A 54,304-nucleotide genomic window follows, 5' to 3' on the forward strand; every position below is an offset into this window, starting at 1 on the left:
CCGCGGCCATCGTGGTGCTGGCAACGTGCGCCGTCATCGGTGCGGCCCGCCGCGCCGAGGTGGCTCGCCCGGCCGCCGGGTACGACTCGGGGCGGGTGGCCCCGGCCGCCCCGGCCGCGCGGGGAGTCAGCCGGGCCCTGAGCTGGGCCATACCGCTGGCGCCATGGGTGTACGCCTCGGCGACACTGGGATTCGTCACCATCCCCACCCGGCTGCACACCGCGCTCGCGGCTCCCCTGGCGGCCGGCACGGCCACCCTGATCGTCAACGGTGTCAGCGGCGTCGTACAGGTTCTGGCCCGCGCGCTTCGGTGGGGTCCGCAGTCTGGCACCGTCGGTGCGGTGCTGGCGGCGCTCGGCTACGCGGTAGCCGCACTGGCGCCCCCGGCGCTGACCCCGGCGTTGGGTCTCCCGCTGTTTGTGGTTCTCGGCTGCGCCTCGGGCCTGTGCCTGCGTGAAGGCCTGATCGACCTCGAGGCCGCCGCGCCGCCACGCCTGCGCGGGGCTCTGACCGGAGTGTTCTACGTCGTCACGTACGTCGGCTTTGCCCTGCCGCTGATCCTGGCCACCGTCGGCTCGGCGGTTTCGGTGGTGATCCTGTCCGTGATGGCCGTGCTGGCCACCGTAACGGCGGTCGCCCGGGCGGTGCGGTTACGCCGAGACAGCCACCGCCAGGACTGATTCCTCGCGGCCCGCGCCGGCGATCAAACCAGTTGGCGCAGCGTCTCGATCAGCTTGATCCGCTCCGCCGTGGTCGACGCGATGGGCGCCACGTTGAGGGTGGTGACCCCCGCCTCACGGAACGCCGCCAGCCGCTCCTTGACGAATTCGCGGGTGCCGATCAGGTTGACGTCGCGCACCAGATCGTCGGGCACCACCTTGGCGGCGCCGTCCTTGTCGCCGGCCAGGTAAAGCTCCTGGATCCGGTCGGCCTGCGCGCCGTAGCCGTATTTGGTGGCCAGGGCGTGATAGAAGTTCTTGCCCTTGGCTCCCATCCCGCCGATGTAGAGGGCCAGGTGCGGTTTGACGAATTCCCTTAGCGGCTCGACGTTTTCGCCGATGGCCAGGACGGGACCGGCGTAGATGTCGAGGTCACCAAGCTCGGGGTCGCGCTTGGCCCGGCCGGCGGCCAGGGAGTCCCCCCACACGTCCTGCGCCTTTTCGGGCAGATAGAAGATCGGTTGCCAGCCCTCGGCGATCTCGGCGGCCAGTTCGACGTTCTTGGGTCCCAGCGCGGCCACCAGTATCGGAATACGCTCCCGGACAGGGGAATTGATCAGCTTGAGCGGTTTGCCGAGGCCGGTGCCCTGGTCGGCGGGCAGCGGGATCGTGTAGTGCTTGCCCTGGTGTTGCACAGTCTCGCGTCGCCACACCTGCCGGCAGATCTCGATGACTTCGCGAGTCCGGCCGATCGGGGCGTCGTAGGGAACACCGTGAAATCCCTCGATGACCTGCGGACCGGAAGCGCCCAGGCCCAGGGTGAAACGCCCGTCGGAGACGTAGTCCAGGCCGGCGGCGGTCATCGCGGTGAGGGTCGGGGTTCGGGTGTAGAGCTGCAGGATGCCCGAGGCCAGCCCGACCCGTTCGGTGCTGGCGGCCAGGTAACCCAGCGCGCTCACCGCATCGAACGAATATGCCTCGGGCACAAAGACAATGTCCAGCCCGGCGCGTTCCAGGTCGGCCACCTCGGCGGCGACGTCCTTGAATCCGCCCGCATAGTTGATGCTCAGTCCAATCCGCATGGTCATACTTCTACGCGGTGCCGGATTGATTGGCCAATTCCAGCGCCTCCTGCTGGATGCGACCGAATTGGGCGCCCATCGCCTCGGACAAGGCCGTCGCGCCCGACAGCGGGCGCACCATCACCATGAAGTCGTCGATGCGTCCGTCGTCGTCGAAGTGCAGGAAGTCGCATCCGGTGATCTTCACCCCGGGAGCCCCGGCTATGCCGGTCTCGAACACGAAAGCGTGGTCGCGCCCGCCGGGGTCGTGAATCTCGCGGACGTAGCGGAAGTCCTCGAAGATCCGCAACACCCCGCGCAGGATCGCGGCGGTGATCGGCTTGCCGACGTAGGGCTTGAACGCCACCGGGCTGGTGAAGACCACGGTGTCGGCGAGCATCGCCCGGATGGCCTCCTCGTCGCGCTCTTCGACGGCTTTGCGGAACGGGTGCATGAGCGACCTCGCATAGTCAACTAGTTGAGTACGTGCGGGATCGACGCTAGGGCGCCCGCCGCGCGATGTCCAGAGTGCGATTAGTCACTTTGTTGAGTAATCGTGTCGTTGTAGCATCGACCGATGTCGCTGCGTGACGCGGTGTTGGCCGCCCTTCTCGAGGGCGAATCGTCCGGATACGACCTGGCCAAAGACTTCGATGCTTCCGTCGCAAACTTCTGGCCGGCGACCCCGCAGCAGCTGTATCGCGAACTCGACCGGCTCGCTGAGCAAGGGCTCATCCAGGCCCGGCTCGTGCAGCAAGAACGCCGGCCCAACAAGCACATGTTCTCCCTGACCGAAGCCGGCCGGGACGCGATCCGGCAGTTCACGACCAAGGCGCCGAAACCTTCGGTGATCCGTGACGAACTACTGGTCAAGGTTCAAGCCGCCGACGCCGGCGACATCGAGGCCGTCCGCGAGTTCATCCGCGACCGGCTGCACTGGGCGAGCGCCAAAGTGCAACGTTACGAACGTTTGCGGGCGCGCATGCTGGACGGCCACAGCGAAGAGGAATACCTGGCCCGAACCGAACGAATTGGCCCCTATTTGACGCTGAGCCGGGGAATCTCGTTCGAACAGGAGAACATTCGGTGGGCCGAACGCGCGCTGAGCATTCTCGACCGCCGCGTGCCGGCCACTCGCCGGTGATGCGGCTCAGCGTTCGCGGACCGCGGTGAAGAACTTGGTGCGCAGCAACCGATCGAACACTACCGGCAGATCCTGGAAGGGCCGTCCGTATTCGGTGGCGGCCTTGTCGACCAGGTCCACGCCGGTGACCCGCCAATGATGTTGGGCAAGAAACGCTTTGGTGTCGGTGCGCGGATCGTCGTACCACAGCTCGGCGACCGGCGGGTGGTCGGTGTCCTGGCTGATGGTGGGTACGTTGTCGGCGAATTCCTGCACTTCGCCGGGGGCCGGCCCGAGCTCGGCGGCTAGGTGGCTACCGGCGGCCGACAACTCGTGCAGCTTGTCGAAGAGCGCGTCCTGCGCGGCCCCGGGCAGATAGGGCAGCAACCCCTCGAGCGCCCACGCCGTCGGTTGGCCGGGGTCGAAGCCGGCCGCAATCAGCTCACCCGCCCAATCGTCACGCAGATCGGTGGCGACGGTGACGCGCCGCGTCGACGGGACGGCCCCCCGCTGGTCGAGGACCCGCTGTTTGAATTCGAGCACCCGCGGCTGATCGACTTCGTACACCGTATGGCCGGCGGGCCACTGCAGCCGGTAGGCGCGAGAATCCAACCCGGCGGCCAGTATGACGGCCTGGCGGGTGCCGGACCGACTGGCCTCGGCGACAAACTCGTCGAAGAATCGCGTGCGCACCCCCACCCACTGTGCATTGAAGGCCGCCGCGCTGGTCATGTCCGTCTTGTCCACTGCCGCAATAAGGTTCGGCTCACCGGCGGCGGCCACGAAGCCGGCGGCGAAGTCGTCGTTCGCCAACGGCGGCCGCAGCCCGGCGTCGAGGGCACGCGCCGCGCACACGGCCAACGCGGTGAAGCCGACACTCGTCACGATGTCCCAGGTATCGCCGGCACTTCGGGCCACAACAGCCTCCCATCAACTCATCAACCAGGCGCGGCACGATTCGTTCGCACAACTAACGATATCGTACGCCGACCGGTTGAGTGCCCCGATCGGTCCTACGACGAGGCGCCCGCCGCTGCCCCGAGCAGTTCGCTCAACTGCGAGACGCAGTAGCACCCCGGACCCGCGCCATCGCGCACCGCCATGCGCACCGCGCGGGCTACGGCGGCATTCAGCGGGGCCCTGGTGCCGTGCCGGTGCGCGATCCGGGCGATCTCGCCGTTGAAGAAATCCGTCTCGACGTTGCCGGTGTTACGGCTGAACGACTGCCAGGTCGAGTTGCTCGGCCCACCGTCCCATCCGGGGACGGGGCGGATGACCGGACCGTCCGTTCGTACCGCCCGCGACGTTTCGAACCGCACGAATTCGATTCCCGCAGAGCGCAAGACATTTTCACCCTCGGCCCGCAGCGCGTCGAGTATCTCGCCGGCGTCGGTCGCGCCGGCGGTCAGCGCCCCCACCCCGTTTCCGAGGTTGCTCAGCAACTTGTTGTACTTCCACGGGGCGACGTCGGGTGTGATTCGGGTGCGGATGCCCGCCTCGCTCCAGGCCTCGGCGAGGCTCGTCAGCAGGTCGGCATCGGCCGCCTCGCCCGCTCCCGCGGGCCACCGTGCGATGTGAAACTGGCCGGCCACCGGCCACGACCGCACGATCACCTCCCCGGGTTCGACGTGCACGGCAGGCAACCACACGCAGACGCCGAACACGCGAGCAAAGTAGCGCAGCGCCTTCTCCTCGGCGGCAACACCGTTGAGCGCGGTCATCGCCGGCAGCAATTCGCCTGCGGTGCCCCGCGTTCCGCGCACCGGGCGGTCGACCCACTCCTGCAAGGCCGCGTCGAGTTGCTGGGTTTTCGTCGTGAAGACCAGCACGTCGCGCTCGGTCAGTTGCACCTGGTCGGGCCGCGACGCGACGGTGACCGGTGTGCGCCACGCGCCGTCCGGCGTCCGCAGCGTCAAGCCATCGGCCGCCAGCACCTCGGCATGCCGGCCGCGGGCAACCAAGACGGTGGAAGTTTCTGCCCTCGCCAGCAATCCGCCCAGCGTGCCGCCGATGGCTCCGGCACCGATGATCACGTATCGGCGATCGTCCCGCTCCGCCATCGCCCCGCCCCCTCCTGAAGTCGCCATCCTCCACGGCGAGATTACGTGCCGGTGCCCGGCTGCGCCGCCGGCCGCGGCGCTAGCCTGAGGAATGACCGAATACCGCTCGCCCTCGACCGGCCGGGCCGTACGCGCCGTTTTCTTCGATACCTTCGGAACAGTCGTCGATTGGCGATCCGGAATCGCCGCCACGGTACGACAATTCGCCCGACGCCACGACGTCAGCCTCGACCCGGACGCGTTCGCAATCGACTGGCGGAGCCGATACCTACCCTCGATGGCCGAAATCCGTTCGGGCCGCCGGGAATTCGTGTCACTGGATATCCTGCATCGAGAGAACCTCCTCGCATCACTCGAGCAGTTCGGCGTCGCTGTCGGCGCGCTGCCCGGCGACGAGGTCGACGCACTCGCCCGCTCGTGGCGCTGGCTGCCGCCGTGGCCGGACAGCGTCGACGGCATCGCGGCCATGAAGCGACACGTGATCGTCGGGCCGCTGTCCAACGGCAACACCGGGCTGCTGGTCGAGATGGCCAAGTTCGCCGGCCTGCCGTGGGACGTGGTGCTCGGTTCCGATGTCGAAAAGGCTTACAAGCCCGACCCGCGCGCCTACCACACTCCCGCACGTTTCCTTGGCCTGGAACCGGGTGAGGTGATGCTCATCGCGGCGCACCCCTCCGACTTAGACGCCGCCCAAAACGCCGGCCTGGCGACCGGTTACGTCGCGCGGCCCGACGAATACGGCCCGGGGCGGGAATCACCGGTCGAGTCCACCGGCGCGTGGGACGTCTCGGGCACGTCGCTGGGCGAATTGGCCGGCTCGCTGTTCGGTGCGCCGGATCCACGATAATGCGGCGCCGCCGCATGGTTTCGATCCGACTGCGCCGATGCGGCCGCTACCGCATCACACCCGAGGCCGTAGCGGACGCAGGCGCGGGGCGGCGTAGCGGGCCGCCGCTGCGATAGGGAATGGGAGGCTCGGCGACGGCGTTTACGTCGGGGTGGCGACGCCCACGCGCCGGTGCGGCCGGTCGTCGGCCGAGTCGATCGCGGTTGGGCGCCGAGGATGCCGAGAGGGTTGGACGTGAGATTTCTGCTGATCACACTCATCACCCATGTGCCGGACCTGGTCTCCGGGTCGAAGTCGAGCCCGGCCGATCGGCTGCGTGATGTCCTCGACAAAGCCGTGCTCGCCGAGGAACTCGGGTTCGACGGCTTCGCTGTCGGTGAGCGTCACGAAGACCCGTTCATCTCGTCCTCCCCACCGGTGGTGCTCAGCAACATCGCGGCGCGCACCTCGAAGATCGCCTTGTTCACCGGGGTTACCACGCTGAGCCTGCTTGATCCGGTGCGCGCCTTCGAGGATTACTCGACGCTGGACAATCTGTCCGGTGGGCGGCTCGAACTGATCATCGGAAAGGGCAACGGAGCGGCGCAGGCCGAACTGTTCCACGTGACCCCCGAGGATCAGTGGGACCGCAATCGCGAAGGCTACGAGCTGTTTCGCCTGCTGTGGGACAGTGAGAACGTGACGTGGTCAGGGCGGTTCCGTCCGCCACTCGTCAACGCCAAGGCACTTCCCCGCCCGTTGCAGCGCCGCATCCGGATCTGGCACGGCAGCGCGACGAGCAAGGATTCCGTCGATCTCGCGGCGCGCCACGGCGATCCGATCTTCTCCGCCAATGTCAGCAATCCCATCGAGCCGTACGCCGAGCTGGTTCGTCACTACCGGCAGCGGTGGGAGTTCTACGGCCACCGGCCCGAGGACGCCCTCGTCGGCGCGGGAACCGCCGGGTTCTACATCACCCGGAACTCACAGGACGCCGTGGCGACCTACCGGCCGATGTTCGAGGCGCGTCTGGCGTTCGCGCGCCGCACCGGCCTTCCCGTGGTGTTCGAGTCGATCGAAGACTTCGTCGAGCGAAGCTCGGCGTTGGTGGGCAGTCCCGCGCAGGTGATCGACAAGGTCGGGCGCTACCACCGGGAACTCGGGCACGAGGTGATGCATCTGTCCGCCGATGCCGACGGGGTGACGCGCGACCAACAGCGCCGCAGCCTCGAGCTGTTCCAGTCCGAAGTGGCCCCCGTTCTCCGCGAGAGCATCCCGAGCCGGCCGCTCATCGCCCAGGCGCCTCTCGAAGAGGTTGCGCTGTAACTACTTCCACGCAAACACCGGTTGTTCCAACCCGTCGACCGGATCACCCCGCCCCTCCAGGCCCAGCCACCGCAGCTGCAGCAGCACGGCGCCCGTCGGTGCGTGGATGAGGTCGTTGCCCAGCGGGATCTGCACGACCGGCCGTGGGCTCTCCGGGATGGTGATGAACCGCGGCGAGTCGTCGCGCTGCAGTTGGTGCAACCCCACCCGGTAGACCGCCACCACCTCGTCGGGTGCGGGATGTAGCTCGAGCCGCCCGCCTCCCCAGAGCACCACCGGCGTGATCACGTATCCGGATCGGGTGGGGTAGTCGTCGAGCAGGCCCAGGACCGTCGAATCGGACAGCTCGACGCCGACCTCCTCGCGCAGTTCGCGCAGCGCCGCGTCGACCACGGTCTCGCCAGGGTCGAGGCGGCCGCCGGGCAGAGCCCACTGTGCCGCGTGCGTGCTGAGACGAGAGGCCCTGCGGCACAGCAGAAAAGCGGCGCCGCCGGAGACATCGACCATGCGGCCGTCCAGGTGGGCCGCGGGCAACGGGCGACCGGCATTCCAATCGTCCACCGCCACCGGGTCCACCCGGTCCTCCCCCACCTCGGAGTCGACGAGCACCACCGCGACGGCCGCGTGCCGCTTCGTCGGGTCGGTCACCGCGCGGCGGCTATGGCCGGCCAGATTGTTCCGGATCCGCTCGCGCAGGGGCCGGTCGTAGGGGATGGTCACGCCTCGAGCCTAGGCTGAGGCGTTTTCACGCCGCGCAGATCCGTGCTTGGTCGGGGCCGGCGCCAGTGGTTAACTGCGAGCATGCGGAGACAACCGGTGCTGGCCCGACGCTTCTTCGATCGCTACGAACCGGTGCACGCGGTGACGTATTTCGCGCCCGAAGCGCGGGCGGCGTTGGACGCGCTCGGTTATCGGGGTTTTTGGATGGGCTATTTCGCGGCCCGCTCGGCGCCGCTGGGCGCCGCGACCCGGGAGTTGGTCACGGCGATCTTCTACAATTTCGCCCCCGAACGGGTCGCCAAGGCACTGCCCGCGGCGTGGGAGATCGCGGGCCCGCAGGCCGCGTTGCAGGCCAGGCACGAATCCGCGGTGGCGGCGTTACGCCGCTACGGACTCGGCGCCGACGAAAAGGTCCGCGTCGCAGCCGAACTGGCGGGCAAGGCGGCCCGCCACGCGCCCCTGGATGGGCGTCCCCTGTTCGCGGCGAATCTGGCATTGCCCTGGCCGGACGATCCATTGTCGGCGCTGTGGCACGCCACCACGCTGTTGCGCGAGCACCGCGGCGACGCCCACGTGGCCGTGCTCGCCGCGGCCGGCATCTCCGGGCGCGAATCGAACGTCCTACATGCCGCGGCCGGCAACGTGTCTCGCGACTACCTCGCCCGCACCCGTGACTACGACGAGGCATCCTGGCGTCACCACGAGCAACGACTCGCCGAGCGGGGGCTGCTCGACGACGGCGGAGCGCTGACCCCGGCCGGGCGTCAACTGAAGGACCACATCGAATTGATGACCGACACGCTGGCCCTGTCCGCGCTCGACCCGCTCAGCGACGACGAGGTGGAGACGCTGTTCTCAGCGCTCACCCCGATCACCCGCGCCGTGGTCGCGGGCGGCGACGTTCCCGCCATCACCCCGATGACGTTGCGCCGCGACGAATTAAACGATGACAGCGCGCATTTGGCGGATCGATGAGCGGCCAGCGGGTGCCCGGCGGGGTGGTGCACAAATTGCCCGCGGATCTGCGCGACGCGTTGATCGGCAACGCCACCGCGCTTGGCGCCTGGCGCGACATCACGCCGTTGGCCCGAAACGAGTTCATCTGTTGGGTCGAGGATGCCAAGCAGCAGGCAACTCGGGAGCGCCGCATCCGCCGGACCCAGGAGGAGCTGGAGGAGGGCAAGCGCCGGCCGTGCTGCTGGCCGGGCTGCAAGCACCGCGAACGCACCGGAAAGTAGTGCCGCAGAGGCACTCTCGGCAAAAGCGCGGCTACTTGGTCAGTGGTTTGTAGAAGACCAGGCCGTTGCCCTTGTTGTCATAGACCACGGCCCGTCGTTCGTGGGCGTCGTCGTAGGGGCCGTACACGATGCCGCCACCGCTGGCCTCGACGGCCTTGGCCGCGGCGTCGACGTCCGCGGTCTTGATGCCGACCACGACCTGCCCGGGGATGGGATGGTCCACCGCGGTCGCCAGCGCCAGCGTGACCGGGCCCGCGTCGAGGGCCGCGAAGTGCGCGCCGTCGCGAAACTTCAGCGGCATGCCAAGGGTTTCGCTGTAGAACCGAATCGACGCGTCGAGGTCGTCAGTCGACAAGATGATCATCTTCGCTTCGTGCCCGCTCACGGCGCCTCCTATGTCCGGGTCGCCACCAGACTAGCGCCGCGGTGTGATCAGGCGGCGCCGGACGGAAGCGCTTGGCCGTCACCGTAATCCATCGGCGGGGCCTCGCCATGCCCTGCACCGCGGTAGGCCACGGCGGTGGCCAGGGCCTTGCCTCCCTCGATTGTCCCGACCACAACGACTTTGTCGTTGACCGTGAAACGCGGTGCGGCCGTGATGGGTTGGCGGTTACCGTGATTGACGACGGTGGTGTTCGGGGTGAAGCCATACGTCTGCACGTGCCCGTCGGCGCCGCGCATGGTCACCGAGTCCGCCGACACGGCCACCACGGTTCCTTCCTGGCTCACCGGCTGCGAGACGGCCGGCGGCTCGAGATTGGCGGCAACGGCGCGCTTCTCGGGGTGGCCTGCGTTGAGCACCAGCGCCATCAGGCACGCGGCGCCCAACAGCGAAGTGGAGACGATTTCGCACATCGTCGCGGCGCCGGAAAGCCCGCGTCGCCGACCACGGTCGGTCGGCGTCGGCTTTTGCTCCGGTGGCTCCGGCATGCGGTGTTTGGCGCTCACGGTCAGTCCTTCCAGCGGCGCTGCACCAAAGGACATCGGCGCCCACCGAATCAGGTTGTTGCCGGGGAAATTACCCGCGGCTGTGGTGCGGTAAACCCGGCTGTGCTGCCACCGGCGGTGTTACGGGGCTATCGCATACCGCGGCACAGGTCCCGCGGGTGCGGTCAGCAACGCGCCGACCTCGGCAAGAGACCCCGGGCCGGCGACCAATTCGGGCCACGGGAAACGCTCGCGCGTGCGCCGCAAGAAGCTCAGCGCCGCGGTCAGGTGCCGCGGTTCGTAGTTGTGCACGCCCAGGATGGACAGTTGGCGGCGCACCACCGATTCGGCGTCCACCGCCACGGCCGCGTTCGGCGCGACCGAACCCGCCAGCACGGCTATTCCTTGGACGTCGAGGGCGGCCAACCCGCCTTCCAGCGCTGGCGGCACGCCGGCCAAGTCCAGCAACACGTCGCACGTGCCGGCTCCGGATGCCGAACCTCGCGCATCGCCGGCGCCGAATCTGCGCGCCAGTTGCCTTCTGACCACGTCCGGATCGACGGCGGTCACCGCCGCGGCGCCACCGATTCCGGCCGCGGCGACCGCGGTCAGACCGAGCATGCCGGCGCCAAGCACGAGCACCCGTCGCCCGTTCAGGTCTCCCGCGCGTTCGATCACGGACATGACCGTGGCCGTCGCGCAGGCCGCCGGTGCGGCGACCGCGTCGATGAGGTCGTCGTCGACCACCGCGATGGGCAAACCGCGGGGAAGGAAAACGTGCTGGGCGTAGCCGCCGGACAGTCCCCATTCGGAGTCCAGTGCCTCATGGCCGGCCTTGCGCACGACGCGGCACTTCGCCGTGACGCCCGCGCGACACCGGTCGCAGGTGCCGCACGGCAGCGTCACGCACCAGATGACGCGTTGACCAACGCGCAAAGCCCGGCCGTCTACGGCCGCGGGCCGGCCGCCGCCCAGCGCCACGATCTCACCGACGGCCTCGTGGCCCAGGATCGACGGACACGGCTGGCGGCGCCGCCCACACACCGTGTGCCTGTCGCTGCCGCACACCGTGGCGAGCCGGACTCGCACCAACACATCCCCCGGCCGTAACGGCGGAACGGGCACCGATTCCACCGAGACGTCGGGGCCGCCACGCCACACGGCCGCCAGCGTGTGCGCGACCGGCATCGGCTGCGTCACGAGGGGCCGGCCGCCAGGTTGCGCACCTCGAGGAGCGCGGGCAGGTCGGCCACGGACGCGAGCAGATGGGTGTGTCGATACCTGCCGAGCTCGACGGCGTCGTCGGCCCCCGACAGGACGCCGACGACAAGCGCCGCACCCGAGTTGGTTCCGGCTTGTAGGTCGCGCGGGGTGTCGCCGGCGACGAGTACCCGGGACACGTCGGTGACACCGAGCTTCTCCATGGCCCGAAAGATCATGAAGGGCGCTGGGCGTCCGGCCGCGACGTCACTGCCACACACGACCGCGTCCACGGTCGACTCGCCTTCCCAGCCCAGAGCGGCTAACAACGAATCGACGATGTCACGGTCGAACCCGGTGGTGAGGGCGATCCGGATACCTGCGGATCGCAGCGCGGCCATCGCGTCGGTGATGCCGGACAGCGGGCGCGGCGGAGAGGCCGCGTAGGCGGACGTCAGCCGGGCACGGAAGTCAGCGACGACGGCGTCCAGCAGTTCCGCGTTCGGCGGGGCGCCACCTGATGGGGTGAGCAGCGCCCGCAGCGCCTCGTGCTTTGCCGCCCCGTGCCAGCGTGCGATGTCAGCCTCGGACGGCGACGCTCCGTAGGCGTTCGCCGTTTCGGCGAGGACCCGGTAGACCTGCTGGCCCTCGTCGATGGTGGTGCCGGCCATGTCCAACACGGCCAGTTCGACCCGGGTGGTCATCGGGCGTCGACCTCCGTTCCCGGCCTGGCGTTTCGGCTCAGGGCGCAGCGCGCGTCCAAGGTGTTCTCCAGCGTGAAGCTGACCATGCCCGGCAGATAGCGGTCGTCGTGGTACTCGATGACCTCACCATCGGCGCCCCGGGTACTCCGTTGCTGCCGCAGTAACGGATCACCCTGCGCCACAGCGAGATACGCCGCATCGATCCGGTCGGCCGCGACCGCGTCGATGACGTGCGAGGCGGTCGAGAACCGCACTCCCTGCGACAGCAGGTAGGCCCACAGCGACCCCGAGTCGCAATCGAAGTCGAACAACCGGCGCCCGACGTGCTCGACGAAGGTCGCTCGTTCCAGCATCGCGGGCTCGCCGTCGAGGTAGCGCAACCGCAACATCTGCACGACCGGGGCTCCCTCGTCGAGATGCAGTACCGAGGCCGCGTGTTCGTCGGCTCGGCGCCAAGCCAATTCGAGCGTGCGCTGTCCGGGCGTGCGCCCAATCGAATGGGCCCACGCGGAATAGGACAGCAGCGTGTCGAACGGTTGGCCCACCGACGCCGTACAGACGACGGGCCGTTTCCCGCGGCCGCCGGCGATGACGCCCTCGGCACGCAAGGCGGCCAGCGCCTGGCGGACAGGTCCGCGTGACGCTTTCCAGCGGTCACAGAGTTGGGATTCCGACGGAAGCTCGGAACCCACGGGCAGGTCTCCGACCCGGATCTGCTCCCGCAGGCTGTCGGCGATCATCTCGTGCAGCGCCATTGCCATGCACTTGACTATACATGTCGTCGGAACGGTCATCGACCCGCTGGCCACTGAATATCCTTGAGGTTACCGAATATTGAACATCGACATAAATGGCGGTACGTCGTTGACTTGCGTCTAGCGTGTGGTGGACGGTACTTATCATGACAAGTCCCGGACCGCGGCGCGACGCCATGCCCTCCGCATCGGCCCATGCCGGCGTCGCCAAGTCGATCGACGACGCGAAGCTCGACATATTCCACTTCAAGGCCGCGGCGACCGCGGGAGCCGGATTCTTCACGGACTCATACGATCTCAACGTGATCGGCACCGTCACCCTGCTGGCCACCCCGCAGTTCCACCTCACCGGCGCGCAGATTTCGATGCTGACGAGTTCGACACTGCTCGCAGTCGCGTTGGGCGCCATAGCCTTCGGTCGCCTCGGCGACATGCTCGGCCGCCGCCGCGTCTACGGCTTGGAAGCGGTCCTGATGATCATCGGGGCGCTGCTGTCCGCGTTCGCTCCCAACTTCACCATCCTGCTCGTCGCGCGGCTGATACTCGGAATCGGCATCGGGGGCGACTATCCCGCCAGCGGCGTCATCATGGCCGAATACGCCAATCGGCGAAACCGCGGTCAGCTGGTCGGCCTGACCTTCATCTTCTACGTGTTCGGCCAAGTCGCGGCATATCTGGTCAGCCTGCTCGTGCTGGCCATCGGCGTGCCCGACCACATCGCCTGGCGACTGATACTGGGGATCGGCGTCATCCCGTCCCTGCTGGTGCTATATCAGCGTCGCCACATGCCCGAGTCACCGCGCTGGACGGCCGAGCGTGGCGACGAGCAGCAGGCGCTGAAAGACTTTGCGGCATTTGCTCAATCGCGCGCGACATTCACCTCACCTGCCGTCGGCGCGACGCCCGCCGCCAAGATCGGACTGTCCAACCGCAAGCTCCTCACGGTCCTGTTGGGCACCGCGGGTAGCTGGTTCTTCTTCAACGTCGCCGTCTATGGCAGCTACGTCAGCCAACCACTGCTGATCAAGCACATCACGCCCCACGGCAGTGTGCTGTCCAACATCGCCCTGAACGCGGTGCTCGTCATCTGTTTCGGCCTCGGCGGCGCGATCGCGGGCCTGCTGGTGCTCGACCGGGTGCCACGACGCACGTTGCAAGGGCTCGGGTTTGGCATCTGCGCGTTGGCAATGCTGCTGATAACGGCCTTCCCGATCATCAGCGCCTCGGTAGTGCCGTTCGCGATCGTGTTCGGCATGTCGTTGTTCGGGGTCGCCTTCGGACCCAACTACACCACCATGCTTCTCGCCGCGGAGTCCTATCCCACCGCGGTGCGCAGCACGTTCCACGGCCTTTCCTCCGCCATCGCGAAGGTCGGGGCGTTCCTGGGTGCGCTGTTCGTGCCGCTCCTGCTCAGCGGAGCCGGGTTACGAGCGGTGACCCTGTTGGGGTTTTGCTGCTACGCGGCGGGTATCGCCACTACCGTCTTGGTACGCGAACCCGCGGGACTGGCGCTCGACGACGTCAGCGATGGCCTTCGCCGCCGCGGCGCACGAACCGGCGTGACGACCGAAACCCCTGCGTCGGAACGGCTTTCGGCCTGATGGTCAGGTGCGAAGTCAGCTCTTGGTGAGGGTGAACTGCGCTACGTCGGTGTACCCCTCGCGGAACAGGTCCGCGCATCCGGTCAGGTACTTCATGTACCGGTCGTAGACCTCTTCGGACTGGATCGCGATGGCCTCGTCCCTGCGCGCCTCCAGGGCGGCCGACCAGGTGTCGAGCGTGCGGGCGTAGTGCAGGCGCAGCGGCTGGTAACGGTCGAGGCTGAAGCCGGCGCGCTCGGCGTGCTCGACGATGCCCTTGGCCTGGGGCAGGTCACCGCCCGGGAAGATCTCGTCCATGATGAATTTCATGAACCGGATCTTGGTCATGGTGATGGGCAACCCGCGCTCGGCGAATTCCTCGTCGCTGGGCTTGATGATGGTGTGCAGCATCATCACCCCATCGGCCGGCAGCGCCTCATAGGCCATCTTGAAGAAGTCGGGGTACCGGTCCCGGCCGAAGTGTTCGAATGCGCCGATCGACACGATGCGGTCGACCTTCTCGTCGAACTGCTCCCAGCCCTGCAGCAGCACCCGCTTGGACCGCGTCGAGGGGTGGCTGTCTAGACGGCGCTGCACGTGCGCCTGCTGGTTGCGGCTCAGCGTCAGGCCGACCACGTTGACGTCGTAACGCTCGAGCGCCCGGACGATCGTGGTGCCCCACCCGCACCCGATGTCGAGCAGCGTCATGCCGGGCTGCAGGCCGAGCTTGCCGAGCGAAAGGTCGACCTTGGCGTACTGCGCCTCTTCCAGCGACATGTCCTCGCGCTCGAAATAGGCGCAGCTATAGGTCCGCGTCGGGTCCAGGAAGAGCGCGAAGAATTCGTCGGACAGGTCGTAGTGCGCTTGTACGTCCTCGAAGTGCGGTTCCAAGCTGACGGCATCGCCGGGTTTTTCGGACAAGGCACAACCTCTGACTGGTTCTTATTGTTTTACCGGGTGCGATCGAAGCAGATCGCCTGACTGACGCCCCAGTGTATCCGCCCGGATGTCCGCGCCTGCCCGGCGAGTTGCTGTTCAGGGCGCCGAGCCTGCGGACGGGGGCCGACGCTGTTGCCCGCACCGCGACGTCACCGGATGACTGACGCGGGCGTCAAATTGGTATCGAGCTGCGGGGCAGGTGAACTCGACGAAGGCGTACGATCCGGCTGGCTGGACGCGGTTGACGGATCCCGCGCCGGGTTGTTATCTCAGCTGATGAACCGGGTAAGCCCCGGGCTGACCGGTGTTCAGAGAGGCGGAACTCTCCGATGGCTGACATCACCATGTTGATCCTTGCCGACCATGAGTGGTTCCGCGAGCAGTTCGCGCTGCTGGACGACCTGCAGGCGCACAGTCCCGACGACCGGGCGGCGCTCAAGCGGGTATGGCGTCCGCTCGCCGACAAGCTGGACGTGCACGCCTACATCGAAGAAAAGATCTTCTACCCGCAGTTGCTCAAACGCGGGGGCGAGGACGCCGAAGGCGAGACCCTCGACGCGATCGGTGATCACAACGACATCCGCGACGGCGTGCGCGAGGCCAACGCCGCCCCGCTCGGCAGTGACCAGTGGTGGGCGGCGGTCGGGCGAACCCGGGTGGCCAACGACGATCACATGGGTGAAGAGGAACGAGAAGGGCTGTCGGATTTTCGCCGCCACGCCCCCATCGGGCTTCGCGACGCGCTCGGGCGCCAGTACAGCGAGTTCATGGCCGAGCACCCCACCACCGAGGGGCTGCCGATCGAGGATCGCGACCCGCGTCGCTACGTCGAGCAGTTCGAGGAGACGTCCCAGACCAAACCCACCGACTTCTCGCTGCGCATCGGAAGCCTCAAAGGCCAGTGAGGCGTCCGCGACCGCCGGGACGTGACGCGAATAACCAATCCGGCGCCGGCGTTGCCGTCGCACCGTCGTCGCCGCCGCTCGCGAGGAGGGTCTAGCTGGCATTTGCCGGACGCGACCGCGCCCGCGCATGCGTTCGCCGGACCGTCGCGCCAGCCCGCCGACACGCGCGATTACCCGACCCCGCTGGTTCGTCCCGGGAATGTTTCGGGTAAGCCATCAGTCGATGGGTACTCGACGCCGCCGGAGGAAATGGGCACGTAAAGACATCAGGGTCGCCGATCCGGCGATGCGGCAGACCATCATGGGCACCGCGATCGGCAACTTCATGGAGTGGTACGACTTCGGCGTCTACGGCTATATCGCGACCACGATCGCGCAGGTGTTCTATCCCGGCAAAAGCGTCAGCGGCGTCCACCTGATCGCCACCTTCGGCACGCTGGCGGCGGCCTTCGTGGTGCGGCCGCTCGGCGGCTTCATCTTCGGTCCGCTGGGCGACCGCATCGGCCGGCACCGGGTCCTGGTGGTGACCATCCTCATGATGACGATCAGCACGACCATGACGGGGCTGCTGCCCACCTACAGCACCATCGGGATCTGGGCGCCGATCCTGCTCGTCATCGCCCGAATATTTCAGGGCCTGTCCACCGGCGGTGAGTACGTCGGCGCGATGACCTACCTGGTCGAACAGGCCCCCGACCACAAACGCGGCATGATGGTCGGGTTCTTGCCGATGGGCAACCTGGTCGGCTTCGTCCTCGCCGGGATGCTGGTGACGGGGCTGCAGACCTGGCTGCCGGACGACGACATGCTGGCGTACGGCTGGCGGATTCCGCTGCTGCTGGGCCTGCCCTTCGGCCTGGTCGCCCTGTTCTTACGGCTCCGGCTCAAGGAGTCCTCCGCCTACCAGAGCGCGCACGACGATGCGCCCTCGGCGGACGACCAAGGCGGGCAGCAGATTCGGCGGACGATCGCGGCCCAGTGGCGTCCGATGCTGATCTGCGCGGCGCTGGTGCTGACCTCCCAGGTCGCCGACTTCATGCTCACCGGGTATCTGCCGACGTATCTGCGGCTGTTCGTGCGCGTCGGACACACCGCCGGGCTGGTGATGATCGTCTCGACGCTGGCGATCTTGATGGTCACCGTGGTGCTCGTCGCCAGCTTGTCTGACCGCATCGGCGTCAAACCCATCATGTGGACCGGCTGCGGGCTGCTGATCGTGGCCTCGATCCCGGCGTTCTGGCTCATCCGCTTCGGCGGCCTGTACCCGGTGATCTTCATCGGCGTCCTGCTGATCGGCCTGATGGAGCTGTGCTTCGACAGCACCGGCCCCGCCATGTTGCCCGCACTGTTTCCCACCAACGTGCGCTACGGGGCACTGGCCATCTCGTACAACATCTCGATTTCACTGGTCGGCGGCGTTACGCCGCTGATCGCCCAAGCGCTGGTCTCCGGCACCGGCAACGTGATGGTGCCGGCTTACATGCTGATCTTCGGCGGCGTGGTGGGCGCCATCACGTTGCTGTTCACCCCGGAAGTCGCCGGCAAGCCGTTGCTCGGCTCCGGGCCTGCCGTCGAAACCGAGCGCGAGGCTCGCGAGCTCGCCGAGGGCGTCAGGTAGCGGACGGCCCGCGCAGTTTCTTCTGTTTTTGCTCGTGGGCGTTTATTTGGCCGTGGCGGGCTATCCGGTGAAGATGAGGACCGGTTTCCACCAGCGGCTGCGCACGCTGACCGAACAGCTCGCCCAGATGTGCGCGATGGCCGCTGAGGTGATCCAGCAGGCGAGCGAGGCGCTGCTGGAGGCCGACCTGACGACGGCCGAATCCGTCATCGCGCGCCATCGCAGCATTCTCGCGATGGATGCGCACGTCGAGGAGACCGCATTCGCGCTGTTGGCCTTGCAGGCGCCGGTGGCCACCGACCTGCGCGCGGTGGTCAGCGCCCTGCGGATCGCCGCGGACGCGCGACGGATGGTCGAGCTCGCGGTCCACATCGCCGAGATCGCCCGTCGCCGGCACCCGTATCCGGCCGTCTCGGCCGAGGTGCGGCCATACATCGCCGCCATGGGCGAGGCGGCCGAAGCGCTGGCGCTGGGGGCGCGCGAGGTGCTGGTGTCGCAGGATCCGCGGCGGGCCGCTCAGATTCGCCGCGACGACGACACGATGGACGACCTGCACCGGCGCCTGCTGGCGATGCTGAAGGATCCCGCGTGGACGGAGGGCGTCGCCGCCGCGGTGGACGCCACGCTGTTGGGCCGCTTCTACGAACGCTTCGCCGACCATGCGGTGCAGATCGCGCGGCGCGTCATCTTTCAGGCCACCGGGCGCTAGCCGATGCGCTTCGGCGCGGTGACAACGTGCCGCGAACGAGGCGGCTCAGCGGTCAAGCGTGACGCAGCACCAACAACTCGCCGGTCAAAGTTCCATCCTCGAGCAACCGACCGATCGTCGAACTCTGACGTTCGGCCAACTGCCAGGTCTCCGTGTCCCCATGCCGGTCGGCGAGGACACGCTCCACGGTGTCGACCCGCTCATTCCATGCGTCCTCGATCGGCGGAAGGTCCTGCGTGCCGAGTTGCCGCTCGACGTCGAGCGCGGCCCTGGTCAGCAGCTCTCGCAAGGCATCGGGTGTCGGAAAGTGGTTGCCCTCCAGCGCATTTGGCGGTATGTCGCGATGCGCGACGAAAACGAGCAACCCGACGCGCCCACCCGGCCGTACCACGCGGCGCAGCTCGGTGAGCAACGCGAGTTGATCGGGGGTGGTACACAGCACGCCCAGTGCCCAGGCGGCGGTGAAACTCGCGTCCCTCATCGGTAGGGCCGATCCCATCGCGCACACCACCGGAAAGCCGAAGAGTTTCTGTGCCGCACGGCACGCGCCGGTCTCCGGCTCCACGAGAACGGGCCGAACCGCAGTCGATCGAGCGGCGTATGCCGCGGGGCCCCCGACGCCGGCGCCGGCGTCCAACAGTGTGGCTTCGGGCGCCAGTTTCATGTGTTCGACGAGCCAGTCGAGGGCCGCCGGGCTGCCGCTTCCCCGGCAGCCGGCAGGGAGGTGGTAGTCCGGCCCGAGCTCGGCCGCCACCTGCGCGGTCCATTCGGCGACGGCGTCGAACTCGGCCTCCATGGGGTCCGTCATGGCGCCCCTCCTCCCTGCTCCCGGATGCGCCGGCCCACTTCTGCCTTGATCTCCGCACCGATGCGAGGTCCCGATGCCGAGGCCAGCCCCGAGACGTTCACCCCCTCGACGCCCTCGATCGACAGCAGCGCTCGCGCCTCGTCCACCGCCGCCGCGATCCCGGCCTCCACCGGATCCGACGCGCCCAGAACCCGTTGCGTCACAGTGGGATCGAGCTCGAGTCCCGGCAGCCCTTCCAGTACCGCCGCCGAGACGGTGTCGGTGAATACCGCTACCGCCGCGATCACCGGGATCGCCAACCCGGCCGCCCGTGCCGACTTCATGAAATCGGCGACCATGTCGGGAAAGGGCACGTGGTTGAGGACCGCCAGACTCGCTCCGGCTCGCTGCTTCTCGACCAACCGCGCGGGCCTGCGCTGTACGGGCGGGGCGGTAGGCGTTTCTGGTACCGCGGCGACGATGCCGACCGAAGCGGCCAGCGAAACCAGGCGAGGCCCGTCGAGGTCGAAGGCCTGCGAAACATCCGGGCGCACGTCATATCCGCGCCCATCGCCGGTGACGCACAGCACCGTTTCGACATCGATGCTGCGCAGTCCTCTCAACTCCTGCTCGAGCACCACGCGGTTACGGTCCCGGCAGGACAACGTGATCCACGGCGTCACACCGGCGTCGAGCAACAGCGACGCCATCAACGTGGGCGGGAAGTCGGGTTTGTTCTGGTGTTCGCCCACGAGGACGGCGTCGCATCCGGGCGCCAGGACCGTCGCCGTCGCCGCGATGTCGTCAGGATCGAACGGGGTGGCGCTGAAGTCGGTCAGCACCCGCGGAGTCCGCGCGGGTCGGGGGGCCGGGCTATGACCCGACCACGGCACCACGTCGTCGAAGACGCACGGACCCGGGCGCATCTCGCACTGCCCGTCCGGCCGCACGCCGCCGCACGGCCCGAACTCCATCCGCTTCGGACAACCCGAATCCGCCGGCATCCGCACCCCCTCGATCGTCAATACCCAAACGATCGCGCCCACAAGCGTCCCGGCGACCGCGCGATGTCGGGACGTCATTCGCGATTAGCAATCGTTCGCTGCGGCTAATACGAAAGGGGCATGTGCTGGATGGACGGCACAGCGGACGGAATGGGAACGCCTATGGAACCGATATCACCGATGGACGCGTTGTTCCTCATCGGCGAGTCACGCGAACACCCGATGCACGTGGGCTCACTGCAACTCTTCGAGCCCCCGGAGGATGCCGATCCCCATTTCGTGCGCGAGGCGTATCAGGCGATGCTGCAGTGCACGGACGTGCAGCCGTCGTTCCGTAAGCATCCGGCCTTCTTCGGCGGCATCACCAACGTCGCGTGGTCCTTCGACAAGGACGTCGAACTCGACTACCACCTTCGCCGGTCCGCGTTGCCCGAGCCGGGACGAGTCCGCGACTTGCTCGAGTTGGCTTCCCGGCTGCACGGCAGCCTGCTCGACCGGCATCGCCCGATGTGGGAGGCGCACCTGGTGGAAGGCCTGCAGGACGGGCGGTATGCGGTCTACACGAAGTATCACCACTCCCTCATGGACGGCGTCTCGGCGCTACGCCTGGTGCAGCGCGCCTTCACCCCCGACCCCGACGACGACGAGGTGCGGGTGCCGTGGAGCCTGGGTCCGCGTAAGCGCAGCGGGCGACGCGAACAGTCGTCGCTCTTCGACCGGGTGGGCCGCACCGCGGGGTCGGCGCTCGCCCTGGCGCCCTCCACACTCAAGCTGGCGCGCGCCGCGCTACTCGAACAGCAACTGACCCTGCCGTTCCGGGCGCCTCGCTCGATGTTCAACGTCCGGATCGGCGGCGCCAGACGGGTAGCGGCACAGTCGTACTCGTTCGAGCGCATCAACGCCGTCAAATCCGCCACCGGTACCACCGTCAACGACGTCGTGCTCGCCATGTGCGCCGGGGCCCTGCGCGCCTACCTCCTCGATCAGAACGCCCTGCCGGACGCGCCGCTGACCGCCATGGTCCCGGTGAATCTGCGCAAGGACGACGACGACCGCGGGGGCAACAACGTCGGGACGTTCCTGTGCAATCTCGCAACGGATCTCGACGACCCGGCCAAGCGGCTGGAGATCATCAGCGCCTCCATCCGCGACACCAAGGAGGTGTTCTGGCAGCTGCCGCCGGTTCAGCAATTGGCCCTGTCCGCCTTCAACATCGGCGGCTTGTTCTTCGGGCTGATCCCCGGTTATCTCTCCGCGGGCTCGCCGCCGTTCAACATCGTCATCTCGAACGTGTCGACCGGCAACTCAGACCAATTGTATTGGCGCGGAGCACGATTGGACGGAAACTATCCGCTGTCGATCCCGCTCGACGGGCAGGCGGTCAACATCACCGTGACCAACAACGCGGACAACCTCGACTTCGGTCTGGTCGGATGCCGCCGCAGCGTCCCGCACCTGCAGCGAATGCTCGGTCATCTCGAGGCGTCCCTGAAGGATCTGGAGCTGGTGGCGGGCGTCTGAGACACGTTGCGGCGCTGGCAAATCGCTGCCGCCGCTCACGAGGCAACGGTGTCGGTGGCGTCGGCGCGCTCTTCCTCCAGCCGGTCCTTGCTGCGCAGCAATCGCAGCAGCGTGACGAACAGGAGACCGCCCACCAGGTTGCCGACGACGGTGTAGCCGAACCAGCCCAGCCAATCGAGGTAGCCGAACGGCGCCTTGCCGGTGATGAGCGCGCCGAAGATGAGCAGCGAATCCAGAATCGAATGGAACAACCGCAGCCCGGCGAGGAGGAACGCCGCCGCCACGGCCGCGGCGATCTTGGCGGGCACCGAGTCGGTGCCGTGTTGCATCCGGGTCATCAGCGTGATCACCATGCCGCCGAGCACGGCCAGACAGAAGCTCTGGGCCGACAGCGGCGCGGTGGCGAAGTGGGTCGCGGATTCGACCGTCTGAGAGTGCAACTCGGGAAAGCCGGTCATGATCAGCCACATGATCACCCAACCGCCGACGAGGTTGGCAAACATCGTCCCGGCCCATAGTTTGAGCAGTTGCGTCAGGCCGGCGCGCTTGGCCGCCACGGTGACGACGGGGATGATGAAGCCCTCGGTAAACAGCTCGCTGCGACCGAGCAGCAGCGCCAAAAAGCCGATGGAGAACGCCAATCCGGCCAGCAGCGGGCGGTGGGTGGCGTCCAGGACCGACAGATAGGCGAGCACGCCGAGCGCCACTTCGGTGCCCCCGAAAAACCCGGTGACCAGCACACCGCGCCAGCTCCGGTGCAGTCGCTGGGTACCCTCGCTCAGCATTCTGCTGAAGGCGTCTTCGAGCTCGTCCTCGATTGGACTGTCGGTTTTGCCGAGCTGTCGTCGGATGTTCTGGCCCATAATGAAGTCCTCGCAGTTGAACGGCCGAAGAAACGGTCATATACCCATTTCCCTGGTGGTCCTGCGGCCGTGACGCGTTAGCTATCCCACATGCGCCATGCGCTGTGGCGGGCGCCGATTTGCGCAACCGCGGCCACAATCCTTTGTGGGGAATACCACAGCGCCTACTGTAAGGTCCACGGTAAGTCAGCGCAGGCGGGGAGAAGGGTGAACCATGCCAAGCACCACTGATACGCGCAGCCAGCTGCGGCCCGACGTCGATCTGACCGACGGCGCCTTCTACGCGGGCGACTCGCGACCGGTCTACCGATGGATGCGCGAGAACGAGCCGGTCTTCCGGGACCGCAACGGCCTGGCGGCCGCGGCGACCTACCCGGCGGTGATCGACGCCGAGCGGGCACCGGAGTTGTTCTCCAACGCTGGCGGTATCCGGCCGGACCAGGACGCACCGCCCATGATGATCGCAATGGACGACCCCGCCCACCTGCTGCGGCGCAAGCTGGTCAACGCCGGCTTCACCCGTAAACGCGTCAAGGACAGGGAGTACTCGATCGGCGCGCTGTGCGACGCGCTGATCGACAACGTCTGTGAACGGGGCGAGTGCGACTTCGTCTGGGACCTCGCGGCTCCCCTTCCCATGGCAGTGATCGGCGACATGCTCGGGGTGCTTCCGGAGGAACGCCAGATGTTCCTTCGCTGGTCCGACGACATGGTGACGTTGCTCAGCAGTACGACCGCACAAGAGGATTTTCAGGTCTCGGTGGACGCATTCGCCGCCTACACCGAATACATGACGGGCATGATCGCGGCGCGCAAGGCCGAGCCCACCGATGACTTGGTCAGCGTGCTGGTACATGCGGAGGTGGACGGCCAGAAGCTGGCCGACCATGAGATCGTCACCGAGGTGTTGTTGCTGCTCATCGGCGGCGACGAGACCACCCGGCACACGCTGTCCGGCGGCACCGCGCAGATACTGCGTCACCCGCAACAGCACCGGCGACTGGTCGACGACGTGGCCCTGCTACCCAACGCGATCGAGGAAATGCTGCGCTGGACCGCCCCGGTCAAGAACATGGCCCGCACCATGACCGCGGACGTCGACTTCCACGGCACGCAACTCCATCAGGGCGAGAAGATCATCTTGCTGTTCGAATCGGCGAACTTCGACGAGGCGGTGTTCGGCGACCCGGAGAGCTTCCGGATAGACCGGTACCCCAACAACCATCTGGCATTCGGCTTCGGCACCCACTTCTGCCTGGGCAATCAGCTGGCGCGCCTGGAACTGTCGATGATGCTCGAGCGGCTGCTGAAACGCCTCCCGGACATGCGGCTGGCCTCGGCGGACCCGCTACCGCTGCGGCCGGCCAACTTCGTCAGCGGTCTGGAACGCATGCCGGTCGAATTCACGCCCACGGCAAGGTCGGGCGCCTGATCAGGGACTGGGTCCGAGGCCTCACCGCTGCTGGCCGGCGAGCTCCGCGTCGGTCGCGTAATCCAGGTAAACGCTGGTGCCGTTGGGCCGGGCGTGGATGGTGCAGTGGTCGGACAGGCGGTGCATCAGCATGATGCCGCGCGAGGCGTGCGGATCGTTCGACTGCCTCGATGAGGGCTTGCGCCAGCTTCCTCGATCACTGACACAGACCCGGATCGACTCGGCCTGCGGGTCGTAGCTGGCCTGGAGTTTCATGACGCCAACCTGCTGATGCGAGCGATAAGCGTGCTCAACGCAATTCGCCAGCGCTTCGTTGACTCCGAGGACGACGTCCTCGCGGATCTCCTCCGGCGCGCGCACCTCTTGCGCCAGCCACCGTTGCAGCGCACGGCGCCACGCCGCCACCGTGTCGGGGCGGGCTGTGCCGGCGAGCGTCAGCCGCACCGGCGTGGCTGTCTCCGGCAGTAGTGGACTCATGAAAGCCGCATACCCAGTTGCAGTTGGAGCAATAACCTTCTGCGAGTATCGCTTCGGCCACAGATCGATAGCCGCGCAGAATCACCAGGTCACGGCGTCACGGCGGGTGCTAGCGGTGCGGCGACAGGACGGGTGTGACCAGTTCGCCCGTGCTGAGGTAGCTGTCGAGATTGCGGATCGCCAGCAGGGCCATGGCCCGCCGGGTCCGCGCGGTGGCGCTGCCGATATGGGGCAGCAGCACAACGTTGTCCAGGCCGAACAATTCGGCCGGTACGTGTGGCTCTTCGGCGAAGACGTCCAGGCCCGCTCCCGCCAATTCGCCCGCGGCCAGCAATTCCACCAGCGCGTCCTCGTCGACCACGCTGCCCCTGGCGATGTTGATGAGGTAACCCTCGGGGCCCAGAGCCCGCAGCACCGCGCGGTCGACCAACTTGTGCGCATTGCGGTCACCCGTGGTGGCGATGACCAGGACGTCCACCGACTCGGCCAGCTCCACGGGCGAATCGGCATAGCGGAACGGTGATCCCTCGATGCGGTGGCGGTTGTGATAGGCAATGGCGCAGTCGAATCCGAGCAACCTGGTCGCGATCGCCGAACCGATCCGGCCCAGTCCCAAGATGCCGACCTGCAGGCCGCTGACGTCCCTGGCGTAAGGAAACGCGCCCTCGCGCGCCCATCGGCCGGCGCGCACGTAGCGGTCGGCGGCGCCGAAACGGCGCAGCGTCATCAGGATCAGCCCCACCGCGGTGTCGGCGACTGTGTCCGACAACACATCGGGCGTATTGCTCACGCCGATGCCGCGGCGTTTGGCCGCCTCCAGATCGATGAGATCCACGCCGGCCCCGTTGTTGACGATGACCTCCAGATTGGGCAACGCCGCCATGGTGTCCGCATCGACGCCGGGCGATCCCGACGTCACCAGCACGCGCACACCGGCTCCGTGCTCGGTCAAAAACCGCGTGCGGTCGGGGCCGCCGGGCAGCTGCGGAATCTCATACCGGGCGGACAGCTCCGCTGCGAACGTCGGCTCCATCTCGCCGACCCTGAGCACCCCGCTGACTTTCTTCGCCGTCACGACTTCATCATCCTCGACCGACCGGCGGTGGAATATCCCGACGACGACCGTGGTTGATCAGCGCGGCGGTGTCGGCCATTCCCCCGGGGACCACACCAGAACCGTCGCTGCGAGCGACCACTTGCGCCAGAGGCGAGAAGCCGACACCGCCCCCAAACCCCTGGCCCGCGGGCTCGCGCGGGAGTTTCGTCTGGGAAGCAATCCCGCTATCGCGCGGTTGCACAGCGAATGCGTATCGGAGTCGTCTTTCCGCAAACCGAGCTCGGCTCGGACCCCGCCGTCGTGCGCTTGTACGGTCAGCGCGTCGAGGAACTGGGGTTCACCCACATCCTGGCCTACGACCACGTCGTCGGCGCGGACCCGACGGTGCATCACGGCTTTCAGGGCCCCTACGACATCGACTCGACGTTTCACGAGCCGTTCGTCATGTTCGGCTACCTGGCTGCTGTCACCTCGTTGGAACTCGTCACCGGTGTCATCATCTTGCCGCAACGCCAATCGGTGCTGGTGGCCAAACAGGCCGCCGAGGTGGATGTGCTCAGCGGTGGCCGTTTCCGGCTCGGCATCGGATTGGGTTGGAACGCAGTCGAATTCGAGGCGCTTGGCGAGTCGTTCATCAACCGCGGCAAGCGTTCCGAGGAACAGGTCGAGGTCATGCGCAGGCTGTGGACCGAACGGTCGGTCACGTTCAACGGCCGGTACCACACCGTGACGGGGGCCGGCCTGGCCCCGCTGCCCACCCAGCGGCCGATACCGGTGTGGTTCGGCGCCGCGTCGGATCGTGCATACGAACGTGCCGGTCGGCTCGGCGACGGTTGGTTCCCCATGGTCGAGCCCGGACCCGGGCTCGACCACGCGCTCGAGCAGGTGGGCCGCGCGGCCGAATCCGCGGGCCGCGACCCGAAGAGCCTCGGCATGGAAGGCCGGGTCAGCTGGACCGAAGACCGCGATAAGCTCGCCGCCGCCATCGCCGCCTGGAAGGCCGCCGGGGCCAGCCACCTGTCGGTGAACACCATGAAGGCCGGCTTCGCGAACGTCGACGAACACCTCGCCGCCCTCGAGCAGGTGGCCGACGACCTCAGATAGCGCCGCGGCTTTACCGGCTTCCCGCCGCGGACAACTCCTCGACCAAACTCAGGTGCGCGTTGCGGCGGCCGGCTTTCGATCGCTTTGGCGCGGGCTCAGTCGGCTCGACCGTGTCGCGGACATGGACCTGCCCGCCCGTAGCGCAGTGGCGGCGCTGCCAGTCGCTGATCGCTTGGTGCGCCGCGTGATCGAGATAGCTGGTCAGCAGGTGGATGGTGACCGACGTGCGGTCGGGGACCGACGCCAGGACGCCGGTCAACCGGGGCAGCGCCAGGAAGGTGCAAGCGCCTTCGACGACGACGTGCCATCCGTCACCAACGGGCTTGGCCTCGATCCTGGCGCGCACCACCCGCCATCCGGTGACGGCGACGGCCAGCGCGAGCCCGATCATCACGCCGTGCAGCAGATTGAGGAAGACGACGCTGCCCACGGTCACCAGGTAGACGGCGAGATCGCCGTTGCGCAAGGCGGTTTCGATATGCGCCGGTTTCAGCAGCTCGATGCCGATGACGATGAGCAGGCCGGCAAGTGCCGCCGTGGGAATCTTTTCGACGAGCCCCGCGAACGGCACCGCGAAGAGCAATATCCAAATGCCATGCAGGATGGTCGATGCACGCGTCTTCGCCCCGGCATTCACGTTGGCCGCGCTGCGCACGATGACACCGGCGATGGGAAGCCCGCCGATGGCGCCCGACGCGATGTTGGCCGCGCCCTGCCCGATCAGCTCACGGTTGAAGTCGGTTCGCGCCCCGGTGTGCATCCGGTCGATCGACACCGCGGTCAGCAGACTCTGCACGCTGGTGATCAATGTGACCGTGATGACGGCGATGACGACGGCTGCCCAATTGCCGTGCGGCAGCGACGGCAACCGCAGTGCCTCGAGGACGGAGCCCTCCAAGACGATCCGGGACACGTGGAACGGGAAGATCATCGAGATGGCGGTGACCGTCACGATCGCCACCAGTGGACCCGGAACACGGGCCACCCGGGCCGGAACCCAGCGCCAGGCCACCAGAATGGCGATCACCAGCAATCCCAGCACGACTCCCGGGCGGTGTGCGCTCAGAATCTGGGCGGGCAATCCGGTGACGTTGCTCCACGCCGAGCTTTTCGAAGCGCCGCCCAGTAGCACATGAACTTGCTGCAGGGCGATCGTAATTCCGATGCCGGCCAGCATGGCGTGCACCACGACCGGCGAGATCGCCAGTGCGGCTCGGGCAATCTTGCTGAACCCCAACAGGACCTGCAGAATCCCTGCGATCACGGTGATGAAACATGTGATCGCCCAGCCGAACTGGGCGACCAGATCGGCGACAACCACGGTAAGCCCTGCGGCCGGACCGCTCACCTGCAGTGGGGAGCCGCCGAGCCACCCGGCGACCACTCCTCCGACGATCGCCGCGATCAAGCCCGCGAGAACCGGTGCGTCCGAAGCGATCGCGATACCTAGTGACAGCGGAAGCGCCACCAGAAAAACCACCAATGAGGCCGGCAGATCGTACCGTAGCGTCTCTCGCATCCGATCGAGCCGGGACGGAGCCACCGCCTCCAGGTCATGTCGACCTGGCTGTTCCAGCTTGTGCACCGGCCCTCCCCGAATTGGTCTTTAGCGGTGGGCTTTTAGCTATCCGCCCGGTCACGGCAGGATGATCACTCGTAAAGCCGTGCGGCGCAGGCGGTTACAGATACCACGAACGTCGTTGTTCGGATGGAAATGCCTGGCCTATGCGTTCGAAGGTAAGTGGGCGGAGATAAAGGGGTCAACCGGACGGGCCGGGCGCATATCGAATGCAAATTTTCGGCGGCCATTGCAAGCAGCGCAGCCAGCCGAGGGAAAATGGTTACTCCAGAACGAAAACCGGGATTTGCCGTGCCGTTTTCGTCTTGTAATCCGCGTAGGGCGGAAAGGCCTCAACGGCCCGCTGCCACCACTCCTCGCGCTCGGCGCCGTCGAGCTCGCGCGCTGTCAACCTGAGCACCTTGTCGCCATCCTGCAATGTCACGGCCGGATTCGCCTTCAGGTTGAAGTACCACAGCGGATGCTCGGGGGCGCCGCCGTGCGACGCGACAATGACATAGCGGCCGTCCTTCTCGACCCGCATCAACGGCACGTAGCGCTGCTTGCCGGACTTCGCCCCGGTGACGGTAATCAGCACGATCGGCCGGTCGAAAACCTCGACTCCGTCGGTCGTGCCCTGACTCAGGATCTGTTCGGTCTGGTCGCGCACCCAGCCCCTGGGGCTCAACTCGATTTCGTCAGCCATACCTACACCGAACACCCCGGATCCGCGACTCCATTCCCCGGGTCCAACTAAGGCGTACAGTCGAGTCGTCAACTTATATGAGCTAACTAATCGCGTCGCAGTCGCGGAGAGGAGATGGGTGTGGCCCGCACCGAGAACGACACCTGGGACCTGGCGTCCAGCGTCGGAGCCACGGCAACCGCGGTCGCCGCGCAGCGGGCGATCGCCTCCAGCCCACCGGATGCTTCGTTGAATGACCCGTGGGCCGACCCCCTCGTCCGCGCAGTCGGCATCGACAGCTTCATCAAGCTGCTCGACAATCAGCTCGACCGCAGCGACGATCCGCTGCTGAACCGTCAGGCGGTCAAAGAGCAGATCACGGTGCGGACCCGGTTCTTCGATGACTTCTTCGTTCAAGCGACCGAATCGGGCATCAAGCAAGCGGTGATCTTGGCTTCCGGGCTGGACACCCGGGCGTATCGGCTGCCCTGGCCGGCGGGCACCGTCGTGTACGAGATCGACCAACCTGAGGTGATCGAGTTCAAAACGCGGACGCTGGGTGAACTGGGCGCCACCCCCAGCGCGGAGCGCCGCACGGTGTCGATCGACCTGCGCGAAGACTGGCCGTCCGCCCTCACCGCCGCCGGATTCGATCCTGCACAGCCGACCGCGTGGAGCGCCGAGGGACTGCTGGTCTACCTGCCGCCCGAGGCGCAGGACCGCTTGTTCGACAACATCGCGGCCGTTTCGGCGCCGGGCAGCCGGATCGCCACCGAACACCTGGACCTGCGCAGCATCCCCTCGGACTGGGCGCAGAAACTGACCGAGCGGTCCCGGCGCATCGGCTCCAGCATCAATCTGGCCGAGCTGTTCTACACCGGCGAGCGCAACACCGCCGCCGAATACCTGGGCGCCCGTGGCTGGGACGTCGATATACGGACAACCGAGCAGGCGTTTGCCGCACACGGGTTCGCGGTGCCCGACGACGAATTGGCCTCATTCGGCGACGCTTCCGGCTACCTGACGGCGACGCTCAAGTAGTTGAGCCCCCGACGGCCTCGGTTGCTGCGCAGCTGGGGTCGGTCGGCGCGCCAGTTCCCCAATCAATCCCTCCGTCGCCGTGCCACCGCACGCCCCCTATATCAGCGTCATTGACATATATCAGTGCCGTTGATATAAACTGTGGCATGACCCAACCGACGCAAGAGATGTTCGAATCCGCCTACCGGGGCGAGGCTCCCGAAATGGGCGAGGGCAACCGGCCGCCGTGGAGCATCGGCGAGCCGCAGCCGGAGATCGCGGCCCTCATCAACGATGGCAAATTCCACGGCGACGTGCTCGACGCCGGTTGCGGCGAGGCGGCCGTGTCGCTGTACCTCGCCGAGCGAGGCTTCACCACCGTGGGCCTGGACCAATCCCCCACCGCCATTGCGTTGGCAACCGAGAAGGCCGCCCGCCGGGGCCTCACCAGCGCGACCTTCGAGGTCGCGGACATCAGCGCCTTCACCGGCTACGACGGGCGCTTCGGAACCATCGTCGACAGCACGCTCTTCCACTCGATGCCGGTCGAACTGCGTGAGGGCTATCAGCAGTCGATCGTGCGGGCCGCAGCGCCGGGCGCCTCGTACTTTGTGCTCGTCTTCGACCGCGCCGCGATGCCTGCCAACGGGCCGGTCAATGCGGTGACCGAAGATGAGCTGCGCGAGGTGGTCTCGAAGTACTGGGTGATCGACGAGATCCGGCCGGCCCGCATCCACGCCAACGTGCCCGAAAGCTTCCTGTCCGGCTTCCAGGACTTCGCCGCCGACATTCGCGATGAGGACAACGGTCGCAAGTCCGTGGGCGCCTGGTTACTGTCCGCGCACCTCGGCTGACGCGGACCGGGCCGCGCGGCCTACCGGCCGTCCCACCCCTCCGGCAGCATCGGCGTGCGCGCGCCGTCGCCGGACTCGTTGTCGCCCAACGTGATCAGGCCCGCCGCCCGCAGGTCGGGCCGAGGTAGCGTCCCGGCGAAGCCCCGTGCCGACGCGCCGGAATCCGAGGGCAGGTGCCGAGCGGACGACGCGGGTGCAGCCGCGGCGGCAGTCTCGTCATCGGCCTCGATGAATTCGTAGCGGTATCCGGGGTCGACGACCGAGCGCGGGCGCCGGCGTGAGCGTCCATGGTGCTCCTCCGCCGCGGCCACCCCGGCGGCCGACGCCGCGTTCTGCGTGGCGGGCGCCGCGCTGTTGGCCCGGGTCTGCGCCGACGATTCCATACCGAGCCCAACGTTGCCCACCAGGTAACCGAAGCCCTCGGATCCGGTCACCGGGGCGGGTGGTGTGGGTGGAGCCGCGGGCGGCACAGCCGCCGAAGCCGTGGGCGCCGGGGTCGACGCCATCGACGTCGCCGTCACTACCGGGCCGGCCGGGGCCATGGGCGCCGTCACCGCAGCGGCCGACACCGCCGGCGGTTGCACGCCCACCACCGCGGGCTGCGGCACGGCGGAGGGAGCGGGAGCGCCGGCCGGCGCGGCCAACCCGGCCAGGCCCGCCAAACCCGCCAGGCTTCCCAGGCTGGTGATCGACAGGCTCAAACCGACCTGCAGCAGCAGCGGCAGCTCCTGGAGAATGAAGCGCAGTGTCCGGATCGTCCAGTTGATGATCCGGTAGGTCTGCCACGCGATGAAATAGTTGACCAGAGCCGGGAATTGGGACGGATTGAGCAGGCCGGAAAGGTTCTGCTGTAGCCAGGCCACCGCCTGGGCGTTGCCGTTGAAGAAGTTGCCCAGGTTCTGCAGGTACTCCGATGGACTCCAGTTGGGTTGGCCCTGCCCGGGGATCTGCTCACCGTCGGGCCCGAACAGCATTTCCCAGATCTCTTCGGGCGTGGGCAACTGGAAGGAACCCGTGCCGCCGCCTCCACCGCCGCCGGTCCCAGTGCCGGTGCCGCTTCCCGTTCCGGTTCCGGTGCCCGTGCCGGATCCGGAGCCGCTGCCCGCCTTACCCCCGGTGCCCGCTCCAGCGGCGCTGCTCATCTGCACCGCCGCGGTCGTCGCCTGGTAGGTGGTCATGGTGGTGGCCGCCTGAGTCCACATCCGCGCGTAGTCGGCCTCGTTGAGCGCAATCGGAATGGTGTTGACCCCAAAGAAATTCGTCGCCACCAAGGCCGCGTGCGTCGCATGGTTGGCGGCCAACTCCGGCAGCGTTGGCATCGCGGCCAACGCGGCGGTATATGCGGTGGCCACCCCCTGGTGTTGAGCGGCCGCCTCGGCGCTCAGCGCGCCGGCCAGCTGCAGCCACGCCAAATACGGCATGTGCGCGGCGACATAGCTGTCGGCCGTCGGGCCCTCCCACACCGGAACCGAACCGGTCAATACGGAAGTCAACTCCGTTGCCGCCGAATCATATTGGGCGCTCAACGCCGTCCACGTCGCCGCGGCCGCCAGCAAGGGGCCCGGCCCCGGTCCGCTGCTCAACAGCGCCGAATGCACCTCCGGCGGAAGAGCCATCCACACCGGCGCGGTCACCGTCAGCCTGCGCCCAGATAGGTCGACGCACCCGCCGCGTCGCCGGCGGCGTAACCGACGCCGGCCAGACTCACGCCCAACCCGGCTCGACCCAACACCTCGACGCCCTTGGCCGCCGCGGCCGAATGCTGGCTTCCCCGCTCGCTGAATACCGCGGCGGCCGCCAGCGACACGGGATCGGCCGCCGGCGGGACCACCACCGAGACCACGGGCGCCGCCGCCGCGTGCGCGGCCGCCAGCGCAGCGGTGATCGCATCGACCGCCGCGCTCGTCGCGGCCAAGCCCTCGGGGATAACTCGCAGCGTCATAGCGGCCGCTCCTCGTATCGTCTTGTCGCCGAACCGGCGCCGGCCGCCCTGGCCGCAGGCGGCCAACCCACACCCAGGGCCACCACCCAGGCGAGCACACCGGCTACGAATCCAAAGATCAGGTGCCACCCCGCCCGCTCGAGCATTCCGTTCGATACCCACGCCGACATGGCGTGCCATGAGGAGACCGAACTGGCAAGCGCGACAAGGTGAATGGGCGCGGCGGCCAGCACCAGTAACCACCGATGCGAGCGCACCACCGGAACTGAGCCCACCGTAAACAGCAACGCCGCCGCGGCCCCATAGCGACTGCTCCACAGTGGATCGCTCAACCCATGGATCGGCAGCACCGTAATCGATGACGCCGCGCCGACCGCCAGCACCGTCTCGCGACGCGCCGTCACCAGCGCGACCGCCACCAGCAGGGTCAGCCAGATCAGCCCACGGTGACCGGGCAGCCCCAGGGGCATCCGGATATCGGTCGACGCGACGATGGCGGCGACCGCAACCAGCGGAAACGCCGCCTCGCGGACGGCGGTGAATCCGGCCGTTGAGTGCATCAGCACGGTCATGCGCAGATCATAAGCCGCGAGCCCCTACACTAATCCTCATTTACGGCGAATTCACAGGATAGGACCCGTAAATGCGCAGCAATACGCTACTGACTCGGGCGGTTGCGGTTTTCGCCCTGGCAGCGGGACTCGTCGCGTGCGGCGCGTCGGAGACCGACGTCCAGCTCGTCGTGCAGAACAACCACCGGGTGCTCGACCGATTCACCCTGTCGCGACTCGAGCAGCTGCCCCAGGTTCAGGTCGCGACGCCGCAATCACACCGCGTGCAGCAGGGACCCAGCGTGCGTTCGATCCTCGACGCCGCGGGCGCTACCGGGGTCATCAGCGTGCGGGTGGAAGGGCGCGACCCGGCCCAGACCCTGACGGCCGGCGAGCTCGACGATCGGACCATCCTCGGCTTCACCAAACGCCACACACTCAAGCTCACCGGCGCAAAGCTCAGCCGCGATCAGTGGGTTCGCGACGTCACCGACCTGGTGGTCAACCCGTGATCGCCGGTACCGCGCTGGCCGGTGTCGACCTGCTGATCGGCATCGATGACACCGACAACCCGTACACCCCCGGCACCGGCCGGCGGGCCCGCGCGCTGCTGCGTGAGCTACAGGCGGCCGGACTCGGCTCACCCGCGGGCGCCACGAGACATCAGCTGCTCGTCGATGATCGGATCCCGTACACGTCCCATAACTCGAGCGCGTGTCTGGCCTGGCGCAGCCCCGGCGGTGATCCGCACGCGGTTCGCACCGCAATCATCGAGTTCGCCGGACACTTCCTGGAAACGGTGTGCCCGCCCGATGCGGATCCGGGGCTCGCCGTCGTCGTTCCGGGCGAACTCGCCGGCAGCGCGGCGCGGCTGGTCGACTTCGGTCTCCGCGCCAAACGGGAAGTACTGTGCGCCAACGAGGCTCGCGAACTCGCCAGGACACTCGGCATCCACCTGTCCGGCCACGGCGGCACCCGGGAGGGGACGACCGGCGCGCTCGCGGCGGTCGGTCTGCACCTGTCGGGCAACGACGGACTGTTCATCACGTTGCCCGGAATCCGCAAGCTGCCCGACCGGGCCACCATCGAGACCGTATTCGACCTGACCCCGATCGACCTCGCGCGCGACGACGCTTTCCGCCAGCCGCGGCCGGGCGAGATGATCGACCTGGGCGACTGGGTGCGGCCGGTCTTGCTCGACGGGCTGGCCGTGTTGCTACTCGAACCGCCCCGACCGCAGGGCGACGGAACCAGGTCGTGGCGAACGGCACCGCGCGCGGTGGTCAAACAATACTGATTCCCCGCTCGATCCCGTGCACGTGAGCTGCGCGATCGGCGTCGGCGGCCGCGCGCGGGTTTCAACGGCCGTCATTCGGGCGAACCTGACGAAAGGCATTTCAGACGTTCAGAGGAGATCTCGGTGGATCAGCAAGTCAACTTCGACCCGCCCGCGACGCCCGAGGACGCCCGAAAGGCAACCGAGGAACAGCGCAAGCTGCAAGAGCAGCTCGAGCACCAGGACGAGGATCCGAACGGCCCCGGATTGCACCAATCCCGGCACGACCTACCGGACGAGAGCACCCGCTAGTCGCCTCAACCTTGGCTCGGCGAAAGCCCGTTAGAGGCAAGGTAGTTCAGATTGCCGGACCGCCGGTGTGGACCGCCGGTAGTCGTGGGCAAGCGCCACGCCCGCCTGCCACGTCAACGTCAACCCGCCCAGCGCCGCCGCGGGAATCGCCCATAACCGCCGGATCAGGAGCGCGTGATCGCACTGGTCGACATACTTGCCGCCCACGCCGACCGCGCTGGACGCCTGGGCCAGATCGGTGACAAAGCCGCTGCCGCACTTGACTTGCCAGCCGAACTGATCGTAGGCGTCGATGAAAACCGGCAGGTACAGCGCGAAGAACCCCCCGGCCAGCAACACCACGGCAGCGGAGACGACCAGCGGCCCGCGGTTGGTCATGCGCCCCCCTTAGGTCATGCAGACGTTGGCGAAAAGCAGCACCGGCCAAGAGACGATCGAGCCGAGGAATGAGACCACCAGGTCGACGCCGTGCATGTCGTGCAGATGCTGGGTGTGGGTGCTCGACCAGATCACGCCGACGATCAGGTACGGCGTCCCCAGCAAAATCCCCAGGCCCAGCAGCTCGGCGATGGTCAGTTGGTACTCCAGGACTGAGCGGATCCTGCTGAGCATGGGCATGCCTTTCGCGCGGGTGCTGCCGGGTTCGAAGCCGACCTACACCGAAGTGCTAAGGACCCACCGCGTCCCGGCGTGCGGACTAGACCCATACATGTTAATGCCCATTCGTGCGATTCGGTAGTGCTGCGCTCGATTCGGCGGCGCAGTCACGCAGCAGCCGAACGCTCAGATATGGTGGCGCAAAGGGGCGTTCGGCTCGCGCTCGATGCATCGCAGCGGTTTGTTTCCAAGAAGCAAGTGCGGGAAGATTCTTTGCCGGGGCTTCCGCAACGGCATGTCAGCGGCGCTGCCGGCCACCGCGTGGCGCGCTCCGAGGCGCTGCGACCGGTCGTCCCAGCAGCGTGACCTCCATCAGGCGGCGCACCGTGAGTCCGGCGGCCGCGCTGGCGTCGGGGTAGACGAGTCGGCCGGTGTCCACCGCGAGGGCGAACGCGGCGTGGACGGCGTATCGCGCGCGGCCGAGCGTGAGCTCCGGCCTGGCCGCGACGGCGAGGCTGGCCCAGGATTCGACGGTGGAACGCTGAATGTTGTACAGCAGTACCGCGTCGGTGTCGGGCAGGTTGTGCCGCTCGGTGTAGTAGACGCAGGCTAATTCGGGGTTGGCGAACGAGCGGCTGACGTAGGCCTCGATGAGTTGTGCGAGCGCCTGTTCCGGGTCGGCGCTGGTGGCCAAGATGCTGGACAGGTCGCCGGAGAGTTGGTCGGCAGCACGCCGGTAATAGACGGCCAGAATGTTGGCCTTGCCCGGAAAGTACTGATAGATGCTGGCAACCGGGATGCCCACCGCCGCCGCGATGTCTTCCATCCCGGTCTCGCGATAGCCGCGTTCGTTGAACAGGCGCATCGATTCGTGCAACAGACGTTCATAGGTTCCGGCTGCGCTGGTCAGCGTCGCCGTGCGCGGCTGCTCGGATCCGCGACCGCGCTGGGTTGGCAAGTCGGCCCGCAACACCGCGGCCGAGATGTCCGCCAGCGCCGCGCGGATCTCGGAATTGCCCAGCCGCGACCGATGGTCGGTGATGCTGCCGATCACGCTCAGGGTGGCCGCCGACAGGATCCAGCGTTGCCGCGACGTGAGTTTCGGGCGAAGCCTCATCAGTGGACGCTGCAGGCGCCGGTTGATCAGTTTGATCTGTTCGGCCAGGGCGTGTTGATCGTCACCACGTAAGTAGCGGCCCTCCCAGCGATACAGTCCGCCGGCGGTGCGGTTGACGATCGTGGAGTCGATCAACGCACTGACCAGCGCGCTGAGCTGCTCTTCGGGATCGCCATCGGCGGGCAGGTCATCAGCGAACGCAGTGGCGTCGACCAGTTGCTGTCCCAGCGCCAAGAAGACTTCGCGGAACAGGTCGTACTTGCCCTGCGAGTGGCGGTACAGCGCGGCCGCGGAGATCCCGACCCGCGCCGCGATGTTTTCCATGCTGACCGCGTGATAGCCCAACTCGCTGAATGCATCGGTGGCGGCGCGGGCGATTTGGATCTTGCGGTCCTTCGGGCGCCGCTTTACTTGATCTGCGGAGGAGCGGCTAGCCGATGGCATACAGATCACCGTAGCCGCAGCAGCGGCCGTCGGGGCGATCGGTCGACAAGCGGTATTGCGGAGCCGGCAAGCCTCCCGCGCGCCGCTGGGCGCGGCGTCCTACCCGAGGTCATCAGACGTCTATCCCCGCTACGCCCCGCCGAATTCCGGGCGCAGGACCGAGCTCAGTGCGCTGAGCGGAATGTGTGGCTCGACGGCCCCTCCGTCCATGGACCATTGCTCCGATTGGCCGTACTGGATAGGCGAGTCGTGTCCCACCGGGTAGTCCGGCATGTACAGCACCAGCTCGTCGGGCGTGAGCGCCCAGGCTTTGTAGCCGCCCGAGAAGACCTTGTCCGGTGTCCACCGATCGAGGGTGAACGGATACGTTCCCGGATTGTGTTGCCATGCGGCATGGTCGAGCGCGTCCTGGATGGACGGCTCGGCCAACGGTGGAATTGCGGTCAGCGGGTCGAGGCCCGGCTTGGTGATGTCGGCCAGCTGCAACCGCCTACCGCCGGCCATGTCGAAGGTGAACGTGCGATAGGCGTTGTTGAATGCCGGGCCGTCGGCGTGGTAGTCCTCGTGGAAGGCCACACTGAGCGCGCGCCCATGGGTGAACACCTGATAGTTCTCCTCGCCCCAGCTGTCTTGGACCATTGATGCGCCCTTGGTGCGCCAGTTGTTCATCAAATTCCGCAGGTATTCACGGATGGGTGGACCACTGGTGGGGTTCTCGACCAGGTCGCCGGGCAACGCCATCTTGATGTCGCGGACCGCCTTTCGCTCGGACAACACCGAGGTGTGGCAGTACTGCCCGTCCCAATCGCCGCCGAGCTCGCCGCAAAACGACTGCGCCGAGGCCGATGCCGCCGGTGCGCTCAACACCGCGGCGGCCACCAGCGCCGCACCGGCCGAGACTCGAATCAACCGCATGACCGAAACGCCCTAGGGTAGTTCGACTTTGCTGGCCAGCCAGCGGCCGCCGACGTTTTCCATCGTCATCTTCATCCGACTTCGGTCAACCCGACCGTCGGGCCGCACGGCGTTGCTGACGGTTTGGTCGACCATCAACAACACCACCACCTTGGTTTTGCTCTCCGATTGAATCGCCGAATCCACGACGGTGCCATGGGCTGCGGCCTTGTTGTCGATGAGCAGTTGCCGAAGCTGGGCGCTGGCTTTGGTGTACGTCTCCTTGAAATCGCCTGTGGCCCCGTTGAGTACAGCCGAGAAGTTCTGGTCGACCTGGCCGGAGTCGATACTGGTGAGCACCTGGGCGTAGTCGATCGCGGTCCGCTGGGCCGCCTGCCCGGCCTGGTCCACCGCGTGCTCGTCCCACAGCTTCCAGCCCAACCCACCGGCGAGGACGAACGCCCCGGCGTAGACGGCGGCGACAACCGCGATGCGGCCCCGACGTTTCCATCGCCAGGTGCGGCCTTTCGCGTCCTGCCCGTCGGCGTTCGCGGAGGCTTCCGGCTGGTCGTCAGGCGGGGTCTCGGTGTCTTCGCTCGTACTGCAGTCGTGGTCGGCGGTTAGTGTCACGGCGGTGTCTCCTTGCGGTGGTGAAGGGCTCGTGGGCTTAGTGGGGCGGTTCGATCGGCAGGGTCGGTCCGCCGTAGGGCGTGGGAATGGTGAAGCGTCCCTTGGGTGTTGGATCGGCGGTCTGGCCGAGGTCGGCGCCGGGGGGCGGCCCCGCGGTGTCGTCACCGCCCGGTCGGGGCGCATTCTTGGCGCCCCGGATCAATACCTGGGGGTCGTCGTCTCGGCAGTAGGTGTACAGGAAGGGCTCGGGGTAGTCCGCCGATGACGACGGCCGCCGCGGGGTGCCGTAATCGCAGGTGTAACGCGGGTAGATGTCGGCGGTCGCCCACAGCCCATGCTCGTGCATGGTCGTCATCAGGGCCTCGAGTGTCGAGCCGCGATAATCGGGGAAGACCGCGTTCAGCGCCGGCACGCGGAGATAGACGATCCGCGCGGTGGTGACCAGATTGGCCAGTAACCCGACCATGGTGTCGGAGTTGTCGTCGAACAGGTTGTCCACCGAGGACAGGGCGTGCGGGGTTCGATCGACGAATCTGCGGTAGCCGCCGTCCATCTTGTTCACGCCGGTCATGAGGTCCCCGATATTGCGGGACGTCGCACCCAGCCCGGCGTTCTTGTCCGACAGTGTCGTCAGGACCACCCGGCTGGTCTTGAGCATGGTCACGGTCTGCGGCAGCACCGGGTCCATCGTCGACAGCAGGAAGGTGGCACCGTCGATGATGTCGGTGAGCTTCTGCGGCCCATCCTTGCTCAAACTCAGTTGGCGCTTGACGATTTCGAGCTTCTTCGGGTCGGTTTGGGCCAGCAGGCCGTCGGCGTCGGCGAGCACTTGCGACAGCGGAATCGGCGTGGTCGTGTGCTGTGGGCCGATCACGCTGCCGTTCGACAGGAACGGGCCGGCGTTGGATGCGGGCTCGAAATCGATGTACTGCTCGCCCGCAGGGGACAATCCGGAAACCCGGACCGGGCTGGCGGCGGGGATCCTGGTATTCGCATTGATATTCGCGATCACCTCGACGCCGGTGGGTACGGGCCGCAGCGATTGGATGCGCCCGACCCGGATCCCCCGGACCGCTACGTCTTGATTGGCCAGCAGCCCACCGGATTCGGGCAGCCGGATGGTGACCCGGTAGGTCGACTCGAAGGGGTTGATCCGCAGCGCCCCGATCGCCAGGTACGTCACGCCGACGACGAGGGTCAGAGCCAGGGCAAGGCCGGACAGCCACGCGCGCCGCCGGTGTCCCGCTTTGACCGCGGCGACGATGAACCGGCCGAGGGTGTCGATCACCGCGGTGGTTCCGGAATCATGGGATCCGGCGGCGCTTGACCGGCGGGTGCCGGTGGAAGCGGCGGACCGACCGGCGTCCAAGGGCTTTGGCCCATCGGTGTCTGCGGGCCGCGGCCGACGACCCGTTCCTGTAGGCGCCACAGGACGTATTTGATGGACCCGATCATGTAGTTCCAGTCGCGGCGCATCGGTCCGTGGAACACGGGATCACCCTTGAATCCCCCCGTCTCCGCCCCGGTACCCGGCCGCGAGCCCATCACCAGCCGGTCGAAGCTGCCGCGCACCGAAATCGCGTCGCTGGGCGTGGCTTTCACGAACGGCGGAATCAGCCTGTTGAGGCCGGCGAGGCTGGTATCGGGGCTCAACACGACGTCGTTCCATGCGGCGGCGATCGTGTTGGCGTCCTTTATGACGCTGCGGCCCGTCTTGTCGGTGCCCGCGATCGACGGGAATTTGGACAGCTGATGGGTCGTGGCACCGAGTTCGTCTACCACGTCGGCGATTTCGTCGGCGTTGCTGGACAACACGTTGGTTGCCGGGCCGACGGCTTGCAGGATTTCGGAGAGCGCCTGGTTCTTCTGATCCAGCCGGTCGGCGAGTTCGGCCGTTTCGGTCACCGCCGCATCGATCTGCTCGGAGCGCGAATTGAGCTTGCTCAACAGCAGATTGGTCCGGTTGATCAAGTCGCCGAACGCGCGTCCCTGATCACCGGTCGCCTTGCCCGCGCCGTTGACGATGTTGGTGAAGTTGCGGACCGCGCCGCCGTTGACCAGCAGCGCGGCCGAGCTCAGCACGCTTTCCACGGTGGCGGCGGCACGGGTCGCAGGCAGCCCGATGGTGTCGCCGCTTTTCAGCAGCGGCGCGCGAGGATCCATCGGGGTCGGTGGCTTGATCGCGACGAACACGTCGCCGAGCGGTGTCGCCGATCGCAGTTCTGCGGTGCTGCCGGCCGGCACCCGCACGCCGTCCATGATGCGCAGGGTGGTGACCGCGGTGTAGTTGCGCGCGACCATCGATTCGAGTTGCCCGACGTCGGCGCCGGCGAGTTTGACTTTCGCATGGGCTGGAAGGTTCAGCGCGTTGGAGAAGACCGCGTTGAGCAGGTATCCGCCATTGCCGATCCCCGGCGCGGGCAGCGGCAGGCTGGATAGCCCGTTGGTGGCGCACCCGGAACTGACCATGGCTGCGCTGAGCGCCACTACCAATTTGTGCTTGACGACGTTCATCGCTACTGCCCCATCGCCGAGAGGCCGTCGAGAATGTAGGTCAGGCCGAAATCGGGTCCGTAGTCTTGCAGTGTGCCTGTGCTGCAACCGAGTTGACGCAAGTGCATGAGATTGCAGAGCTCCTTGGCGGACTGGCTGTCGGTGAGGGCTTTGTCCAGCAGCCCGTGCACGCGGATCGCGCCGTTGTTCCGATCGACGGTGTTGTAGAGGTTTTCCAGTGTCATCGGGAGCACGTCGAGCATCTCGGACACTCCGCGCTGGTCCTCGACGATCGTCTTGGCGACGGTGTCGCCGTTGCGGACCGCCTGCTTGAGGTTGTCCCGGTTCTGCTCGATCAGCGTGGTGACTTCCCCGAGGATGCGGTTGATGGTCCGTCCGGTGGCGCCGGTGCCGAACTTCTCGTCGGCGAGCATCTGGCTGAGTTGGCGTGTGGTCGAGCCGAATTGACGCACTTTGGTGTCGTTGCGGGCGGCGGCCTCGGTGATCGAGCTGAGGTCGGTGATAATCGTGGTCAACTGCTCGCGGGTGGTCCCGCCCCGCTCGGAGCTGAGCCGCAGGGCATTGGAGAGTTGGTCGAGAGCGGACAGGATCTTCTTGCCGTTGCCGTCGGTGATGGCGACCGCGGAGTCACTGAGGTCGGCGACGGGGCCCCCACCCCTTCCGTCGCCCTTCAGCGATTTGGACACCTTGTCGAGCATGTCCAGCACGCGGTCGAAAGCCACCGGCGTCTTGGTTCGGGTGAGTCCGATCGTGTCGTGGTTCTTCAGCACCGGGCCGCCTCGGTAGGGCGGAGTGAGTTCCACCTGCCGGTCGGTGAGGATGGAGGTCGTGATGGTGACGGCGCGGGCGGCCGCCGGGATCTTGACCTTCTTGTCCACCGTCAACTCGGCCTCGACGTAGCTGCCCTTGGACGTGACCTTGCTGACTTTACCCACCGGCATGCCCAGCACCGCCACCACGTTCCCCTCGTAAAGCCCAGCGGCGCTGTCGAATTGCGCGATCACCGTCATGGTGTCCAGGCGCGACTTCACGTAATGGCCGACCAGCCCTACGGCGATGGCGGCCAGCGCCGCGACCGCGACACTTACAGCGATGAGTTTGCGCCTGCCGGTGGTCATTTGCAGTCCTTGAAGTACTGGATCATCTTGAACTCTTTGGCGCGACCGCTGATGGCACACATCCATGAATCGATGGCGAGACCATTGGGAAGGTTGAACTCGACGACCGGCCCATAGCCGGTCGCGTTGGTCAGACCGCGCAGGGCCACGGGGGCGACTTGCAACAGGTTTCGCAGCAAGTCGTCGTGCTGGCCGACCATGTTCGTCAGCTGGTGCAGGTTTGCGAACAGCTCGTCGAGCAGCGGCCGGTTGTTGACGACGATCTTGTCGAGCTGGTCGACGAGGTCCGTCAGTCCGGCGAACATGGCGTGAAAGGTGGCCTCCCGGGCCACCAGGTGCCCCAGCAGATCCTGACCCTGATCCATCAGATGGCCGATGTTGGTCTGCTGGCGCCGCAGGGTATTGACCACTCGCTGAGTGCTTTTCAGTAGCGTGCCGAGTTGGCCCCGACGGTCCGCGGTGATGGTCGACAGGGTCTGCAGATTCGCGACGGCCTGCGGTATCAGTGGCGGTACGCCGCCAAGCTGCTTGCCCAGCACCGCGAGCGACTGCGCGAACTGGTCGGAATCGACCTGCTCGAACGTGGTGGTGGCGTCCTCGAGTAGTGACTGCAGGTCGTAGGGCACCTCGGTGTGGCTCAGGCTGATCGTCCTGGCCGGCAGCGAGCCCGGGCCGTCGGGAACCAGCTCGAGGTAGCGCGAACCCAGGATGGTCATCACCTTGATCACCGCGCGGGTGTTCTTGCCGAGGGTGATGTTGTCGCGCACGCTCAGTCCGGCTTCGACGTGATCGCCGTCGAGCTTCATGCTGGTGACGTGTCCGACCTCGATGCCGGCGACGGTGATCGGGTCGCCGGGTCGAAGCGTGGCGGCCTGCAGGAATTCGGCGGTGTAGTGGGTGTAGCCGATGCCGAGCAGCTTGATTCCCAGCGACACCGCGACGAGGACGGCGACCAGCGCCAATCCCGCCAGCCCCAGCCAGGTCCTGTTGTATGACTCGAGCGGACGACGCCGCGACCACCGGGCCCTGAGCGAGTCAGCCATTGGCCATGTTCCTGCATCGCGGGGTATGCCACCCCATGTTCTTTGTGGTGATCGGGTAGGCGTTGCCGGGGGTGGCCGCGTTGACGATGAATGTCGTGATGTCGTTGAGCCCCGGGAAGAAGCCGGTCGCGTTCAGGTCGCACGCGTAGGCGTTGCCGTAGGAGCCCTCGCTGACGGCGCGCGCGAAACCCTTGAGCAGCAGCGGCAGGTTGTCTCCGGTGAAGGCCAGCTGGGGTTCGATGCCGACCATGTGCTTGCTGAACCCGGGCTCTCGGGTGATCAGTTCGTTCAACGACGGGTCAACGTCGTCGGCGATCGCCGAGAGCCGACGGGTCACCCGAGCGATCGAACCCACCGAGTCCTGTAGCCCCGCGCGGCGGTTGTCAAAATTGGCCACCGCATCGCGGGTTTGGTCGAGTGCACGGTCGAGGTCGTCGTTCTCGCGGGCGACGGTGTCGGTGACCTTCGTGAGGTTGCTGATCAGATCGCCCAGGGATTGATCGCGGGCGGACAGCGTTCGGGTGATCGTCGAGGTCTGCTGCACCAGTAGCGGGATCGATGCCTGATCGCCTTGCAGCGACTGCAGGACGCCCTTGGTGAGGTCGTCGGCGTCCTTGGCGTTGAGCAGGGTGAACAGCGGCTCGAAACCGTTGAGCAGCTTGCCGACGTCAAACGAGGGGTCCGTCTGCTGCACCGGTATCACGCTTCCTGCGGAAAGTGTTGCCCTGTTGCCGATCTCGCCCAGCGACAGGCCCAGGTACCGCTGGCCGATGATGTTCTGGTAGGTCACCGATGCCACGGTGTTCCCGTAGAGATGCTGATCGTTTTCGACGATGAACGAGACCTTCGCCAGTTTGCCGGTGAGCTCGATGTTTTCGACGCGCCCGACACGCACGCCGGCCATTCGGACGTCGTCACCGATGCGCAATCCGTAGACGTCGGTGAACATCGCCGCGTACGGCGTGGTCGGACCGGCCACGTCACGCCGGAGGGTGGCGTACACCATCCACGTCACGGCGATGGCGATCGCCATGAAGATCGACAGCCCGATCAACGGCCCCCGTACCTTCACTTCGGCCCGCCTACCGGTTGTGGTTGCGCGGGTTTCAACGAGACGGACGTACCGCGCGCCACCGGGCCGAGCAGCAGTTGGGTCGCCACCGACGCCGAGTGTCCCTGCCCGGTGATCAAGCCCAGCTGGTCGCGTTCGTGTTGGCTGCCAACGGGTCCGACGTTGCCGCCGAATCCCGACGGCGCGACCGCGCCGGGTGGGCCGGGGTTCGGCCCCGGCGGAGGCGGCGGCGCGTCATCGGGATCGGCGGTTCCCGGGACCCGGGGCGCCGGACCGATGGGCCACGGCCACCACGGTAAGGGCGGGTTGGGGTCTTGCAGGCTGGGGTTCGGGTTGTACAGGGGCGGTCCGACCGGAACGAGGTTGCCGTCGGGCCCAACCTGGGTGCCCGGGGGCGGCGCCAGATCCGCTGGCGGGTGATAGTTCTGCGGTAGCAGAACCTCGGGCAGGTCGGGCCGGACCGCGATGGTCGGGGCGGTATAACAGCTGGGCCCCAGCAACTGGCCGTACCGCGGGCAGTCGGCGCGGGTGTAGGTGTAGCTCGGTGTCAGCGCCAGATTGACCCGCATGTTTCCGGTGTCGAGTTCGGGATCCCATACCTCTTCGAAGAACTTGTCGGACAACCGGTTCAATCGAGTGAAGATGGGCACGAACTTGTCGCTGTGCAAGGCGAATACGCCCAGGACCGGTGTGAGGTTCTGTGTCATCTCGATCAGCTGATCGGTGTGGTTGTCGAACGCTTGGCGGTTGACCCCGATGGTGTGATGTGAACCGGTGACCAGCGAGCGAAATTGCTCCCGCTTTTCGGCCAGCGTCTGCATCGGTTTGACCGCATCATGCAGCACATCGACAAGCTCGGGTGCCGTGGACTGCAGACCCCGGGTGGCATCCAACAGCGCGGAGACCGTGGTCGGCCCGGGATCGGTGGCGACGATGGAGTTGAGCTCGTCGAGCACGCGAGTCAATTGCGCGCCGGCGGTGAGTAGCGCACTCCGGCGGTTGTTGGTGGCGGCCGCCACGGCGGCCAGAAGTCCCACGCTGTGGTCCTCGCGGCCCCGGCCGGTTGCGGCGAGGATGTCACGCAGCTTGCTGATCGTCGTCTGGAAGATCACCGTCGAAAGCTGCTGGTCTTCGGGGATTCGCGCCCCGCTGCGGATGCTCGAACCTGGTCCGCCGTCGACGAGTTGCACCGACGACACCGCGAACACATTGCTGGGCACCACGCGCGCGGTCACCGCGCCCGGAATGTCCTTGGCGTATTCGGGTTTGAGGTTGATCTGCACATAGTTGGGTTTGCCGTATGCCGCCGGGACGACGTTGTCGACGGCGCCGACGAGCAGCCCGTGATACTTCACGTCCGAGCGGGCGGGCAGGCCGTCGCCCACGTTCGTCAGCTCGGCGACCACGCGGACGTAGTCATTGAGTTTTCCGGTGGATTTCAACAAGAGGGCGCCCGTGATGAGTCCCGCGATCAGCAGCACCGTGGCGCCCATGGCCAGCAGCTGGTGATCGGAGGGTCCCCGGCCGTCGAAATCTAGCGAATTCGGCATTCAGCCACCGAATCTCGCGCCGGCGTCGATGCTCCACAGCGCCATGGTGAGCAACATGTTGACCATGATCACGACGGTGATGCTGGCCCGCATGGCGTGCCCGGCGGCCACTCCCACGCCCTCGGGCCCGCCCGCGGCATAGAAGCCGTAGTAGCACTGCACGGTGGAGGACAGCCACACGAAGACAACGCATTTGAGCACGGAATAGGCAATGTCCTTGGCATTCAGCATCATCGTGAAGTAGTGCAGGTACGGACCGATGGAGCCACCGCTGATCACCTCGGCGACCACCTGACATGTCAGGTACGTCACCGCCAGGCACGCGATGTAAAGCGGGATGACCGCGATGACAGAGGCCATCAGCCGCGTCGTGACCAGGAACGGGATGGGGCGGATGGCCAACGATTCCAGGGCATCGATCTCTTCGGCGATGCGCATGGCACCCAGCTGCGCGGTGAAGCGGCAGCCAGCCTGCATCGCGAAGGCCAGCGAAGCCATGATCGGCGCCAGCTCGCGGGTGTTGACCAGCGATGAGATGATGCCGGTCGCGGGGCCCAAGCCGAGCAGATTGAGGAAGTTGTATCCCTCCACGGCGACCAGAGCGCCAGCGGTGAAGCCGAGCACCACCGCGACGCCAGCCGTGCCGCCGCCGACCACGATCGAGCCGTTGCCCCAGGCGATGTTGGACAGCAGTTGCAGGAATTCCGTGCGGTACTGCCGCAGCACGGACGGCACGGCGAGCACGGCCCGCACGAAGAACACCAGCATGTGCCCCAGCCGCATTGTCGGGGCGGCCGCGGCCCGATAGGCGCCGACAAAGGGGCGGGCCAAGGTGGGGACATAGGCGGACGCCGTCATGTCACAACCCGGTCCTGGGATACAACGCGTTGTACAGCTCGCTGATCCCGACGTTGACGATCATCAGCACCAGAATCGATTCCACCACGGCGGCGTTGACCGAATTCGCGACGCCCGCCGGACCGCCCTTGGTGAAAAGCCCTTTCTGACAGGCGATTACCGCCACGATGGCGCCGTAGATGACGGCTTTGAGCAACGCTACGACCATGTCCTCGGTGGTGGCGAACGACGAGAAGGTCGCCACGAAGCTCCCGGGCGCGCCGCGCTGGAAGTAGACGTTGAACAGGTAGCTGGCCAAAAACCCGACGAAGCAAGTGATTCCGGTCAGGGCAACGCCGACCATGATGGCCGCGGCGAAGCGCGGCACCACCAGGCGGCGAATAACCGAAACACCCATCACCTCCATGGCGTCGGTCTCCTCGCGCATGGTGCGGGAACCGAGATCGGCGGTGATCGCGGACCCGACGGCGGACGCCATGAGGACCGCGGCCACCAGCGAGGCGGCCTGGCGAATCACCGCGAGCCCACTGGCCGCTCCGGCGAGTGACGTCGCCCCGACCTGGTTGGCCAGCAGGGCGAACTGGATGGAGAGAGTCACCCCGATCGGCAGCGCCACCAGCACCGTCGGCAGCACCGCCGTGGCGGCCATGAACGCGCCCTGGCGGATGAACTCGGCCCATTGGAAGCGCCCGGTGAACAGGTCGACCATGCAGTACTCGATGGTGCGGAGCGCGAGGATGTACTGCTCGCCGAGGGTGTTGAGTGAGGCCAGGGGGTGCCGCACGACGTACCCCGCGGACCACTCCTGGATAGTGGCCACGCCCTCGGACGCTCGGTCATCGGTGAACGGTCGCTGTGCCCCCACGGGCGGCTATGTTAACCGCTGCTCGGCTTCTGCGAAAGATCCGACTCCGTCGACTGCGTCGCCTTCGCCGCCACGTCGGGACGCGTTCTCCCACGGTGACCCGTGGTCATCCCGCTGCTTCGCCTGGTAATGGCCCCTTGACGCATCGCGGGCTTCGCGAGAAGATCCCCTACCATGGCGCTGATGTTAATGATTGTTTGGCAATGAGATAGTGGTTCGGTATTCGGTGACCGCGGGATATCGTATTCCTGGGGAAGAGCGGATGAATCTGACGAGGTTGCGACGAGCAGGTGGCGGCCTATCGTGCGCCGGTCCAGCACTGGCCGTTGCCATCTCGCTGTCCGGATATGCCGCCGCCGATGCCGGCCAGCCCCCGCCGCCATTGCCGGTTTTCACGCCCGCGCCCAGTGAATGGTCGCCGAACTTCGACATCTGGCCGTACAACACGTTCACCGCACGGGTGACACCGGAGATGATCGGCGGAATGTCGGACTCGTGCCAGTGGTTCAAGGCGCAGTTCGAACCGCTGATGGACCAGATCAACGACTTCAACCGCTACCTCGGCGACCGGCATGACGATTACTCGGTCGGCCGCGTGCAGGGATACGCCCGCGCCGTGGTCGCCAACATCGACCAGTCGACGGCGTTCCTGGCGCCTCGAGTCAAGCCACTGATCGTTACCAACCAGCCCGACAACTTCGGACCGTACTCGCCGGTTTACGGCGGTGAATCGATGACGCACTTGGCATTTCAACTGTCGCGCATCAGCGACAGCATCAAGAGAAAGGATCCGTCAGGAGTCACCCACGCGAACATCGTCTCGGCCACCGGCTGGGCGAACGCGCTTCGCGACTCCGGCGCGTGCAACTGATGAATCACCGCCCAGCACTACGACCAGTCGGCAACCCGGGAACGTGGTTGGTAAGCCGCTTTCGCCTCGCCGTGGCGGATATCGGCAATGACGCGACGCATCCACCGGCGCCCACGGGCGCCGATGCCGACGAGTCCGGCGGCGATGTGACGCCGGCCGACGTATCACCCGACACGAGCGACGACGCCGAGGAGACCGCCGAGCCCGACACGGCGGGCGACAACCAGGAGCTCGCGGACGAGGTGCGCCCGGATGCCCGAAAGCCTCGCCGGTTCAACGCCGTTCGCTGGACCGCCGCGGCCGTGCTGGCCGTCTTGATCGCGGGTTCGGGTTATGAAAGCTGGCTGTTGTTTCAGCACCACCAGCGGGAGGTCGCGGCCGCCCAGGCACTGGCTGCGGCCAAGAAGTACGTTCTCACGCTCACCAGTGTGGACACCAATGCAATCGACAAGAACTTCACCGACGTCCTCGACGGGTCGACCGGTGAATTCAAGGACATGTACACCAAATCCAGCGCCCAGCTGCGCCAGACGCTCATCGACAACAAGGCGGCGGCGCATGGGAGTGTGATCGAGGCCGCGGTCCAGTCCGCCACCGAAGACAAGGTGGACGTGGTGCTGTTCGTCGACCAGTCGGTGAGCAATGGGGCCGCCCCGGCCCCTCAGCTGGATCGCAGCCGCGTCAAGGTGACCATGGAGAAGGTGGACGGCCGCTGGCTGGCCAGCAAGGTTGATCTGCCTTGAAGCTGTTGCCCTAGAGTCGACTCGAGGCCGTGGTGGTCGGCGACCGCCTTGAGCGGTGGACACGTGTGCTGGTCCCACAGCAGCGGGGTCATCGAGCGCATCCTCCGGTGAAACCGCTGTCCGTGGGTGCGGCGAGGGCGGTGTCGAGGGCGTGATCGGGCAGTTGGAACCAGGCCATCGGCTCCGGCGGTGCGGGGGGCGGTTCGACCAGCCGGCGATGCCACCAGCCGACGTCCCACCACGTTTCGTGTTTGAAACCGACGCCGCGGAAGGTGCCAACCGGGGTGAAACCCAGCGCTTCGTGCAAGCCGACGCTGGCGGAGTTGGGTAACGCAATGCCCGCATACGCGTTGACATAGCCTTGCGCGACAAGCACATTGAATAGCGCTACGTAAAGCCGGCGGCCGTGGCCTTGGCGGTGAATCGATTCGTCCAGGTACAACGAGACGTCGACCGACCAGCGGTAGGCCTCACGCGCGCGGTGCGGACTCGCGTAGGCGAACCCCTTGACTCGATCACCGTCGGCCACGACCAGCCAGGGCAGCCGCGCGAGCGTCCTCGTCATCCGGGAGCGCATCTCGTCGGCGCCTGGGGGCGTCGCCTCGAAGGAGATCGCCGTGTCGCGCACGTAGGGCAGATAGAAATCCGCGACCGCGTTCGCGTCGGCCGCCGTGGCCATTCGCACCCTCATGACCACACAACGCTAGTCGGGCGGCGATGCTTCAGGAAAAGAATTTAGCCATGAGCTTTTCGGCGATCCACCGGTGTGCGGTGTTCTGCGAGGCGACGAGTTGCCAGCGACCGTCCGCCCGTACGGCCACGCTGGTGTTCACGCGGGCGTTGCGGCGACTGCGCCGTCGTCCCGCTCTGACCACCGACGCGTTCGCGTGGATCAGCGCAACGTCGGGTGTGAGAAATCGGACCCCGACGATGTCTACTCGCAGCTGTGTTCGGTTGAGCAGCTTCCTGAAGAGCGGAACATACGATGCCGCGATGGCATCGCGTCCGACGTGACGGCCGCCCAGAAAGGTGATGTAGTCGGCGTCGGTGGTGAACACGCTCGCGTAGCCCGCGGGATCGCCTGAGGCCCAGGCAATTACCTGTCGATCGATGAGCGCCCGAATGGCTTGCTCGTCGGCCTGCTGGTCGCCGGCTGTCATGACGCCTCCCGCGGGTGGGTTATCCGGCTACGCGATCTCGGGACTGATCATCGACGCGATCGCATTGCGCGGCACCGACACTTGCGTCGCTTCCATCGCCGGCTGCAGCGCGTTCTGATCGAAGAAGAACACGATCGCGTCATTGGTGATCGCGAAACTCTGGTAGTTGGTCGGCTGGAGCCCGGTGGCCGGCGGAATCGACACCTTCGCCCGATACCGGTCGGCCAGGGTCTTCTGCACGATCGGCAAGATTGTTTGCAGCGGTTGACTTCCCGGCCGGAACAACGCATCGAAGGTGATCGGTTGTTGGTTGGCCAGGTTGAAGTTGAAGGATCTGTACCACACCAACGGGTGGGCGGCGCCGAGATTCTGATAGATCTCGGTGACAACCGACTGGGTGCCGGAGGCCGGGGGACCCGAACTGTACCGGGTACCGGTAACCTTCAGCGCTGTCGGCGATTTCAGCGCGTTCACCGGTCCGCGCGCGCTGCCGAAGTCGTCGTTGACCTTGGTCAGATAGCCGATCATCGTCTGCTCGTCGGGATAGTTGGCCGGAAACACCATGCTGATGTCCGACAGTGGAGCCGAGGCGTCGAAGTGGCACATTTGATTGGTGTCGACGCTCGCCGGGTCGCACAGTTGCGCGTCCGCGTGGGCAACGGCAGGGCACGTGAACGCGGCTGCCGATGCAAAGGCTGCCACCACCGCCGCGACCCACCGTGATCCTGGACGACGCCCCCTGCCAAAGTTCACCCATGCCTCCGTTGCATAACCCGCAGGGTGCATTGTCACAGACGGGCAACATCGGATGAACGGACGGTCGACGAGCTATCGGCAATGCCGCTGCGCCCAAGGCGCGCGCTCGCTGCCTCAGCGCGGCGCGTCCTGCAACTCGCCCTGCGGCAGCCTCGCGGTGGGCGCGCCCACCCTCGCTGGTCGGCTCCGGCCGGATGCCCGGGTGTTGATCCAGCACGCGAGCCCTCCCAGCACCAGGCCGACCGCGATGCCCGCATCGGGACGTTGATCCAGGATCATCCACGACAACACTCCGGCCACGGCGGGAATGACGGCGAACAGCATCGCCACCGCCGTTGCACCGTGGGTATTGATGGCCCGCACGTAGAGGCTCACCGCGAGCGTGGCGTTCAGCAGGACCATGCCGCTGACCGCGATCACCGCCTTGACGCCGTCGTGGACCGTGAACGGCGTGACGATCGCGAACGCCGCGGCGGGTATCAACCCGACGGCATTCTGCATGGCACTCATCACCCGGAAGTCGACGCCGGTGCAGAACCGCTGCTGATACACGCCGCCCGCCGAAAGTCCAAGCAGTCCAACGACAAGCAACACGATGACCGGATCGACGCCGTGGGTGCTCATCAACCTTCGGGAACAGGCGGCCAGCACCGCGACGACGCCGAGCGCCAGCGCAGCCACTCGCAGGACGCCCAGCGGCTCCCGCAGGAACGTCGTCGCCAGGATCGCGGTGGCCACCGGATTCATCGCAATCACCACCGCACAAAGCACCGCCGGCGCCCCGAGCTGAACGGCCTCGTACAAACAGCAGAACTGCACGCCCTGGATCAGCAGACCCGTGACCAGGACGTGGCCGAACTGCGCTCCGCGCGGCCAGCCGGCCCTGGCCACGATCGACCAGATCGCCAGGATCGTTGCGGCCAAACTGAATCGCAGCACCAGCGCGGCCATCGGCGTCATGGCGGTTACGGCCAGGGTGCCGATCGGGTATCCGAGGGCGTAGAAGAAGGTCACCGCCGTGGCGGTGGTGACTGGCATGCGGGGCAGAGGCATGCCACCCATGTTGGCTTGAACGACCGACGCAGTCCAACGATTATTGGCGATCACGATTGATCGCGAGACCTTATCGATCCTCCGGCAGGGCGTGCGTATTCGCGACTTGGTTGCCGATTATTGATTAGTTTGGTTGATCGGATTACAGTGGCCCAGTGCTCGATATCGCGCCGCTGCGCAGCCTCGTCGCCGTCGCCGACTGCGGCGGTTTCCACCGTGCCGCCGCCGCCCTGCACCTGAGCCAGTCCGCGGTCAGCCAGCATCTGCGCCGCATCGAAGCGGTGGTCGGTGAACCGATAGTGCAACGCTCGGGACGGGGGGTCGCCTTCACCGAGGTCGGGCAGAAGGCACTACGCCATGCGCGCACGATATTGGCGGCGCACGACAACGCGCTCGATGACCTGGGTGCGACCGAACACAAGGTCCTGACCATCGGCGCCACCGAACACGGCGCCGATGTGATGCTTGCCGGCCTGTCCCGGGTGTTGCGCGAGCGACTCCCCGACCTGCGGGTGCGCTTCCGGCTCGACCGCAATGTGTCGCTGGCCGATTCGATCGACCGCGGTTTGGTCGATCTGGCCATCATGCTCGACGGGGCGGGTCTGGATCGCGCTAATGCGTCGGGAGTTGTTCAGTTGCAGTGGGTTTCCGCGCGCACACTGACGCTCTCACCGCGAGAGCCGCTGCCGCTGGTGATTTTCGCCGAGCCGTGCACATTGCGTGAGCCGGCCTTCGCGATTCTGGAAGGCCACCATATCGAGTACGAGATCGCCGCCGAGTGCGGTGATTTGTCCGGCCTCTACGCGGCGGTGCGATCGGGGCTCGGTGTGGCACTGCTACCGATGATCGGCAAGTTCCCCGACGGGCTCAGTCCTGCCGAGGGGCTGCCGCCCGCCAACAACGCCTCGATACTGGTGCGCGGCCGTCACGGCATCGACCCCGACTTGCTGGGGACGGTCGACGATGCGGTGCGCGACTTGCTGGCCGCCGCAACTTGATTCGGTTCTCGTCCTTGCGGACGCCGGCCCTTGCCGCGATGTCGTTCGTGTCGTCGCGTCGTAGCCGTGCTCGGCCGGAGCCGCCCATGCGGCGTCAAGGCTCACGGGATCGCTCCAACCGTCCCCCGCGGTTCAGCGGCGTAATCGCAGCGCCAGGAAGTACTCGTGCTGTCGACTGCGGTCCACGGTGTAACCCATTGCCTTGGTGACACCCTCGGTGTCGTATTCCAGCCAGCGCTCGGTGCGCTGGCGCTCGAATTCGGTCCAGGAGGCCACCGTAAACCTCTCGAGAAACGTATCCGGTTGTCCGACACTGTGATACAGGCGCCAACTGTGTCCGCCGGTCCGCAGGCGGGACTGCCTGACCGCGCGCATCGCTTCGGTGAAGTCGTGGCGGTTCGCGGGCGGAACCTGATAGCGGACGGTCACCAGCACCGGCCCATCCTGCGGGCATGGTTCGAACACCAGTGTGGGTGACGGCCAGGCGGTGGAAACGTCGACGCTCAGCGTCCCGGTGCAGGGCAGCAGCGGGAGGATGAAGATGCTGAGGGCGACGACGCCGAGCACCACCGCCGACCCGATCAGCGCGGTGTGCATCCCCGCCCGCGTGGCGAGCGCACCCCAGACGTAGGAGCCGATCGCCTGAGATCCGGTCGCGACGAGCAGATACACCGCGAGGCCCCGAGCGCGCACCCAACGCGGCAGGGAAAGCTGCGCCGCGGCGTTCAACGTCGTCAGGGTGATCAGCCATGACGCACCGGACAGCACCAAGATCGGAGTCGCCGCGGCGAACGGCAGCCACGCCACCGCCAGCGGTGCCAAGGCGTACACGGCGGCCGACCCGGCCAGCAGGACGTTATCGGAAACCTGCTGGCGTAACCGTGCGGCAAACGCCACCGAAAGCACCGCCCCCAAGCCGATCGCCGCCAGCGCCACCCCGTAGCCGCTGGCGCCCAGGTGCCACCGGTGTGCCGCGGCCACCGGCAGCAGGGCGAGCACGGCCGACGCCGGAAACAGGAAAAGCACCGCGCGCAACAGGATCCTGCGGAAGATGGGGCTGTTGTCGACATAGAGCAGACCGGTGAGGATGGCGTGGCCGAAATGTTCCCGCTCCAACGGGGCGAATTGCTTGGGCCGCTTCCAGGCGGCGAGGGCAACGCCGCACGAGCGATCGGACCGGCGATCGGGGGTGTCGTGGTGGCCGTGTCCGGACCCGCGGCGGCCTTTG

Annotated in this window: 59 protein-coding genes and 1 pseudogene; 21 read left to right on the forward strand and 39 right to left on the reverse strand. The window is 66.9% G+C overall.

The genetic code is table 11. The features are described from left to right. Positions 1-680: pseudogene (locus A5622_RS02535) on the forward strand (MFS transporter); the annotation flags it as partial. Between the two features lie 23 nt (positions 681-703). Here A5622_RS02535 and A5622_RS02540 read toward each other — a convergent pair. Continuing rightward, the gene (locus A5622_RS02540) at positions 704-1,741 is read right to left on the reverse strand and encodes an LLM class F420-dependent oxidoreductase (RefSeq protein ID WP_066861294.1); all 1,038 of its coding nucleotides are present in this window, start codon (positions 1,739-1,741) and stop codon (positions 704-706) included. 10 nt (positions 1,742-1,751) lie between these two features. Further along, positions 1,752-2,174, reverse strand: a complete 423-nt coding sequence (locus A5622_RS02545; RefSeq protein WP_066876451.1) for a nuclear transport factor 2 family protein — start codon at positions 2,172-2,174, stop codon at positions 1,752-1,754. Positions 2,175-2,297: 123 nt separating this feature from the next. Here A5622_RS02545 and A5622_RS02550 point away from each other — a divergent pair, with 123 nt between their 5' ends. Beyond that, on the forward strand, positions 2,298-2,864 hold the full coding sequence (locus A5622_RS02550; RefSeq protein ID WP_066876453.1) for a PadR family transcriptional regulator: 567 nt from the start codon (positions 2,298-2,300) through the stop codon (positions 2,862-2,864). A 6-nt stretch (positions 2,865-2,870) separates the two neighbouring features. On the opposite strand, the gene A5622_RS02555 is transcribed toward A5622_RS02550, so the two are convergent. Both A5622_RS02555 and A5622_RS02560 read right to left on the reverse strand, forming a co-directional pair. After that, positions 2,871-3,761, reverse strand: coding sequence for an SAM-dependent methyltransferase (locus A5622_RS02555; protein ID WP_066876455.1), 891 nt, complete (start codon positions 3,759-3,761; stop codon positions 2,871-2,873). Positions 3,762-3,856: 95 nt separating this feature from the next. Then, positions 3,857-4,903 (reverse strand): ketopantoate reductase family protein, encoded by a 1,047-nt coding sequence (locus A5622_RS02560; protein ID WP_066876457.1) that lies wholly within the window; start codon positions 4,901-4,903, stop codon positions 3,857-3,859. A 91-nt stretch (positions 4,904-4,994) separates the two neighbouring features. Between A5622_RS02560 and A5622_RS02565 the strand changes: the two genes are divergently transcribed. Together A5622_RS02565 and A5622_RS02570 are read left to right on the forward strand one after the other, a co-directional pair. Continuing rightward, entirely contained in the window at positions 4,995-5,750 is a 756-nt protein-coding gene (locus A5622_RS02565; protein ID WP_066861242.1) for a haloacid dehalogenase type II, read from the forward strand. Positions 5,751-5,984: 234 nt separating this feature from the next. Next, positions 5,985-7,055, forward strand: a complete 1,071-nt coding sequence (locus A5622_RS02570) for an LLM class flavin-dependent oxidoreductase (protein ID WP_066876512.1) — start codon at positions 5,985-5,987, stop codon at positions 7,053-7,055. Here A5622_RS02570 and A5622_RS02575 read toward each other — a convergent pair whose 3' ends face one another. Continuing rightward, positions 7,056-7,775 (reverse strand): CoA pyrophosphatase, encoded by a 720-nt coding sequence (locus tag A5622_RS02575; RefSeq protein ID WP_066861239.1) that lies wholly within the window; start codon positions 7,773-7,775, stop codon positions 7,056-7,058. 81 nt (positions 7,776-7,856) lie between these two features. Here A5622_RS02575 and A5622_RS02580 point away from each other — a divergent pair, with 81 nt between their 5' ends. Both A5622_RS02580 and A5622_RS02585 read left to right on the forward strand, forming a co-directional pair. Further along, positions 7,857-8,750 carry a hypothetical protein gene (locus A5622_RS02580; protein ID WP_066876459.1) on the forward strand — a complete coding sequence of 298 codons (894 nt, stop codon included), beginning with the start codon at positions 7,857-7,859 and terminating at the stop codon, positions 8,748-8,750. Beyond that, positions 8,747-9,013, forward strand: a complete 267-nt coding sequence (locus A5622_RS02585; protein ID WP_066861233.1) for a YdeI/OmpD-associated family protein — start codon at positions 8,747-8,749, stop codon at positions 9,011-9,013. Before A5622_RS02580 ends, A5622_RS02585 begins: the two co-directional genes overlap by 4 nt. 31 nt (positions 9,014-9,044) lie before the next feature. Here A5622_RS02585 and A5622_RS02590 read toward each other — a convergent pair whose 3' ends face one another. From A5622_RS02590 to A5622_RS02610, 5 genes are all read right to left on the reverse strand, one after another. Beyond that, positions 9,045-9,398: a VOC family protein gene (locus A5622_RS02590; protein WP_066876461.1), complete on the reverse strand. Its 354-nt coding sequence runs from the start codon at positions 9,396-9,398 to the stop codon at positions 9,045-9,047. Between the two features lie 47 nt (positions 9,399-9,445). Next, on the reverse strand, positions 9,446-9,961 hold the full coding sequence (locus tag A5622_RS02595; RefSeq protein ID WP_231998339.1) for a hypothetical protein: 516 nt from the start codon (positions 9,959-9,961) through the stop codon (positions 9,446-9,448). Positions 9,962-10,081: 120 nt separating this feature from the next. Then, entirely contained in the window at positions 10,082-11,128 is a 1,047-nt protein-coding gene (locus A5622_RS02600) for a zinc-binding dehydrogenase (RefSeq protein ID WP_066876514.1), read from the reverse strand. An 8-nt stretch (positions 11,129-11,136) separates the two neighbouring features. Next, complete coding sequence (locus A5622_RS02605; RefSeq protein WP_066876464.1) at positions 11,137-11,844, reverse strand: phosphonatase-like hydrolase; 708 nt, start codon at positions 11,842-11,844, stop codon at positions 11,137-11,139. Then, a complete protein-coding gene (locus tag A5622_RS02610; RefSeq protein ID WP_066876466.1) occupies positions 11,841-12,605 on the reverse strand; it encodes a GntR family transcriptional regulator in 765 nt (254 codons plus the stop codon). Before A5622_RS02610 ends, A5622_RS02605 begins: the two co-directional genes overlap by 4 nt. 140 nt (positions 12,606-12,745) lie before the next feature. On the opposite strand from A5622_RS02610, the gene A5622_RS02615 reads away from it, so the two are divergent. After that, positions 12,746-14,200, forward strand: a complete 1,455-nt coding sequence (locus A5622_RS02615; RefSeq protein WP_066876468.1) for an MFS transporter — start codon at positions 12,746-12,748, stop codon at positions 14,198-14,200. A gap of 15 nt (positions 14,201-14,215) precedes the next feature. On the opposite strand, the gene A5622_RS02620 is transcribed toward A5622_RS02615, so the two are convergent. Beyond that, positions 14,216-15,100: a cyclopropane mycolic acid synthase family methyltransferase gene (locus A5622_RS02620; protein WP_066876470.1), complete on the reverse strand. Its 885-nt coding sequence runs from the start codon at positions 15,098-15,100 to the stop codon at positions 14,216-14,218. A gap of 347 nt (positions 15,101-15,447) precedes the next feature. Between A5622_RS02620 and A5622_RS02625 the strand changes: the two genes are divergently transcribed. From A5622_RS02625 to phoU, 3 genes are all read left to right on the forward strand, one after another. Further along, the gene (locus A5622_RS02625; RefSeq protein WP_066876472.1) at positions 15,448-16,023 is read left to right on the forward strand and encodes a hemerythrin domain-containing protein; all 576 of its coding nucleotides are present in this window, start codon (positions 15,448-15,450) and stop codon (positions 16,021-16,023) included. Between the two features lie 286 nt (positions 16,024-16,309). After that, positions 16,310-17,641, forward strand: a complete 1,332-nt coding sequence (locus A5622_RS02630; RefSeq protein ID WP_066861209.1) for an MFS transporter — start codon at positions 16,310-16,312, stop codon at positions 17,639-17,641. A 73-nt stretch (positions 17,642-17,714) separates the two neighbouring features. Next, positions 17,715-18,350: a phosphate signaling complex protein PhoU gene (gene phoU, locus A5622_RS02635; RefSeq protein WP_066861284.1), complete on the forward strand. Its 636-nt coding sequence runs from the start codon at positions 17,715-17,717 to the stop codon at positions 18,348-18,350. Positions 18,351-18,402: 52 nt separating this feature from the next. On the opposite strand, the gene A5622_RS02640 is transcribed toward phoU, so the two are convergent. Then, complete coding sequence (locus A5622_RS02640; protein WP_066861206.1) at positions 18,403-19,158, reverse strand: class I SAM-dependent methyltransferase; 756 nt, start codon at positions 19,156-19,158, stop codon at positions 18,403-18,405. Further along, positions 19,155-20,141, reverse strand: a complete 987-nt coding sequence (locus A5622_RS02645; protein WP_066861281.1) for a methylenetetrahydrofolate reductase — start codon at positions 20,139-20,141, stop codon at positions 19,155-19,157. The genes A5622_RS02640 and A5622_RS02645 overlap by 4 nt, the downstream gene beginning before the upstream one ends. A 162-nt stretch (positions 20,142-20,303) precedes the next feature. Here A5622_RS02645 and A5622_RS02650 point away from each other — a divergent pair, with 162 nt between their 5' ends. Beyond that, the gene (locus A5622_RS02650) at positions 20,304-21,662 is read left to right on the forward strand and encodes a wax ester/triacylglycerol synthase family O-acyltransferase (protein ID WP_066861203.1); all 1,359 of its coding nucleotides are present in this window, start codon (positions 20,304-20,306) and stop codon (positions 21,660-21,662) included. Between the two features lie 35 nt (positions 21,663-21,697). On the opposite strand, the gene A5622_RS02655 is transcribed toward A5622_RS02650, so the two are convergent. Continuing rightward, positions 21,698-22,525, reverse strand: coding sequence for a formate/nitrite transporter family protein (locus tag A5622_RS02655; protein WP_066861200.1), 828 nt, complete (start codon positions 22,523-22,525; stop codon positions 21,698-21,700). Between the two features lie 214 nt (positions 22,526-22,739). Between A5622_RS02655 and A5622_RS02660 the strand changes: the two genes are divergently transcribed. Beyond that, positions 22,740-23,957 carry a cytochrome P450 gene (locus A5622_RS02660; protein ID WP_066876473.1) on the forward strand — a complete coding sequence of 406 codons (1,218 nt, stop codon included), beginning with the start codon at positions 22,740-22,742 and terminating at the stop codon, positions 23,955-23,957. Between the two features lie 21 nt (positions 23,958-23,978). Here the strand turns inward: A5622_RS02660 and A5622_RS02665 are convergent, their stop codons facing one another. Both A5622_RS02665 and A5622_RS02670 read right to left on the reverse strand, forming a co-directional pair. After that, the gene (locus A5622_RS02665) at positions 23,979-24,401 is read right to left on the reverse strand and encodes an ATP-binding protein (protein WP_197498009.1); all 423 of its coding nucleotides are present in this window, start codon (positions 24,399-24,401) and stop codon (positions 23,979-23,981) included. Between the two features lie 142 nt (positions 24,402-24,543). Beyond that, complete coding sequence (locus A5622_RS02670) at positions 24,544-25,467, reverse strand: 2-hydroxyacid dehydrogenase (protein WP_369827431.1); 924 nt, start codon at positions 25,465-25,467, stop codon at positions 24,544-24,546. A 270-nt stretch (positions 25,468-25,737) separates the two neighbouring features. Between A5622_RS02670 and A5622_RS02675 the strand changes: the two genes are divergently transcribed. Beyond that, positions 25,738-26,595, forward strand: coding sequence for an LLM class F420-dependent oxidoreductase (locus A5622_RS02675; RefSeq protein ID WP_066876475.1), 858 nt, complete (start codon positions 25,738-25,740; stop codon positions 26,593-26,595). A gap of 10 nt (positions 26,596-26,605) precedes the next feature. Here A5622_RS02675 and A5622_RS02680 read toward each other — a convergent pair whose 3' ends face one another. Both A5622_RS02680 and A5622_RS02685 read right to left on the reverse strand, forming a co-directional pair. Then, positions 26,606-28,114, reverse strand: a complete 1,509-nt coding sequence (locus tag A5622_RS02680; RefSeq protein ID WP_066876477.1) for a SulP family inorganic anion transporter — start codon at positions 28,112-28,114, stop codon at positions 26,606-26,608. Between the two features lie 322 nt (positions 28,115-28,436). Beyond that, on the reverse strand, positions 28,437-28,859 hold the full coding sequence (locus tag A5622_RS02685) for a nitroreductase family deazaflavin-dependent oxidoreductase (RefSeq protein ID WP_066876479.1): 423 nt from the start codon (positions 28,857-28,859) through the stop codon (positions 28,437-28,439). 120 nt (positions 28,860-28,979) lie between these two features. Here A5622_RS02685 and A5622_RS02690 point away from each other — a divergent pair, with 120 nt between their 5' ends. Together A5622_RS02690 and A5622_RS02695 are read left to right on the forward strand one after the other, a co-directional pair. Continuing rightward, positions 28,980-29,879 (forward strand): class I SAM-dependent methyltransferase, encoded by a 900-nt coding sequence (locus A5622_RS02690; protein ID WP_066861270.1) that lies wholly within the window; start codon positions 28,980-28,982, stop codon positions 29,877-29,879. A gap of 146 nt (positions 29,880-30,025) precedes the next feature. Beyond that, entirely contained in the window at positions 30,026-30,712 is a 687-nt protein-coding gene (locus A5622_RS02695; RefSeq protein WP_066861185.1) for a class I SAM-dependent methyltransferase, read from the forward strand. A 20-nt stretch (positions 30,713-30,732) separates the two neighbouring features. Here A5622_RS02695 and A5622_RS02700 read toward each other — a convergent pair whose 3' ends face one another. Genes A5622_RS02700 through A5622_RS02710 form a run of 3 tightly spaced genes read right to left on the reverse strand, consistent with a single transcriptional unit; the run spans position 30,733 to position 33,226 of the window. Further along, positions 30,733-32,328, reverse strand: coding sequence for a PPE family protein (locus tag A5622_RS02700; RefSeq protein WP_066876516.1), 1,596 nt, complete (start codon positions 32,326-32,328; stop codon positions 30,733-30,735). Positions 32,329-32,348: 20 nt separating this feature from the next. Continuing rightward, a complete protein-coding gene (locus tag A5622_RS02705) occupies positions 32,349-32,654 on the reverse strand; it encodes a PE domain-containing protein (protein ID WP_066876480.1) in 306 nt (101 codons plus the stop codon). Continuing rightward, complete coding sequence (locus A5622_RS02710) at positions 32,651-33,226, reverse strand: hypothetical protein (protein WP_066876482.1); 576 nt, start codon at positions 33,224-33,226, stop codon at positions 32,651-32,653. Before A5622_RS02710 ends, A5622_RS02705 begins: the two co-directional genes overlap by 4 nt. Before the next feature lie 71 nt (positions 33,227-33,297). Here A5622_RS02710 and A5622_RS02715 point away from each other — a divergent pair, with 71 nt between their 5' ends. From A5622_RS02715 to A5622_RS29510, 3 genes are all read left to right on the forward strand, one after another. Beyond that, a complete protein-coding gene (locus A5622_RS02715; protein WP_066876484.1) occupies positions 33,298-33,717 on the forward strand; it encodes a hypothetical protein in 420 nt (139 codons plus the stop codon). Beyond that, on the forward strand, positions 33,714-34,502 hold the full coding sequence (locus A5622_RS02720) for a hypothetical protein (RefSeq protein ID WP_066876486.1): 789 nt from the start codon (positions 33,714-33,716) through the stop codon (positions 34,500-34,502). The genes A5622_RS02715 and A5622_RS02720 overlap by 4 nt, the downstream gene beginning before the upstream one ends. 123 nt (positions 34,503-34,625) lie before the next feature. Next, positions 34,626-34,793 (forward strand): hypothetical protein, encoded by a 168-nt coding sequence (locus tag A5622_RS29510; protein ID WP_197507932.1) that lies wholly within the window; start codon positions 34,626-34,628, stop codon positions 34,791-34,793. A 30-nt stretch (positions 34,794-34,823) separates the two neighbouring features. On the opposite strand, the gene A5622_RS02725 is transcribed toward A5622_RS29510, so the two are convergent. From A5622_RS02725 to A5622_RS02785, 13 genes are all read right to left on the reverse strand, one after another. Continuing rightward, a complete protein-coding gene (locus tag A5622_RS02725) occupies positions 34,824-35,171 on the reverse strand; it encodes a hypothetical protein (RefSeq protein WP_066876488.1) in 348 nt (115 codons plus the stop codon). Positions 35,172-35,180: 9 nt separating this feature from the next. Further along, on the reverse strand, positions 35,181-35,405 hold the full coding sequence (locus tag A5622_RS02730; RefSeq protein WP_066861264.1) for a hypothetical protein: 225 nt from the start codon (positions 35,403-35,405) through the stop codon (positions 35,181-35,183). A 283-nt stretch (positions 35,406-35,688) separates the two neighbouring features. Continuing rightward, positions 35,689-36,951, reverse strand: coding sequence for a TetR/AcrR family transcriptional regulator (locus A5622_RS02735; RefSeq protein WP_066876490.1), 1,263 nt, complete (start codon positions 36,949-36,951; stop codon positions 35,689-35,691). A 129-nt stretch (positions 36,952-37,080) separates the two neighbouring features. Further along, a complete protein-coding gene (locus tag A5622_RS02740; RefSeq protein WP_066861164.1) occupies positions 37,081-37,866 on the reverse strand; it encodes a mannan-binding family protein in 786 nt (261 codons plus the stop codon). A gap of 12 nt (positions 37,867-37,878) precedes the next feature. After that, entirely contained in the window at positions 37,879-38,475 is a 597-nt protein-coding gene (locus tag A5622_RS02745; RefSeq protein WP_066876492.1) for an Mce protein, read from the reverse strand. A gap of 37 nt (positions 38,476-38,512) precedes the next feature. After that, positions 38,513-39,763 carry an MlaD family protein gene (locus A5622_RS02750; protein WP_066876518.1) on the reverse strand — a complete coding sequence of 417 codons (1,251 nt, stop codon included), beginning with the start codon at positions 39,761-39,763 and terminating at the stop codon, positions 38,513-38,515. Continuing rightward, the gene (locus A5622_RS02755) at positions 39,760-40,989 is read right to left on the reverse strand and encodes an MlaD family protein (RefSeq protein WP_066861157.1); all 1,230 of its coding nucleotides are present in this window, start codon (positions 40,987-40,989) and stop codon (positions 39,760-39,762) included. Before A5622_RS02755 ends, A5622_RS02750 begins: the two co-directional genes overlap by 4 nt. 2 nt (positions 40,990-40,991) lie before the next feature. Continuing rightward, positions 40,992-42,107 carry an MCE family protein gene (locus A5622_RS02760; RefSeq protein ID WP_066876494.1) on the reverse strand — a complete coding sequence of 372 codons (1,116 nt, stop codon included), beginning with the start codon at positions 42,105-42,107 and terminating at the stop codon, positions 40,992-40,994. After that, positions 42,104-43,150, reverse strand: a complete 1,047-nt coding sequence (locus A5622_RS02765) for an MCE family protein (RefSeq protein WP_066876496.1) — start codon at positions 43,148-43,150, stop codon at positions 42,104-42,106. Before A5622_RS02765 ends, A5622_RS02760 begins: the two co-directional genes overlap by 4 nt. Next, on the reverse strand, positions 43,143-44,222 hold the full coding sequence (locus A5622_RS02770; RefSeq protein ID WP_066876497.1) for an MlaD family protein: 1,080 nt from the start codon (positions 44,220-44,222) through the stop codon (positions 43,143-43,145). Before A5622_RS02770 ends, A5622_RS02765 begins: the two co-directional genes overlap by 8 nt. Further along, a complete protein-coding gene (locus A5622_RS02775; protein ID WP_066876498.1) occupies positions 44,219-45,772 on the reverse strand; it encodes an MlaD family protein in 1,554 nt (517 codons plus the stop codon). Before A5622_RS02775 ends, A5622_RS02770 begins: the two co-directional genes overlap by 4 nt. After that, positions 45,773-46,630, reverse strand: a complete 858-nt coding sequence (locus A5622_RS02780) for an ABC transporter permease (protein WP_066861142.1) — start codon at positions 46,628-46,630, stop codon at positions 45,773-45,775. 1 nt (position 46,631) lies between these two features. Then, a complete protein-coding gene (locus A5622_RS02785) occupies positions 46,632-47,495 on the reverse strand; it encodes an ABC transporter permease (protein ID WP_066861140.1) in 864 nt (287 codons plus the stop codon). 262 nt (positions 47,496-47,757) lie between these two features. Between A5622_RS02785 and A5622_RS02790 the strand changes: the two genes are divergently transcribed. Both A5622_RS02790 and A5622_RS02795 read left to right on the forward strand, forming a co-directional pair. Beyond that, positions 47,758-48,366 (forward strand): hypothetical protein, encoded by a 609-nt coding sequence (locus A5622_RS02790; protein WP_066876500.1) that lies wholly within the window; start codon positions 47,758-47,760, stop codon positions 48,364-48,366. Continuing rightward, positions 48,357-49,109 (forward strand): Mce protein, encoded by a 753-nt coding sequence (locus tag A5622_RS02795; RefSeq protein ID WP_156748762.1) that lies wholly within the window; start codon positions 48,357-48,359, stop codon positions 49,107-49,109. Before A5622_RS02790 ends, A5622_RS02795 begins: the two co-directional genes overlap by 10 nt. 88 nt (positions 49,110-49,197) lie before the next feature. On the opposite strand, the gene A5622_RS02800 is transcribed toward A5622_RS02795, so the two are convergent. From A5622_RS02800 to A5622_RS02815, 4 genes are all read right to left on the reverse strand, one after another. Then, positions 49,198-49,788 carry an arsinothricin resistance N-acetyltransferase ArsN1 family B gene (locus tag A5622_RS02800; RefSeq protein ID WP_066876502.1) on the reverse strand — a complete coding sequence of 197 codons (591 nt, stop codon included), beginning with the start codon at positions 49,786-49,788 and terminating at the stop codon, positions 49,198-49,200. Positions 49,789-49,831: 43 nt separating this feature from the next. Then, entirely contained in the window at positions 49,832-50,269 is a 438-nt protein-coding gene (locus A5622_RS02805; RefSeq protein ID WP_066876504.1) for an SgcJ/EcaC family oxidoreductase, read from the reverse strand. A gap of 27 nt (positions 50,270-50,296) precedes the next feature. Beyond that, positions 50,297-51,055, reverse strand: coding sequence for an esterase (locus A5622_RS02810; RefSeq protein ID WP_066876506.1), 759 nt, complete (start codon positions 51,053-51,055; stop codon positions 50,297-50,299). 84 nt (positions 51,056-51,139) lie between these two features. Then, the gene (locus A5622_RS02815; protein ID WP_232002830.1) at positions 51,140-52,087 is read right to left on the reverse strand and encodes a DMT family transporter; all 948 of its coding nucleotides are present in this window, start codon (positions 52,085-52,087) and stop codon (positions 51,140-51,142) included. A gap of 146 nt (positions 52,088-52,233) precedes the next feature. Here A5622_RS02815 and A5622_RS02820 point away from each other — a divergent pair, with 146 nt between their 5' ends. Next, a complete protein-coding gene (locus A5622_RS02820; protein WP_066876507.1) occupies positions 52,234-53,076 on the forward strand; it encodes a LysR family transcriptional regulator in 843 nt (280 codons plus the stop codon). A gap of 132 nt (positions 53,077-53,208) precedes the next feature. Here A5622_RS02820 and A5622_RS02825 read toward each other — a convergent pair. Continuing rightward, the coding region (locus A5622_RS02825; protein ID WP_197498007.1) for an MFS transporter at positions 53,209-54,304 on the reverse strand (1,096 nt) is incomplete at its 5' end.

This window comes from Mycobacterium sp. 1245801.1, from assembly GCF_001673055.1.
Taxonomy (GTDB): domain Bacteria; phylum Actinomycetota; class Actinomycetes; order Mycobacteriales; family Mycobacteriaceae; genus Mycobacterium; species Mycobacterium europaeum_A.

Bases quoted from the DNA above. Each gene is read 5' to 3' on its own strand.
- A5622_RS02540 (WP_066861294.1), bottom strand. From the start codon at position 1,741: ATGCGGATTGGACTGAGCATCAACTATGCGGGCGGATTCAAGGACGTC.
- A5622_RS02545 (WP_066876451.1), bottom strand. From the start codon at position 2,174: ATGCACCCGTTCCGCAAAGCCGTCGAAGAGCGCGACGAGGAGGCCATC.
- A5622_RS02550 (WP_066876453.1), top strand. From the start codon at position 2,298: ATGTCGCTGCGTGACGCGGTGTTGGCCGCCCTTCTCGAGGGCGAATCG.
- A5622_RS02560 (WP_066876457.1), bottom strand. From the start codon at position 4,903: ATGGCGGAGCGGGACGATCGCCGATACGTGATCATCGGTGCCGGAGCC.
- A5622_RS02565 (WP_066861242.1), top strand. From the start codon at position 4,995: ATGACCGAATACCGCTCGCCCTCGACCGGCCGGGCCGTACGCGCCGTT.
- A5622_RS02580 (WP_066876459.1), top strand. From the start codon at position 7,857: ATGCGGAGACAACCGGTGCTGGCCCGACGCTTCTTCGATCGCTACGAA.
- A5622_RS02585 (WP_066861233.1), top strand. From the start codon at position 8,747: ATGAGCGGCCAGCGGGTGCCCGGCGGGGTGGTGCACAAATTGCCCGCG.
- A5622_RS02600 (WP_066876514.1), bottom strand. From the start codon at position 11,128: ATGCCGGTCGCGCACACGCTGGCGGCCGTGTGGCGTGGCGGCCCCGAC.
- A5622_RS02605 (WP_066876464.1), bottom strand. From the start codon at position 11,844: ATGACCACCCGGGTCGAACTGGCCGTGTTGGACATGGCCGGCACCACC.
- A5622_RS02610 (WP_066876466.1), bottom strand. From the start codon at position 12,605: ATGGCAATGGCGCTGCACGAGATGATCGCCGACAGCCTGCGGGAGCAG.
- A5622_RS02615 (WP_066876468.1), top strand. From the start codon at position 12,746: ATGACAAGTCCCGGACCGCGGCGCGACGCCATGCCCTCCGCATCGGCC.
- A5622_RS02625 (WP_066876472.1), top strand. From the start codon at position 15,448: ATGGCTGACATCACCATGTTGATCCTTGCCGACCATGAGTGGTTCCGC.
- A5622_RS02630 (WP_066861209.1), top strand. From the start codon at position 16,310: ATGCGGCAGACCATCATGGGCACCGCGATCGGCAACTTCATGGAGTGG.
- phoU (WP_066861284.1), top strand. From the start codon at position 17,715: ATGAGGACCGGTTTCCACCAGCGGCTGCGCACGCTGACCGAACAGCTC.
- A5622_RS02640 (WP_066861206.1), bottom strand. From the start codon at position 19,158: ATGACGGACCCCATGGAGGCCGAGTTCGACGCCGTCGCCGAATGGACC.
- A5622_RS02645 (WP_066861281.1), bottom strand. From the start codon at position 20,141: ATGCCGGCGGATTCGGGTTGTCCGAAGCGGATGGAGTTCGGGCCGTGC.
- A5622_RS02650 (WP_066861203.1), top strand. From the start codon at position 20,304: ATGGAACCGATATCACCGATGGACGCGTTGTTCCTCATCGGCGAGTCA.
- A5622_RS02655 (WP_066861200.1), bottom strand. From the start codon at position 22,525: ATGGGCCAGAACATCCGACGACAGCTCGGCAAAACCGACAGTCCAATC.
- A5622_RS02660 (WP_066876473.1), top strand. From the start codon at position 22,740: ATGCCAAGCACCACTGATACGCGCAGCCAGCTGCGGCCCGACGTCGAT.
- A5622_RS02670 (WP_369827431.1), bottom strand. From the start codon at position 25,467: ATGGAGCCGACGTTCGCAGCGGAGCTGTCCGCCCGGTATGAGATTCCG.
- A5622_RS02675 (WP_066876475.1), top strand. From the start codon at position 25,738: ATGCGTATCGGAGTCGTCTTTCCGCAAACCGAGCTCGGCTCGGACCCC.
- A5622_RS02680 (WP_066876477.1), bottom strand. From the start codon at position 28,114: ATGCGAGAGACGCTACGGTACGATCTGCCGGCCTCATTGGTGGTTTTT.
- A5622_RS02685 (WP_066876479.1), bottom strand. From the start codon at position 28,859: ATGGCTGACGAAATCGAGTTGAGCCCCAGGGGCTGGGTGCGCGACCAG.
- A5622_RS02695 (WP_066861185.1), top strand. From the start codon at position 30,026: ATGACCCAACCGACGCAAGAGATGTTCGAATCCGCCTACCGGGGCGAG.
- A5622_RS02700 (WP_066876516.1), bottom strand. From the start codon at position 32,328: ATGGCTCTTCCGCCGGAGGTGCATTCGGCGCTGTTGAGCAGCGGACCG.
- A5622_RS02705 (WP_066876480.1), bottom strand. From the start codon at position 32,654: ATGACGCTGCGAGTTATCCCCGAGGGCTTGGCCGCGACGAGCGCGGCG.
- A5622_RS02710 (WP_066876482.1), bottom strand. From the start codon at position 33,226: ATGACCGTGCTGATGCACTCAACGGCCGGATTCACCGCCGTCCGCGAG.
- A5622_RS02715 (WP_066876484.1), top strand. From the start codon at position 33,298: ATGCGCAGCAATACGCTACTGACTCGGGCGGTTGCGGTTTTCGCCCTG.
- A5622_RS02725 (WP_066876488.1), bottom strand. From the start codon at position 35,171: ATGACCAACCGCGGGCCGCTGGTCGTCTCCGCTGCCGTGGTGTTGCTG.
- A5622_RS02730 (WP_066861264.1), bottom strand. From the start codon at position 35,405: ATGCTCAGCAGGATCCGCTCAGTCCTGGAGTACCAACTGACCATCGCC.
- A5622_RS02735 (WP_066876490.1), bottom strand. From the start codon at position 36,951: ATGCCATCGGCTAGCCGCTCCTCCGCAGATCAAGTAAAGCGGCGCCCG.
- A5622_RS02740 (WP_066861164.1), bottom strand. From the start codon at position 37,866: ATGCGGTTGATTCGAGTCTCGGCCGGTGCGGCGCTGGTGGCCGCCGCG.
- A5622_RS02755 (WP_066861157.1), bottom strand. From the start codon at position 40,989: ATGAACGTCGTCAAGCACAAATTGGTAGTGGCGCTCAGCGCAGCCATG.
- A5622_RS02760 (WP_066876494.1), bottom strand. From the start codon at position 42,107: ATGACCACCGGCAGGCGCAAACTCATCGCTGTAAGTGTCGCGGTCGCG.
- A5622_RS02765 (WP_066876496.1), bottom strand. From the start codon at position 43,150: ATGGCTGACTCGCTCAGGGCCCGGTGGTCGCGGCGTCGTCCGCTCGAG.
- A5622_RS02775 (WP_066876498.1), bottom strand. From the start codon at position 45,772: ATGCCGAATTCGCTAGATTTCGACGGCCGGGGACCCTCCGATCACCAG.
- A5622_RS02780 (WP_066861142.1), bottom strand. From the start codon at position 46,630: ATGACGGCGTCCGCCTATGTCCCCACCTTGGCCCGCCCCTTTGTCGGC.
- A5622_RS02790 (WP_066876500.1), top strand. From the start codon at position 47,758: ATGAATCTGACGAGGTTGCGACGAGCAGGTGGCGGCCTATCGTGCGCC.
- A5622_RS02800 (WP_066876502.1), bottom strand. From the start codon at position 49,788: ATGGCCACGGCGGCCGACGCGAACGCGGTCGCGGATTTCTATCTGCCC.
- A5622_RS02805 (WP_066876504.1), bottom strand. From the start codon at position 50,269: ATGACAGCCGGCGACCAGCAGGCCGACGAGCAAGCCATTCGGGCGCTC.
- A5622_RS02810 (WP_066876506.1), bottom strand. From the start codon at position 51,055: ATGCACCCTGCGGGTTATGCAACGGAGGCATGGGTGAACTTTGGCAGG.
- A5622_RS02815 (WP_232002830.1), bottom strand. From the start codon at position 52,087: ATGGGTGGCATGCCTCTGCCCCGCATGCCAGTCACCACCGCCACGGCG.